This window comes from Halomonas sp. DP4Y7-1, assembly GCF_019800705.1.
Classification (GTDB): Bacteria; Pseudomonadota; Gammaproteobacteria; order Pseudomonadales; family Halomonadaceae; genus Halomonas; species Halomonas litopenaei_A.
Genome location: NZ_JAHVKS010000006.1, coordinates 230,687 through 279,766 on the forward strand (window position 1 = coordinate 230,687; position 49,080 = coordinate 279,766).

At 60.1% G+C, this 49,080-nt stretch carries 49 protein-coding genes, 1 tRNA gene and 1 pseudogene (1 of these 51 running past the window's edge); 28 read left to right on the forward strand and 23 right to left on the reverse strand.

The annotated features are described in order from the left end of the window. The 3 genes from KUV72_RS13300 to KUV72_RS13310 form a co-directional block, all read right to left on the reverse strand. Positions 1–644: the 5' portion of an NAD(+) kinase gene (locus KUV72_RS13300; protein WP_206943535.1), read on the reverse strand. 238 nt of this gene lie to the left of the window's left edge; 644 of the gene's 882 nt are visible here — the first part of the coding sequence; its start codon is at positions 642–644; its stop codon lies off the left edge, out of view. A gap of 71 nt (positions 645–715) precedes the next feature. After that, positions 716–1,585 (reverse strand): DMT family transporter, encoded by an 870-nt coding sequence (locus tag KUV72_RS13305; RefSeq protein ID WP_206943538.1) that lies wholly within the window; start codon positions 1,583–1,585, stop codon positions 716–718. 184 nt (positions 1,586–1,769) lie between these two features. Continuing rightward, the gene (locus tag KUV72_RS13310) at positions 1,770–2,411 is read right to left on the reverse strand and encodes a YqaE/Pmp3 family membrane protein (RefSeq protein WP_222238732.1); all 642 of its coding nucleotides are present in this window, start codon (positions 2,409–2,411) and stop codon (positions 1,770–1,772) included. A gap of 277 nt (positions 2,412–2,688) precedes the next feature. Here KUV72_RS13310 and KUV72_RS13315 point away from each other — a divergent pair, with 277 nt between their 5' ends. The 8 genes from KUV72_RS13315 to KUV72_RS13350 all read left to right on the forward strand — a co-directional run bounded on the left by KUV72_RS13315 (position 2,689) and on the right by KUV72_RS13350 (position 9,957). Beyond that, positions 2,689–4,155, forward strand: a complete 1,467-nt coding sequence (locus KUV72_RS13315) for a dihydrolipoyl dehydrogenase (RefSeq protein WP_222238733.1) — start codon at positions 2,689–2,691, stop codon at positions 4,153–4,155. 25 nt (positions 4,156–4,180) lie between these two features. Then, positions 4,181–4,603, forward strand: coding sequence for a CBS domain-containing protein (locus KUV72_RS13320; protein WP_206943543.1), 423 nt, complete (start codon positions 4,181–4,183; stop codon positions 4,601–4,603). Positions 4,604–5,612: 1,009 nt separating this feature from the next. After that, positions 5,613–6,179, forward strand: coding sequence for a helix-turn-helix domain-containing protein (locus tag KUV72_RS13325; protein WP_261317487.1), 567 nt, complete (start codon positions 5,613–5,615; stop codon positions 6,177–6,179). Further along, positions 6,176–6,901 carry an AzlC family ABC transporter permease gene (locus tag KUV72_RS13330; protein WP_222163657.1) on the forward strand — a complete coding sequence of 242 codons (726 nt, stop codon included), beginning with the start codon at positions 6,176–6,178 and terminating at the stop codon, positions 6,899–6,901. The genes KUV72_RS13325 and KUV72_RS13330 overlap by 4 nt, the downstream gene beginning before the upstream one ends. Continuing rightward, on the forward strand, positions 6,898–7,239 hold the full coding sequence (locus KUV72_RS13335) for an AzlD domain-containing protein (RefSeq protein WP_222163658.1): 342 nt from the start codon (positions 6,898–6,900) through the stop codon (positions 7,237–7,239). Before KUV72_RS13330 ends, KUV72_RS13335 begins: the two co-directional genes overlap by 4 nt. 285 nt (positions 7,240–7,524) lie before the next feature. Further along, positions 7,525–8,772, forward strand: coding sequence for a PAS domain-containing methyl-accepting chemotaxis protein (locus KUV72_RS13340; protein WP_261317488.1), 1,248 nt, complete (start codon positions 7,525–7,527; stop codon positions 8,770–8,772). Between the two features lie 281 nt (positions 8,773–9,053). Continuing rightward, positions 9,054–9,127 (forward strand) — tRNA-Gly (locus KUV72_RS13345). 434 nt (positions 9,128–9,561) lie between these two features. Next, complete coding sequence (locus KUV72_RS13350) at positions 9,562–9,957, forward strand: helix-turn-helix domain-containing protein (RefSeq protein WP_222238735.1); 396 nt, start codon at positions 9,562–9,564, stop codon at positions 9,955–9,957. Positions 9,958–9,991: 34 nt separating this feature from the next. On the opposite strand, the gene KUV72_RS13355 is transcribed toward KUV72_RS13350, so the two are convergent. The 4 genes from KUV72_RS13355 to KUV72_RS13370 all read right to left on the reverse strand — a co-directional run bounded on the left by KUV72_RS13355 (position 9,992) and on the right by KUV72_RS13370 (position 14,865). Then, the gene (locus tag KUV72_RS13355) at positions 9,992–10,501 is read right to left on the reverse strand and encodes a M15 family metallopeptidase (RefSeq protein WP_261317489.1); all 510 of its coding nucleotides are present in this window, start codon (positions 10,499–10,501) and stop codon (positions 9,992–9,994) included. A gap of 170 nt (positions 10,502–10,671) precedes the next feature. After that, positions 10,672–10,971, reverse strand: coding sequence for a hypothetical protein (locus KUV72_RS13360; protein ID WP_222238736.1), 300 nt, complete (start codon positions 10,969–10,971; stop codon positions 10,672–10,674). Positions 10,972–11,062: 91 nt separating this feature from the next. Next, positions 11,063–12,754, reverse strand: coding sequence for a glycosyl hydrolase family 28-related protein (locus KUV72_RS13365; RefSeq protein ID WP_222238737.1), 1,692 nt, complete (start codon positions 12,752–12,754; stop codon positions 11,063–11,065). 1,193 nt (positions 12,755–13,947) lie between these two features. Beyond that, positions 13,948–14,865, reverse strand: coding sequence for a YeeE/YedE thiosulfate transporter family protein (locus KUV72_RS13370; protein ID WP_222238738.1), 918 nt, complete (start codon positions 14,863–14,865; stop codon positions 13,948–13,950). Between the two features lie 277 nt (positions 14,866–15,142). Between KUV72_RS13370 and KUV72_RS13375 the strand changes: the two genes are divergently transcribed. The 4 genes from KUV72_RS13375 to putP all read left to right on the forward strand — a co-directional run bounded on the left by KUV72_RS13375 (position 15,143) and on the right by putP (position 21,461). After that, positions 15,143–15,514, forward strand: coding sequence for a hypothetical protein (locus KUV72_RS13375; RefSeq protein WP_222238771.1), 372 nt, complete (start codon positions 15,143–15,145; stop codon positions 15,512–15,514). A gap of 92 nt (positions 15,515–15,606) precedes the next feature. Continuing rightward, the gene (locus KUV72_RS13380; RefSeq protein ID WP_206943552.1) at positions 15,607–16,455 is read left to right on the forward strand and encodes an AraC family transcriptional regulator; all 849 of its coding nucleotides are present in this window, start codon (positions 15,607–15,609) and stop codon (positions 16,453–16,455) included. 159 nt (positions 16,456–16,614) lie between these two features. Then, positions 16,615–19,806: a bifunctional proline dehydrogenase/L-glutamate gamma-semialdehyde dehydrogenase PutA gene (gene putA, locus KUV72_RS13385; RefSeq protein ID WP_222238739.1), complete on the forward strand. Its 3,192-nt coding sequence runs from the start codon at positions 16,615–16,617 to the stop codon at positions 19,804–19,806. A 176-nt stretch (positions 19,807–19,982) separates the two neighbouring features. Further along, positions 19,983–21,461, forward strand: a complete 1,479-nt coding sequence (gene putP, locus KUV72_RS13390) for a sodium/proline symporter PutP (protein WP_222238740.1) — start codon at positions 19,983–19,985, stop codon at positions 21,459–21,461. 150 nt (positions 21,462–21,611) lie between these two features. On the opposite strand, the gene KUV72_RS13395 is transcribed toward putP, so the two are convergent. Then, positions 21,612–21,905 (reverse strand): hypothetical protein, encoded by a 294-nt coding sequence (locus KUV72_RS13395; RefSeq protein WP_222238741.1) that lies wholly within the window; start codon positions 21,903–21,905, stop codon positions 21,612–21,614. Between the two features lie 554 nt (positions 21,906–22,459). Between KUV72_RS13395 and KUV72_RS13400 the strand changes: the two genes are divergently transcribed. Beyond that, entirely contained in the window at positions 22,460–23,068 is a 609-nt protein-coding gene (locus KUV72_RS13400; RefSeq protein WP_222238742.1) for an OmpW/AlkL family protein, read from the forward strand. 202 nt (positions 23,069–23,270) lie between these two features. Beyond that, the gene (locus tag KUV72_RS13405) at positions 23,271–23,912 is read left to right on the forward strand and encodes an OmpW/AlkL family protein (RefSeq protein WP_222238743.1); all 642 of its coding nucleotides are present in this window, start codon (positions 23,271–23,273) and stop codon (positions 23,910–23,912) included. A gap of 111 nt (positions 23,913–24,023) precedes the next feature. Here KUV72_RS13405 and KUV72_RS13410 read toward each other — a convergent pair whose 3' ends face one another. The 5 genes from KUV72_RS13410 to KUV72_RS13430 form a co-directional block, all read right to left on the reverse strand. Beyond that, positions 24,024–24,524: a gamma-glutamylcyclotransferase family protein gene (locus KUV72_RS13410; RefSeq protein WP_222238744.1), complete on the reverse strand. Its 501-nt coding sequence runs from the start codon at positions 24,522–24,524 to the stop codon at positions 24,024–24,026. A 165-nt stretch (positions 24,525–24,689) separates the two neighbouring features. Next, positions 24,690–25,034 (reverse strand): YqcC family protein, encoded by a 345-nt coding sequence (locus tag KUV72_RS13415; RefSeq protein ID WP_222238745.1) that lies wholly within the window; start codon positions 25,032–25,034, stop codon positions 24,690–24,692. Positions 25,035–25,097: 63 nt separating this feature from the next. Beyond that, on the reverse strand, positions 25,098–25,856 hold the full coding sequence (locus KUV72_RS13420; protein ID WP_206943565.1) for an amino acid ABC transporter ATP-binding protein: 759 nt from the start codon (positions 25,854–25,856) through the stop codon (positions 25,098–25,100). Further along, a complete protein-coding gene (locus KUV72_RS13425) occupies positions 25,853–26,527 on the reverse strand; it encodes an amino acid ABC transporter permease (RefSeq protein WP_222238746.1) in 675 nt (224 codons plus the stop codon). The genes KUV72_RS13420 and KUV72_RS13425 overlap by 4 nt, the downstream gene beginning before the upstream one ends. 17 nt (positions 26,528–26,544) lie before the next feature. Continuing rightward, entirely contained in the window at positions 26,545–27,291 is a 747-nt protein-coding gene (locus KUV72_RS13430; RefSeq protein WP_206943567.1) for an amino acid ABC transporter substrate-binding protein, read from the reverse strand. Positions 27,292–27,880: 589 nt separating this feature from the next. Here KUV72_RS13430 and KUV72_RS13435 point away from each other — a divergent pair. The 4 genes from KUV72_RS13435 (at position 27,881) to KUV72_RS13450 (ending at position 31,175) form a co-directional block, all read left to right on the forward strand. Continuing rightward, entirely contained in the window at positions 27,881–28,918 is a 1,038-nt protein-coding gene (locus tag KUV72_RS13435) for a DUF3549 family protein (RefSeq protein WP_222238747.1), read from the forward strand. A 43-nt stretch (positions 28,919–28,961) separates the two neighbouring features. After that, complete coding sequence (locus tag KUV72_RS13440) at positions 28,962–29,399, forward strand: ATP-dependent zinc protease (RefSeq protein ID WP_206943569.1); 438 nt, start codon at positions 28,962–28,964, stop codon at positions 29,397–29,399. Positions 29,400–29,432: 33 nt separating this feature from the next. Continuing rightward, the gene (rimK, locus tag KUV72_RS13445) at positions 29,433–30,347 is read left to right on the forward strand and encodes a 30S ribosomal protein S6--L-glutamate ligase (RefSeq protein ID WP_206943570.1); all 915 of its coding nucleotides are present in this window, start codon (positions 29,433–29,435) and stop codon (positions 30,345–30,347) included. A 330-nt stretch (positions 30,348–30,677) separates the two neighbouring features. After that, on the forward strand, positions 30,678–31,175 hold the full coding sequence (locus tag KUV72_RS13450; protein ID WP_222238748.1) for a hypothetical protein: 498 nt from the start codon (positions 30,678–30,680) through the stop codon (positions 31,173–31,175). 54 nt (positions 31,176–31,229) lie between these two features. On the opposite strand, the gene KUV72_RS13455 is transcribed toward KUV72_RS13450, so the two are convergent. From KUV72_RS13455 to KUV72_RS13485, 7 genes are all read right to left on the reverse strand, one after another. Beyond that, entirely contained in the window at positions 31,230–32,102 is an 873-nt protein-coding gene (locus tag KUV72_RS13455; protein ID WP_222238749.1) for a vancomycin high temperature exclusion protein, read from the reverse strand. Between the two features lie 54 nt (positions 32,103–32,156). Then, the gene (gene sufT / locus KUV72_RS13460) at positions 32,157–32,729 is read right to left on the reverse strand and encodes a putative Fe-S cluster assembly protein SufT (RefSeq protein WP_206943576.1); all 573 of its coding nucleotides are present in this window, start codon (positions 32,727–32,729) and stop codon (positions 32,157–32,159) included. A 78-nt stretch (positions 32,730–32,807) separates the two neighbouring features. After that, entirely contained in the window at positions 32,808–34,049 is a 1,242-nt protein-coding gene (locus tag KUV72_RS13465) for a cysteine desulfurase (RefSeq protein ID WP_222238750.1), read from the reverse strand. Positions 34,050–34,051: 2 nt separating this feature from the next. After that, on the reverse strand, positions 34,052–35,422 hold the full coding sequence (gene sufD / locus KUV72_RS13470) for a Fe-S cluster assembly protein SufD (protein WP_222238751.1): 1,371 nt from the start codon (positions 35,420–35,422) through the stop codon (positions 34,052–34,054). Further along, positions 35,419–36,171, reverse strand: coding sequence for a Fe-S cluster assembly ATPase SufC (gene sufC / locus KUV72_RS13475; RefSeq protein ID WP_222238752.1), 753 nt, complete (start codon positions 36,169–36,171; stop codon positions 35,419–35,421). Before sufC ends, sufD begins: the two co-directional genes overlap by 4 nt. A 74-nt stretch (positions 36,172–36,245) precedes the next feature. Continuing rightward, positions 36,246–37,688: a Fe-S cluster assembly protein SufB gene (gene sufB / locus KUV72_RS13480; protein WP_222238753.1), complete on the reverse strand. Its 1,443-nt coding sequence runs from the start codon at positions 37,686–37,688 to the stop codon at positions 36,246–36,248. A 73-nt stretch (positions 37,689–37,761) separates the two neighbouring features. Then, complete coding sequence (locus KUV72_RS13485; protein WP_206943587.1) at positions 37,762–38,223, reverse strand: SUF system Fe-S cluster assembly regulator; 462 nt, start codon at positions 38,221–38,223, stop codon at positions 37,762–37,764. Positions 38,224–38,678: 455 nt separating this feature from the next. Between KUV72_RS13485 and KUV72_RS13490 the strand changes: the two genes are divergently transcribed. The 10 genes from KUV72_RS13490 to KUV72_RS13535 all read left to right on the forward strand — a co-directional run bounded on the left by KUV72_RS13490 (position 38,679) and on the right by KUV72_RS13535 (position 46,963). Continuing rightward, positions 38,679–39,344, forward strand: a complete 666-nt coding sequence (locus KUV72_RS13490) for an ABC transporter permease (RefSeq protein WP_206943589.1) — start codon at positions 38,679–38,681, stop codon at positions 39,342–39,344. Between the two features lie 63 nt (positions 39,345–39,407). Next, complete coding sequence (locus KUV72_RS13495) at positions 39,408–40,607, forward strand: ABC transporter ATP-binding protein (protein WP_315857899.1); 1,200 nt, start codon at positions 39,408–39,410, stop codon at positions 40,605–40,607. A gap of 4 nt (positions 40,608–40,611) precedes the next feature. Next, positions 40,612–41,343 carry an ABC transporter permease gene (locus tag KUV72_RS13500; RefSeq protein ID WP_206943593.1) on the forward strand — a complete coding sequence of 244 codons (732 nt, stop codon included), beginning with the start codon at positions 40,612–40,614 and terminating at the stop codon, positions 41,341–41,343. A gap of 62 nt (positions 41,344–41,405) precedes the next feature. Beyond that, positions 41,406–42,287 carry a glycine betaine ABC transporter substrate-binding protein gene (locus KUV72_RS13505; RefSeq protein WP_206943595.1) on the forward strand — a complete coding sequence of 294 codons (882 nt, stop codon included), beginning with the start codon at positions 41,406–41,408 and terminating at the stop codon, positions 42,285–42,287. A 99-nt stretch (positions 42,288–42,386) separates the two neighbouring features. Continuing rightward, positions 42,387–43,694: an MmgE/PrpD family protein gene (locus KUV72_RS13510; RefSeq protein ID WP_222238754.1), complete on the forward strand. Its 1,308-nt coding sequence runs from the start codon at positions 42,387–42,389 to the stop codon at positions 43,692–43,694. Positions 43,695–43,789: 95 nt separating this feature from the next. Then, the gene (locus KUV72_RS13515) at positions 43,790–44,539 is read left to right on the forward strand and encodes an SDR family oxidoreductase (RefSeq protein WP_222238755.1); all 750 of its coding nucleotides are present in this window, start codon (positions 43,790–43,792) and stop codon (positions 44,537–44,539) included. A 138-nt stretch (positions 44,540–44,677) separates the two neighbouring features. After that, on the forward strand, positions 44,678–44,854 hold the full coding sequence (locus tag KUV72_RS13520) for a hypothetical protein (RefSeq protein WP_222163677.1): 177 nt from the start codon (positions 44,678–44,680) through the stop codon (positions 44,852–44,854). Positions 44,855–44,914: 60 nt separating this feature from the next. After that, positions 44,915–45,772 carry a nitrilase-related carbon-nitrogen hydrolase gene (locus KUV72_RS13525; RefSeq protein WP_206943603.1) on the forward strand — a complete coding sequence of 286 codons (858 nt, stop codon included), beginning with the start codon at positions 44,915–44,917 and terminating at the stop codon, positions 45,770–45,772. Positions 45,773–45,860: 88 nt separating this feature from the next. Next, the gene (locus tag KUV72_RS13530) at positions 45,861–46,412 is read left to right on the forward strand and encodes a gluconokinase (protein ID WP_261317490.1); all 552 of its coding nucleotides are present in this window, start codon (positions 45,861–45,863) and stop codon (positions 46,410–46,412) included. A 242-nt stretch (positions 46,413–46,654) separates the two neighbouring features. Further along, positions 46,655–46,963 (forward strand): hypothetical protein, encoded by a 309-nt coding sequence (locus KUV72_RS13535; RefSeq protein ID WP_206943606.1) that lies wholly within the window; start codon positions 46,655–46,657, stop codon positions 46,961–46,963. 278 nt (positions 46,964–47,241) lie between these two features. Here KUV72_RS13535 and KUV72_RS13540 read toward each other — a convergent pair whose 3' ends face one another. The 3 genes and pseudogenes from KUV72_RS13540 to KUV72_RS13550 form a co-directional block, all read right to left on the reverse strand. Then, a complete protein-coding gene (locus KUV72_RS13540; protein WP_222238756.1) occupies positions 47,242–48,162 on the reverse strand; it encodes a 2-dehydro-3-deoxygalactonokinase in 921 nt (306 codons plus the stop codon). Then, positions 48,159–48,827, reverse strand: a complete 669-nt coding sequence (locus KUV72_RS13545; RefSeq protein ID WP_222238757.1) for a 2-dehydro-3-deoxy-6-phosphogalactonate aldolase — start codon at positions 48,825–48,827, stop codon at positions 48,159–48,161. The genes KUV72_RS13540 and KUV72_RS13545 overlap by 4 nt, the downstream gene beginning before the upstream one ends. Positions 48,828–48,915: 88 nt before the next feature. Next, positions 48,916–49,080 (reverse strand): annotated as a pseudogene (locus KUV72_RS13550) (TRAP transporter large permease subunit); the annotation flags it as partial.

A 49,080-nucleotide genomic window follows, 5' to 3' on the forward strand; every position in this document is an offset into this window, starting at 1 on the left:
AGGGTGTGGGGAAACATGGGGACCAGGGTCACCACGTCGAGCTTGGGATGCATGATCGGGCCGCCACCGGACATCGCATAGGCAGTAGATCCAGTGGGTGTCGCGACAATCAGGCCGTCGCTACGCTGGCTGTAAACGAACTGACCATCAATGAACAACTCGAACTCGATCATGCGCACCGCCTTGCCCGGGTGCAGCACGATCTCGTTCAGCGCATCGCCGCTGCCGACCAACGCATCACCACGATACAGCTCGGCGTCCAGCAAAAAGCGCTGCTCGACCTCGTAATGGCCCGCCAGCACCTCCCCTACCCGGGCTTCCAGCTCGTCTGGCGAGATATCGGTCAGAAAGCCCAGCCTGCCTCGATTGACCCCTAGCACCAGGGTTCCGCTGCGGCACAGGGTGCGCGCGGCTCCCAGCAGGCTGCCATCACCGCCGACGACAATTACCAGGTCGCACAGCTCGCCAAGCATGCGCCTGCTGGCCTCGGCATGGCCTCTTTCCAACAGCGCTGACGCCGTGCGATCTTCAATGATGACGTGGTACCCGCCATCATCCAGAAACCGAATCAGGCGTTTCAGGGTCTCGACCACCTTGGCGCTGCCCAGGCGCCCGATCAGCCCGATGTTCTTGAACGATTGCATCCACGCATCCTTCCCTTGACGACCGCTCATTATGGCGAGGGGGACGCGGCGGGGCAAACGAGGCCTGACGCTTACACCAACGCTTGGCCTCGACGCCGCTGCCACCAACCATTCAGCCACAGCGAGGCGGCGATGATCGCGCCACCCAGCAGCAAGCGCGGCAGGTCAGCGTCGCGATTCCAGATCACCAGATTCACGACCAGGCCCGCGGGGATCAGCATGTTGTTCATGATGGCCAAGGCTCCGGCGTCCACCCTGACGGCGCCCAGGTTCCACAGGAAAAAACCGAGCCCTGAGGCAACCAGCCCCAGCCACAGCAGTACGCCCCATTGGGTCAAGGTCGTGGGCAGGCTGCTGCTGTCGCCCAACAGAGCAAAGGCCGGTAGCGCCACACAGGCAGCGCCAAGGTAGAACCAGGCGAACACGCTGTGACGCGGCAGTTCCTCCGGAAGCGCCGCGGACAGCCGCCGGTAACCGACCTGGCCCAGCGCAAAACAGAGGTTCGCCCCCTGGACGACAAGAAAGCCCAACCAGAAGTCCTCGTTGACGCCGTGGTAGCGAATGACCGCCGCCCCCAACACCGCCAAGCCCGCCGTGACCAGGTGAAAAGGGGTGAATCGGGAAAACGCCAGGTCGTCCAGAACAGCGATGTAAAGCGGAGTGAAGATGGTGAACAGCAGGACTTCAGGTACCGACAGCAGCAAGAACGATTGATAGAAGAAGATGTACATCACGCCCAATTGGACGGCACCCAGCGCCATCAGGATCAGGCGCTGCTGACCTGCCAGCAGGCGTGGCTTGAGCAGGGGCAGAAAGACCAGTGCCGCCAGGCTGACGCGCAGCATCACGGCAAAATAGCTGTCTACCTGGCCGGCGAGATAGACACCGATCAGCGAAAACGAAAATGCCCAAAGGACAGTGACCACGACCAGATAGCCCACCGTAAACTCCTTCCGCCTAAAAAGTTTACGGGAGTATACGCGATACCCAGCAAGCGCTGAACAGAGCCGACGAACGCGATGAGGTGCACAACGCCTCCAGCGCAGCGCCGCAGCGCCCACGCTGTCGGTTTAGAACGTCACCGCCTCTCGCCTTAGCCTCAGCGGGTGTGGCGGTGAGCTGGCATCAGTGATTGATGCGCTTCAGCCACCAGGCGCCATACAGCACGCCGGGCAACCAACCCAGCAAGGTCAGCAGAAAGGCAATGGAGACGCGGCGCGCTCCACCCTCAGTGACAGCGACGGCCAGTGGAGGGACCAACAGCACTAGCAGCATCAGCGCGAGCCTGGCTGCCGGAGACGCCATCAAGGCCGATGCCACTTGGGACTCACTATTGGTCGCCTTACCCGAGGCCTTGCTGTCCGCATCACTTACCCCCTGCTGGTTGGCCTCTGCGGTGGGTGTGTTCGAGGCCGCGTCATCTGAGGCTGGCTCACTCGACGTCTTTTCCTCGGTCCCCCCGTCTTGCTTTATCGGGGGAAGGTATTGCTCCACCCCCGACGCCTGTGACGATGGCTTGTCGGCTTCGGTCGGTGACGCCTGACGATGGGCATCAACGTCGATCTTCTGTTCCAGCCGATCCGCGCCCTCAGCCAGCACCTCGTGATAGCGCTCCCAGTCCTCCCAGTCATGGGGCGTGCCCGCCTTGGGACGGTGGTCGTTGGACTCACGAGCACGATCCCAGGCCTTTTCTTCCAGGGTGTTGGGGCGCTCTCGATCTCGTTCGCCATCAAGCCCTTTACGGGCTAGATATTCACGCGCATCCACGGATCCGTTTCCTCCTCATTCTGTCATGGTCATCGGCACGGGAGCCCAATGATCGACGCGGCAAGGCGCCTGTGTCGCCGCCCTTTGTCACGCCAGCGCCCCCAACCTCATCGAGGGCCGTCACGGGTCTGATCGTGCAAGTGTGCCAATGCAGGCTTTGATGTAACAGTGACGCCTGATCTATGGGGCAATGAGTACCTCCTGTCCTACCTTTTTGATAGAGGCTGTGCCTATGGGTTCCCTTACCCCAGGCTGCCATCGCTCAAGGAGACATATCATGCAGGAAAGACAGGTCGATATCGCAATTATCGGTGCAGGAAGCGCCGGACTCGGCGCCTGGCACGCAGCCCGCCAGCACACCGACAAGCTGGTGCTGATCGAGTCGGGGGCATTCGGCACGACATGTGCGCGGGTGGGATGCATGCCGTCGAAACTGCTGATATCGGCAGCCGATGTAGCTCACCAGGCCAACGACGCCGAGGGCTTCGGTATCAAGGTCAGCGGTGTCAGCGTCGATGGCCGGGCAGTGATGGAACGCTTGAGACGAGAGCGCGACCGCTTCGTAGGCAGCGTGATGTCGTCAATGTCCCGCATCAAGGACGAAGATCGCATCCTGGGAGCGGCCCGCTTTGAAGATGCCACCACGCTAGTGGTGGGCGAGCACACGCGCATCAAGGCCAAGCGTATTGTCATTGCCACCGGCTCTCGCCCTTCCTGGCCCGATTTCCTCAATGGTGCAGGTGATCGACTGATCATCAATGACGACCTGTTCGAGTGGCAGGATCTACCGGAGTCGGTGGTGGTCTTTGGTCCCGGCGTCATCGGGCTTGAGCTGGGCCAAGCGCTCAGTCATCTGGGCGTCAGAGTGCGCATGTTCGGCGTAGGTGGGGCGATTGGTCCGCTGGGTGACCCTGAGCTCAAGCAGGTAGCCGACAGAACCTTCAATGACGACTTTCCGCTGGATCCGGATGCCACGGTCAAACGCGTAGCGCGTGAGGGAGACCAGGTGGTGGTGACCTTCCACTGCCGCGACAGCGACACCGAAAAGAGCGAACGTTTCGACTACCTGCTGGCCGCCACGGGACGCAGACCGAATGTGGATCGCCTGGACCTTCACAAGACGGGGCTCGAGCTTAACGAGCGCGGTGTACCGCTGTTTGACCGGCTTACCATGCAGTGTCGCTTTGATGACGGCCAAGCGGCTCCGATCTTTATCGCCGGCGATGCCAATCAGGACCTGCCCTTGCTGCACGAGGCCTCCGATGAAGGACGTATCGCTGGAGACAATGCTGGTCGCTACCCGGAGATCCGAGCCGGACGGCGACGCACTCCGTTGGCAGTTGTCTTTACCGATCCACAGATGGCAAGCGCGGGGATGGGCTACGCTGAACTGAAGCGTCGGGATGAACACCTGAGCAACGTGGCCATCGGAGAGGTCTCCTTTGAGGATCAGGGACGCTCCACGGTGATGCGTCAGAACCGGGGCAAGCTGCGGCTCTACGCTGAACACGGCACAGGAATTCTCCTCGGCGCGGAAATGTTCGGCCCTCGGGCGGAACACCTGGGCCACCTGCTGGCCTGGTCCATCGACCAACGACTGACCGTTGACCGTCTGCTGGAAATGCCTTTCTACCATCCGGTGGTGGAGGAAGGCCTGAGAACTGCGCTGAGGGATCTGAATGTCAGCCTGCGCAGAGGTCCAGCCATCACCGAGCGCTGTCTGGAATGCGGCCCCGGGGCTTGACGGTCAAGCACACAGGAGAGCGGCTATGCCACACAAGGCACCTCCATCTATCGTCCGCGACATCATGTCGAAGGACTGCTACCGCGTCAGCGGCCAGACGTCCATCTCTACCCTCGCGGAAGGACTGGCGCTGCATCGATTGCCAGGTGCACCGGTCGTGGATAGCGGCGATCACCTTGTCGGCTTCATTTCGGAGCAGGACGTACTCGGCAAGGTGATAGAAAGCCTGTATCTGGACCATGAAGCCCCACTGGTCAGTGAACTGATGCGCAACGAAGTCCTTTCAGTGTCACCCACCAAGAGCATCGTCGACCTGGCCCAGGAAATGCTCGGTGCTAAGCCCAAGGTCTACCCGGTGACCGAACAGGGCCGGCTCGTCGGCATCGTGACACGTCGCGACGTGCTTAACGCGGTGCTGTCGATGCGTCGTCATCAACGCAGCGCCTGACGCACTTGCTGACTGTCCTCTTCCCCTGCTGGGTCGCCCCTGTGGGGGAAGAGGATTTTCGGTCTCCCAGCGCAGCCCCCTGAAAGATGGCGTGCCGCTTGCTCGGCCCTTCGTTTCTCGCCCTTCCTCTCTCGCCTTTCCTTTCTCACCCCGCCCTTGGCGCCAAACCAGCCCACGATGCCTTGAGCAACGTCTTATGGCAGGACTCATCCCGGTCTATTATCCTGTCGTCCGGCTATGCGCAGAAGGCTGCTTGCCCCTCGTCTCCCGCCATTCGCGCCAGGCCCTTGGTCATAAGCTCTTGGTCATAAGCTCTTGGTCATAAGCCCTTGGCCAGCCAACCTTGGCCTCTGTCGACCTACCGTCGGCGCACGCCCATGGCTCAGCTGGCCCATAAAAAAACGCCCCATGGAAGCCATGGGGCGCAACGATCGATTTAGCAAACCAGATCAACACTGCTAACGACTGCCATCGCGCATGCTGTCTGTACCACATATGACAGTCGTCACCAGAAAAGTTCTCCTTTCACCAGAATTTTTTTTCCTGCTTTCTGGAAAAACCAGCACAGAAACGCACGAACGGACATCACCCTCCCCTCCCACTGCGTACTCAGACCATGGTAGATGGCGACATCAACGCCGCTATAAAGGGCTTACCCGCCGACGCTCCTGGGGGGTGATCTCCACCGCTGCGACGGGCGGTTACCCATCGTTCGTATCGCGAGGCGCCGACACCAGCGCAGGTGGGCACTAATGCAGGTGGGTATCAACGTAGGTGAGCAAAGACGCCCCCTGCGCCGTTTTGTTGCCAGCACTCAGAGCGGCGGCGGAAAACAGCTCAGCGTTCACGTTGACGACACGGCACAAAGACAGCTATGTTCCATTTATCGAACGTTCTATTTATCGAACGCTCTACTCTTCGAGCGCCCAGGTGACGAACGCTTCGTTGAGCGAACACGGTAACGTCACAGTGAACCATCCATCGAGCGATCGCCTAATGGAACGCGCCCATGATTGACGACCACCTCCGCCTGGACCCCATGCCGGAAGCCTCTATCGACGCTGAGGCCCTGGGTCGCCACCTTCAGCAGTTGCGGGAAACCCGAGGCTGGTCCTTGTCACGTCTCGCTAACGACGCAGGGATTGCTAAATCGAATCTGTGTCGTCTGGAGCAGGGAAACGGCAATCCCACGCTGGATACCCTCTGGCGACTGGCGGCACAGTTGGAGGTGCCTTTCGGCACGCTGATCAAGCCCGTCACTGCTGTACTGGACGACCAGGGCGTGCAGATCCAATTGATCGACCAGGGACACGACCGCCCCAGCGTCGATATCTACTGGATGCACCTGGACGCTCAGGTGGAACGCTGGAGTCTCGGTCACCCCAAAGGCGTTAGAGAGACCATCACCGTGATCTCGGGCAGCCTCTGCACCGGCGCAGAGGCACTGACAAGGACACTAGCACCCGGCGACAGCCACAGCTTTGCTGCAGACGGCCCTCACCTGTACGCCACCGAGGATCAAGCCTCTTCGGCAATCGTCACCATCGTCTACCCAACAAGGACTGTACAGACATGACGACCACCTCTCCCCCATTGACCGCGAGCGCCTGGCTGGTCGGGGTACGCGAAGCCATTCCGCTGCTGGGTGGTTACATTCCCATCGCTATCTCCTTTGGGCTGGTGGCCGTACAGGCCGGGTTCACTACATGGGAAGCTGTCGCCATCTCGACGCTGATCTACGCCGGAGCGTCCCAGTTTGTCTTTGTCGGCATGGCAGCAGCAGGAGCTCCGCTGTGGCTGGTGGTCGGGATGACGCTGCTGATCAACCTGCGTCATGTGGTCTACGCACCCAATCTGGCGGCTCACATGTCTTCCAGTCGATGGTGGCCTGCGCTGATGCATGGCCTGACCGATCAAGTCTTTGCATTGGCATTGACACGCTTGCCTCAGCTGGCCAGCGAGCAGCGACTGGGCTGGTACAGCGGTGCGGCGCTGCTCGCCTGGTTCGCCTGGATTGCCGGAACTGCCGCTGGCGCGATAGGAGGAGAGTGGGTCGTCCAGCGCTGGCCATTGCTCGGCGAGGTAATGCCGTTCGCCTTGCCGGCTCTGTTTCTGGTTCTGGTAGCGCCCCGCATGAGCAACTTTCGCTGGGCCTGCGCCACCGTTGTTACCGTGCTTGCCGGACTTGCCCTCGCCCTTGGCGGGATTGCCAATGCGGGTATCCCCTTGGCCGCCTTGACTGGCGCGCTGTGCTTCTACACCGTCAAGCATGCCCCCACCCGGAGACGCTGCGCATGAGCATGGAACTCTGGCTGGCCGTCGCCGCCACCACCGTCGGTACCCTGCTGATGCGCATGCTGCCGCTCATCTGGATGCGCAAACGTCTGTCGCGTTCAAGCGCTGAAGCGGGCGTCGATACGTTGCCACAGTGGCTGTCTGTACTGGGGCCTCTGATGATCGCTGCCGTGCTGGGTGTGTCGCTTGCACCGAGCCAGAACACCCTGGCTGGTTGGACCGCTACCCTGCTGGGAGTCCTGGCGACCTTGATCACCTGGCGTCGGACTCGATCCCTTGGCTGGCCAGTCGCCATGGGCGTCGCGACCTATGGCGCAACGTTACTGTTGTCGGGGCTATAACGCGGTCGGCCAAGCAGTGCACTGCCTGGACGACAACCCTGCCTCTTCTTCCTAACCATGACTAATGCTTAAGCATGAATCACTTCATTTATCTAATACTTTAGCAGCACAGCCAAAGCGTGAGTCACAACATCGCCACCGATGACGTTTGCAACGTTTACGCGTGATTTTTCCCTGATATGCCATAAATAACTGACATATCAAAAGAAAAGCCCTTCAGGCCTGCGCCCTGCCGCCGATACCTCGGAAGCATCCCCTTTTCGCTTCCGAGGCTTTCCCATGGTTATGGCAAGAAGAACAAGCGCGCTGCGATATGCGCTCAACAGCCACACCGCCTGCATCACCTTTCTCCCGAACGGCACCATCCTCGACGCCAGCGCCCACTTTCTCAGCACGGTTGGCTATCGGCTCGAGCAGGTCAAAGGGCAGCATCACCGCATGTTATGTCCTGACAGTGTGGTGTCATCGCCTTCCTATCAGGCGTTCTGGCAAGCACTGGCCAACGGCAAGCCTGCCAGCGGTACCTTCGAGCGCATCGATGCCGACGGTAATACGCTCTGGCTAGAGGCAAGCTACCTGCCCATCAAGAACCGCCGGGGTAAGGTGAAGCGCATTCTCAAGATCGCCAGCAACGTCACTCGGCAACGGCTTTCAGCGGCCGGCCAAAGTGCCATTCTCGACGCCCTGGATGGCTCCATGGCAATGATCGAATTCACTCCCGATGGCTATATCACCAACGCCAACACCAACTTCCTGTCGGCAATGGGTTACACGCTCGAGGAGATTCAGGGCCAGCATCACCGCATGTTCTGTGACGACGCCTTTTACCTTGAATACCCACACTTCTGGCAGGAGCTAAGCAGCAACCACTACAAACAGGGAAGGTTCCAGCGGTTCACTGCCACGGGGCAGCCCATCTGGCTGGAGGCCACCTACAACCCTGTGACCGATGCAGCAGGCAGGGTATGTCGCATCATCAAATTCGCCACCGATATTACCCGAGCGGTGGCAACCGAGGATGCTGCGAGAGCTGCTGCACAAGCGGCTCGCGTCACGGCGGAGCAGACCGAGTCGATTGCCGCAGGAGGGCTTGAGCAGCTCCAGCAAGCGGTAGCCGCTGCCCGGCAGGCCAGCTCGGATATCAAGGCAACCCAGGCCATCGTGACCGCTTTAGAGGAACAGACGCGGGCGATCAATGCCATTACGGCATCTATTTCCTCCATCGCACATCAAACCAACCTGCTGGCCCTTAACGCCGCCGTGGAAGCCGCCAGAGCAGGCGACCACGGCAAGGGGTTTGCCGTGGTCGCCCAGGAAGTTCGCTCACTGTCCCAGGGGTCTACCCAGGCGGCATCGAGAATCGCCGACGTACTCCACGAAAACAACGAGCGGATACGCCTCGCCAGCAAGAAGATGACCGAGATCGTCAGCGTAAGTGAATCGAGTCAAGCGAGCGTCAGCGACGCCCAGCAGGTCATTGAAGAGATCATGGAGGGTGCTCGTCGCATTTCCACTGCGGTTAGCGCGCTCTAACCATCATAGAACCTGGCGAAGCGGCCTTGAGCCCTTTGCCGGACATTCGGTCAGCGATCCCGTCAGGCGTCCCCTCAGTAAAAGGGACCCTCAGGGACCACATCCTGCATGCTGGAACAGGACAGCATGTCGGCAACATCGGCGGCAAGATCGACGACAAAGGCGACTCTCGCGTCAGCCACATAGCGACCAGGCGGTCGCGATGATGATAGGCCGAAGCCGGCATGCCCCGTCTTTTTCTTGCAGGCTTAAGCAACTGAGATTACTATCGAAACCACCTCGCGGGTGTAGCTCAATGGTAGAGCAGAAGCTTCCCAAGCTTAAGACGAGGGTTCGATTCCCTTCACCCGCTCCAGCGCGCTAGTTCCCCCGGTCCTCTAGCACCACCTCTTACCTTGTTTAACCAACACCTCGCTATTGGCAAGAAGCAGCGCTTCGTTTACACGACTCCACAGTGTCTACCCAACGCCTTTCAGGCGTTATTGAGTCATCAATGTAGCGTCGCCCAGGCAGCTGTGATATCGCCAACCTTCCTGGCATGCATAATCTTTCCCTGCATCACCTCGCTACGAATGGCAGTTCCTTGAGCCAAATAATAGTGAAGGCCCCATCATTCCCACCGTACCGCTGCCTGCCACTCGACTAGCATATTCAAGGAATGTGCTGGCCGCCCCCTTCCGTTATATGCTTGTTCTCCGAAAATCAGTCTCTTAATATTCAATAACACCAATGTTTGACAACACCTTTTTTCGGCGACGTTGAATGACGACCTATCGGAAGGGGAAAGATATGAGTGATCAAAATATAAAAGACGCCAGATCACATCTTCGTGAACGCGTACAGGCTCTCGTGCTTGATGCGATGCATCGCCATGGCTGGAGTCAGGCAGAACTGGCTCGCAAGGCAAACATGCCAAGAAATTGCATCAGCCTCTATGCAAGAGGAAAGTCCATACCCAGTAGTGAGTATGCAACACGTCTGGCAAAGGTTCTTGCGGTAACACCGGGCGAACTCACCGGCATTACACAGGCTGATGAAAAAGCGCCGCACGCCGAATGGATTGATATACGAAACACAGAGAATGGCTATTACTTGTTATCCTTTCAGAAAGAACTGACCGCCTCACAGCTGACTCAGTTTCTGGAGCTGATCGACAAGATTGATCAGAAAAAAGGGGCGACATGACACATGTAGCCCCTGGCGCGTTATCCTGTAACGCCTATAAGGGATAGTGCTCCCATGGAAGCTGAAAATGCGGCCCATCCTTGAGACTCTTCCAGTCCCCTCCCCACTCAACGGGTACGCCCAGCCGCGAGGAAGAGGCTTTCATTGCATCAGCAATCACTCGATAGTCGGGCCACTCCCAAGAGGCGCGGCCATCCTTGAGTGCCACAAGATCTACAGCATGCCCGGTAAGATGCCGGCTATTGAGCGTCTTCGTCACCCCCAATGCCAATAACGCCCGCTGTCTCTCCAACGATCGAACCCCTTCATTCACAAAGAAATCGATCTGGCTTAGCGTAATGCAGCGGTACACCAACGCTTGCAGGTCAGGATGAACGCCGACAAGGTTGTCGACACTCCGCTTGCCAAGCGAAAAACCTGAAGGCCTATCGTGCTGCCCAGCGTTGTAGTCACTATTTCCGTTGGTATTTCTTCTGTTTCGCTCTAATGTCGTCACCATGACACCACCTGCTATCACCGTATCATCTACATACAACAAACTCATTCAAGATCACTTTTTTAGCATTACCGTACCACTCAAACATTGTAACTTCATCAATCACTGTGCTGTGTGCTGTCGGCTTCAAACATGTAACAAATAAGTCCTCGATCACACGGCATCAGTACGTTAGTCCTAGATTGATCGTCGACGGCCACCATGGCTTACCATGCAAACTACTTAACGACTATACGCTCGATCAGATGAATCGCCCACCGACCGATAAAGGAAGGACCGACCCTTCCTAACATTACTGCCACAGCGATTTCCGTCCAATTCTTGAGATAGAAGTAATCACTTAACCCTATACTTACGACCACTAACAGGATCCCACCGCAGACTTCCGTTGCAACAAGAGTCACATTCAACTTGGTAATGTCTCTTTTGCGAAAGTTATCCAACCATCTGACGATGGAACCAAGCGCTACCGCGCCGCTGGTATAAAGCAGCATCACCGCATCATGAGTTCCATCCATTTTGATATTCCTGAGGTTCGTTCAACCTAGATGCCTCAGACGTGCAGCGGGCAGCCATCACCTGTCAGGTGGCGACTGCCCCTCCGTCTAGTCAATGAACATCCTCTACGACCGCCAGTTTCCTGACCCTTCCCGACATATCCTTGATCTCGATAAACCCTGTGACAGCCGCCGAGGAAGTTGGCGAAAAGCGCCCGAACCTGACATGCCCCGCTCCCGATGACAAAAGCGCGATATCCTGGTCTGGATACGCATCGTCAACGCTGCTTGCTCTGATACCCACCCAGCGCTTATCAGCGTCGGTCGAAAACACCTCCAGCTGATTAACTGCTTGATCCTTTCCAGCACCATTTATTAGCTTGAGCACTGGCCCTGCTTCGACTGAGAATAGAATATTACGGGAAGACAACGACCATCCGTTTACCTCTGACCGTGTCAGCGAGACATCCCCGGGCCCCTGTGCCAAGGCACTACCCATTGCAGCTGAGTCCACAACGCCTTCCGTTACCACGTTGGTAATGACGTTATCTCTAGACGTCATCGTGTCCACCGATATACCCGATCGAATACACACGATATTCGACAGGATATTACACTCCCCGCCCTGCAGCTGAATGCCGCAATTTTGATCGAGATCAGGCCGGAAGTCATCGCCAAGACTACTCAACATCACCACATCAGATAGAGTACTGTAACTTGTCGTCATTAACAGTGCACAATACTCCTTCATTGCCTTGCCATTACTGCTGTTGGCCCGGCTACCATCACACCTCCGCTGAAGAAAGAAGCAGTTAGAGATATTATTGTATTTGCTCATATGGTGTAGAACTGCTTGAGAGGCCTCCATCCAAATGCCATACTGCTCACAGGAATAATGCCCCCCACGTATACTAAAATTATTTGATGGTGTTATCAGGTCATGGAAGTGAATCCCCACATTAGCTGCAACCACCACTCCATCGACCCAATTATCTCCTTCACTTTGTCCGGATATTGAAAACCCAGTCTTCATCCGATAGACATCGACTTTAGAGAATACTACCCCTGTACTACTTCGGACATCTACGCCAATAGTATTGGTATCGTAGTTGTCAATACTGGAGCGCTCTTTACCATAGATAAAGACAGAACTAAGAATAGACTTATCGGCATTCTCCATCCGTATTGCCGTCTTCCATTCGTAATTATTCACACCCACTGAAGACGTATCAAACCCATGAAACTTCAGGTTTTGGAGGAAGAAGGCTGGGGGTTTCGGACCAGATTGATCATGTGACACTAGCGTTAAGCCAGTATGAATGCCTCTCGACTTGGCAAGAAACCCTAGCTCCGAGATAACAGCAGTATCCCTTCCCGTATCTGTCGTTGTGCCTAGGGTAATCCCACCCTGCAAGAAGACGAGTTCGGTTGAACGTGACCCATCTCCTTTAAGAGAGACCACCTTGTTGATCAGCAGCGGCGCACTGATAAGGTAAACGCCACAGGGAAAGTACACCGTTTGCCCGATGCCCGCGGCCTCAATGGCCGTTGCAATGGCGGGACCATCATCGGTCACACCGTCAGCCACGGCCCCGTAGTCCTTCACATTGATGTACTCGTGAAATCTCTCGGCCAAGGTCCTTGGCACGCCGCCGGCAGGTGTAGTGACAGATACGCTACCGATATCTCCTACCTCGACAGTCCCGGCGTGAACTGCCCGCGCCGACGCTGGCGCCCTGAAGGTATCACGAACAATAATCGGAGATCCTTCAGACAACAGTTTATCAATATGATGTGTAGCCATTTTCGTACGCTCCCGACATTCTCTCGAGCGGGAATGTCGCTTTCTCGCCGGTGCCAAGCGAGTTATCGCCAGGCCAGCTCAACCAGCACCACACCTTTCCATTGCCCGTTAGCTTCATTGGCCATGGTTAACGTTAAACTGGCAAGGTCGTGCTTCAGAGATATGCCCTCCAATACCCAATGACACTCTTCCCAACTGACAGTGGCATACCGACTTCTTCACGATGATGATGTCGCATTGATAACGCGACACTCTGAAATGTATTATGCGAAATACACACCGTAAAGCTTACCCCCCCAAACAGGGTATCAACCTCTTACCTCTCACAGCAATTTTCGCAGACCACTGAATAGCCATGAATATGTTAGCTCACGAGCAATACTTCCGACTTCAACCCCTTGAAATTCATAGACATTAGAATTCGGTCGCTATGCCTTCATCAAGCGTGAGTCGGAAGAGCCAGCACGATAACCTCATTTTTCAGTGTCATAGGAGTTTGTTATCTTCAACTACGGTAAGTAACAACCGGCAGATCGGATAGCCATTGCAACGATGTGACAACAACTCCTTATTGCAACAGAAATTTTTTACGTTCACAGGGAGACAGTCGCCAGGATGACCATGACCCTTACGGGAGCTCAAATACACATCGGGCAGTAGACGAACTAACCCAGATCGACAGTTTGGACTACCCTTCCTACTTCGCTTGCGAGCAACCGTGACCGACAACCATTACCGTCACGCTTTTCCTCAACATCCATCAGCTGACTTCTCGTGAAAGGTGCTATGTACATAAGGTGTTGTGAGTAGTGGCTAGCCCGTGAAACTAGGCTTCTCCGCAATCTACCAGCTCGCCTTTCAACGTCACTTAGTAGATGTATTAAGTGCAATACAAGCGTCGCACCACTTCATGCTGCCCACCGTCTCACAGGGCTTGCCATCTTCATCTGAATCGCTTACCACCGATGGCATGCACTAGTCCTGAGCGTCAACTTACCGATCACCGGCGCGGCGTCAGGACGTACGACTCACATAGGTAGGGACACGCTGAATACATCCGCCGGGCAGCATGAGGCACCCGCAGCGGATAACTCGGAGCCTACGGGGTATAGGTAAGACGTTCGAGCAGTCCGTAACGCAGTGAATCGGCGGCGCTGGCATTGATGCAGCGCTTCCTATGGCGGTATTCCATGCTAACGGGAGCGCTGGGTGAAACGCTCTTCCAGCACCAATCCGAGCCATATCCCCAAAATCATGAACAAGAGGGCGACGACCGCGCCGGGTGAACCGGCCGGGAGTGCGATCAGTAGCTGCAGGTCATTTCCTCCCAACGCCAGCGCAGCGCCGACCCCCATCCCCACCCCGGCGACAAGGTGTTTCATCCAGCGCGCCACCATGAAGGGCTCAGTCTCTTTGAGTCCACGACGCGGCGCTGCAGCCATCATTCCCGCCACGATCAACACGCTGATCAACACTCGCGAGACACTTGGCCAGTCGATGGACATATGTTCCATCAATGGCCTCTGGGCGACATCGCGAATCAGTTGACTTGGTGACCAGTGGGGTTCGAGCGCGCCGAGTACGCCACCAATAGCGCCAAACACCACCACGCCAGCATAGATACGGCGATGACCAGGAGAAAGGCGCCAGATCGCAAGCAGTGATAGCGCGACGACCCCCATCACCGCCCACCAGGCAGGCGCGAAGGTCATGTTCAGAGTGGTATAGGAGATGTCGGGGGATAGCCAATACAACAGCCACCATCCCAGGACCCAGCCGGCAATAGTGGCCAGCATATGCCACTGGCCTCTGGCCAGCGCCGACAGGGTCGAGATGGAGCAGCCATGATTGACCGCTGCTGCCAGGCCGAACAAGCCTCCTCCCAGGACGAAGGGCCAACCGGCGGCATGCCGCATCAACACGTCACCCAGGGGAAAATGCACCAACCATGGACTGATCATCCAGAACCAGGCGCCACAGCCCAGAATGGTCAGTAGCAGTCCAGGGCGCCACATGCGCAGGCCTTGTACCGCTCGGACCATACATAGCCCGGTTCGCTGGGCCAGCCAACCGAGCAGCACTGCCAGTACCAGCGTTACCCCTAAGACCATCAGCACCCCTCGTTGTCTCGGTATCCCCACCACGGATGCGACAGAGGCAACCTTGAGTCATCCATCGGGCAGGCCGTCTCCCGTGATGCCGCCGCTCTGAGCCAACGCATGTGCCCTGCGTAGGATCATTCATTCGTCATGTAACAATATGCAATCCACGATGGGTGTACCACAGTCCCCCAGCGCGTAGGCGCGTCACGGGACATTCACGCCAAGATATGAGAGGCTGTCCCAGCCACGCTCGCTTCCACCACTCTTGCGCAGCTCCACCATGACCTTGTCCTTGTTTCTCCTCGTTTTTGCCGTCTGCTTAGTTATCTTTCTGGCGGTGCTTGCGGTGCTGATGTTATCGGGTACACCGCGATATCGGACGGAACCCCGCCACTTGCTGGACCTGTTCGACCGTGCCCTGGCCAGCACAGTCAGCGAAGATGAGTGGAACGCGGTCATCCTCTATCCGATTCGCCACGACGAGTATCTGGAAGGCATCCGACGGCGGGCCCGCCACCTGGTAGAAGAGCACGGTCGGTTTGGGCGCGTCAGTCGAGGCAAGTCGCTGCTGGACCCTGCTGGGCATGAGGACCTGCGGGCATTGCGGGACCACCTGGCCGCTCACACACGTCTGCAGGAACGCCGCCAGCAGCCGTAAGCCAGGATCGTAGCGAAAGACGGGTGTGCGATGAGAATTGTGCACCGATGAGTTATGATAGCCCCTTCATGAGCCTAGGCGGGAGGCATGGGATGAGCAGCGCCATCAGGCGAATTCCCCTGGACACCGCGACGCAACACCATTCTCACGACTACCACCAGATCGTTATCGCCCTGGCCGGTCGTGCTGACTTCGATATCGAGGGCCTTGGCGGCACCATAGAGCCCTTCTGTGGCTGCATCGTTCCTGCCAACCACCTGCACTACTACGCTGGCACTGGCAACAACCGCCAACTGATCGTCGACCTCCCCCATGACGCCCTCGCCTTGACCGGCCATCATCACGAGCTATCGCGCCTATTCGACGCACCGCGCTTCTTTACGCTGGACGCACCGCTGAGACGCTACCTGGATTTCCTGGTGGCAGAGCTTGACCATCTGGCCGAAGAAGGCCCGGTGCCAGCGCTCCACCAGGAGCGACTCGCCACGACCTTTCTCGGCTCTCTTCATGCGCGCTTAGCGGCTGACTGCGGAACCAATGCCCAGCACCGACGCATCGACCTGCGCGCCCTCGACCGCTACATCGATGATCACCTGGCGAGGCGCTTCAAGGTCGCTGATCTGGCGGCCTTCGCCTGTCTCAGCGAAACCCACTTCACCGAGCGTTTCCGCGCCCAGACAGGGTTATCTCCCTGGCAATATGTCATGCGCCGACGCCTTCAGGCCTCGCAGCGGCTGCTACTGCGAAGCCGCCTGCCTCTTTCCGAGATTGCAGCCCTCACGGGCTTTGCCCATCAAAGCGCCCTGTCACGTGCCTACCGCAAGCACTTTGGCCACCCGCCCAGTCAAGCACGACGCCACCTGAGCGGCGCTGCCGCGTTGAATCACGCTCATCTCTCTGCCAACACGGCTCAGCCTGCCAAAACTGCACAACAAGGCTAGGGTTAAGACACAAGGACCGGGGATTTAGCAAATCCTTCGGTGGATATGGCAAGCATGAAAGATGTCTGCCACCTAGGCTTGCCACCATGCCCAAGTTTCGCGACTCGGATCGCGATTCGCTCTTCCCGCCCCCTGGCGGTTCACTCTTTGGGGACTGACATGCTCAACGCCAACAACATGCTCGACAACGCCACCTGGCAGCAGGATCTGGACACCCTCTTTACCCGTATCAGCGACCATTACGTGGTCGCGGAAGACGCTTTTGTGGGTGAACTGATCGCGCTGATCGATGGCAAGGACGAGCACATCGAGCGCGTCGCACAGAAGACAGCGTCACTCGTCCGCGAGGTCCGCGAGATGGACACTGCGGTAGATACCATCGACGAGCTGCTGCAGCAGTACAGCCTGGACACCCATGAAGGCCTCATGCTGATGTGTCTGGCTGAAGCCATGCTGCGCATCCCCGACAAGGAAACGGCGGACGCGCTGATCGAAGATCGTCTGGGTCCCGCGGACTGGAAAGCGCACCTCGGCAAGAGCGAGTCGTGGATGGTCAACGCCTCTACCTGGGGGCTTCTGATGACCGGGCGCGTGGTCAGCCTGGACAAGCCCAAGGATGGCAAGCCCAGCGGCTTTATCAACAAGATGGTCAATCGCATGGGTGAGCCGGTGATTCGCCGGGCCATGGTTGAGGCGATGAAGGTCATGGGCAAGCAGTTTGTCCTCGGCCGCGACATCGACGAAGCGCTCAAGCGCTCCAAGCCGCTGTTCGACAAGGGCTACACCTATTCCTATGACATGCTGGGTGAGGCCGCGCGTACCCGCCGTGATGCCGGCCGCTACTACGAAGACTACGCCACCGCCATCCGTCAGGTCGGCAAGACCAGCCGCCAGCTGGGTGACAAGACCCCAGCACCGTCTGTGTCCATCAAGCTTTCGGCGCTGCACCCCCGCTACGAATTCGGCCGTCGCGAGCAAGTGCTGAACGAGCTCGTCGGCACCGTCAAGGAACTCGCGGCACTTGCCCGCGAGAACGACGTCGCCGTTACCATCGATGCCGAGGAAGTCGACCGCCTGGAGCTCTCCCTGGAGGTCTTCCGCGCCGTCTACGAAAGCGACGTCTGCAAGGGCTGGGGCCATTTCGGACTGGTCGTACAGGCATACTCCAAGCGCGCCTTGCCGGTCCTTCACTACCTCAACCGTCTGGCCGATTTCCAGGGCGACGAAATCCCCCTGCGTCTGGTCAAGGGCGCTTACTGGGATACTGAAATCAAGGAATCCCAACAGCTGGGGGTCGACGGCTACCCGGTCTATACGCGCAAGGCCTCCACTGACGTGGCCTATCTCGCCTGCGCCCGCTTCCTGCTGTCGGACGCCACCAAGGGGCGCATCTTTCCCCAGTTCGCGACCCACAATGCCCACACCATCTCCACCATCCTGGAGCAGGCCAACCACACGCGCAGACCGTTTGAATTCCAGCGCCTGCATGGCATGGGTGAAGCGCTATACGATGCCGCACTTCAGCGCGCGCCCGAAGGCACCTACTGCCGCATCTATGCGCCGGTAGGGGCACACAAGGACCTGCTGCCCTACCTGGTCCGCCGGCTGCTGGAAAACGGTGCCAACTCATCCTTCGTGCACCAGCTCGTCGACCCGAAGGTGCCGGTGGAGTCCCTTTGCGTGCACCCCATCGAGACCCTGCGTCAGTACAAGACCATCGCCAACCCGCAGATCCCTCTGCCGCGTGACATTTACGGTGCCCATCGCCCCAACTCCAAGGGCGTCAACCTGACCATCAACAGTCAGTACCAGCCGCTGATGGAGGCCATGTCCGCGCACATGGACACCACCTACAAGGCCCAGCCCCTGCTGGCCTTCGACATTGCCGAGGACGCCGCACAGACGCATCAGGTCACCAGCCCCTATGACCGCAGCAAGACCGTCGGCAGCGTGCAGTGGACCACCCGCGAACAAGCGGAGAAAGCCATTGATGCTGCCTGGGCAGCCTTCCCCGACTGGGAAGCCACTCCCGTCAAGCAGCGCGCCGATATCCTGCGTCGCTTCGCCGACCTGATGGAAGAGCACCTGGCGGAACTGATGGCGCTATGTTCTCGCGAAGGGGGCAAGCTGCTGACCGATGGCGTGGATGAAATCCGCGAGGCCGTCGACTTCTGTCGTTACTACGCCGTGCGCGCCGAAGAGCTGTTTGCCGAGCCTACTGATCTGCCCGGCCCAACCGGCGAGTCCAACCGCCTGTACATGGGTGGCAAGGGGGTATTCGCCGCCATCAGCCCCTGGAACTTCCCCGTCGCCATCTTCTGTGGGCAGCTGGTGGCTACCGCCGTTGCGGGCAATACGGTACTGGCCAAGCCAGCGGAGCAGACGTCGATTGTGGCCCATCGTGTGGTCGAGCTGCTCTATCAGGCCGGCATGCCCCGCCACGTCGTTCAGCTATTGCCAGGTGATGGACCTACCGTGGGTAGCGTGCTGACCAGTGACCCTCGCATCACCGGGGTGGTGTTCACCGGTGGAACAGACACAGCACAGATCATTAATCGTGCCCTGGCCGAGCGTGAAAACGCTGCACTGCCTACCCTGGTGGCAGAGACCGGGGGAATGAATGCCATGATCGTGGACTCTACCGCCCTGCCAGAGCAGGTCGTTGCGGACGTGATTCACTCTGCCTTCCAGAGTGCCGGTCAGCGCTGCTCGGCACTGCGCGTTCTCTACCTGCAGGACGACGTTGCCGACCGCGTGCTGGAAATCCTTGATGGCGCCATGGCAGAGCTGCACGTCGGCGACCCCCGTGACCTGGGTACTGACGTAGGCCCGGTGATCGACGAGGATGCGTCTCGCAACCTTCAGGCACACATCGACAAGCTCAAGGGCGAGGGACGCCTGATCAGTGAGACGCCGCTGAAGCCTGAGCACACCCGCAATGGGACCTTTATCGCCCCCGCCGCCTTCAACATCGACAGCATCGATGCCCTGGAGCGCGAGCAGTTCGGGCCGGTATTGCACGTAGTGCGCTGGAAGTCCAAGGACCTCGACAAGGTCATTGCCTCCATCAATGGCCGTGGCTACGGGCTGACCTTTGGTGTTCACAGCCGCAACGAATCCTTTGCCGCTGAAATAGCGCGGAAAATGCGAGTTGGTAACGTCTACATCAATCGCAATATCATTGGCGCAGTCGTAGGCGTTCAGCCCTTCGGCGGGCAAGGTCTGTCCGGCACAGGCCCCAAGGCCGGTGGGCCGCACTACCTGCTGCGCTTCGCGACCGAAAAGACGGTAACGAACAACACGGCAGCGCTGGGAGGCAATGCGTCGCTGCTGGCACTGGGAGACGAATGACCGGTCGGCCACGGCCGCTGGCATCGGTGGTCTTCTCCGTTACCCCGGGGAAGGCCACCACACCGCAGGGACGCGAACGACCACCGCGCCCACTGAAGGGGTCATCGGTCTTGCTATAAAGACGGTGACGAGAGAACGCCATTCACCCACGACAAAAACCACAAGGAACGCACCCCATGGTCGAAAATAACGCCACGATTGGCATTACGTTCGCGCTCTACCTGATACTGATGCTGGTCATCGGCATCATCGCCTACAAGCGCACCACCAACCTGTCAGACTACATTCTTGGCGGCCGCTCCCTGGGTCCCTGGACATCGGCCATCTCGGCGGGTGCCTCGGACATGTCGGGCTGGCTGTTGCTGGGTCTTCCCGGCGCCGCTTACGTCAGCGGACTGTCTGCATCCTGGATTGCCGTCGGCCTGCTGATCGGCACCTGGCTGAATTGGCTCATCGTTGCACGCCGCATGCGCATCTATACCTTCAAGGCCAGTGATGCGCTGACCCTGCCGGACTTCTTCGCCAAACGCTTCCGCGAGAAGGCGCCTCTGCTGCGGGTCATCTCGGCGGTGTTCATCCTGCTGTTCTTCCTGTTCTATACCAGTTCTGGTCTGGTGGCAGGCGGCAAGCTGTTCGAGACCGTGTTTGGTTTCGACTACACCATCGCGGTCACCGTCGGCACCCTCGCGATCATCTCCTACACCTTCTTTGGTGGCTTCCTGGCGGTATCCTGGACGGACCTTATCCAGGGCCTGATGATGGCCGCAGCGCTGCTGATCGTTCCGGTCATCGCCTTGACTGAGCTGGGCGGGCTCGGTGCCAGCGGCCAGCAGATCCTGGCAGAGAACCCCGACATGCTGAGCTGGTTCGTCGATGCTTCCACCGGCGAAACCCTCAGTACCATCGGCATCATCAGCTCCTTGGCCTGGGGCCTTGGCTACTTCGGTCAGCCCCACATTCTGGCGCGCTTTGCCGCCATTCGCTCCGAGGCGGACATTCCCACTGCACGCCGCATCGCCGTGACCTGGTCAGGACTGTGCCTGGTCTGCGCCATGGCCGTGGGCCTACTGGGCCTGGTCTACATGACCCGTGACCTGGGTGACGGTGAGACCATCTTCATGGTGATGGTCAACGCCATCTTCCACCCTCTGGTCGCAGGCGTTCTGCTGGCAGCCATTCTGGCGGCGGTGATGTCCACCGCGGATTCGCAGCTGCTGGTGTCCTCCTCTGCCCTGACCGACGACTTCTACAAGGCGCTGTTCCGCCCCGATGCCAGCCAATCAGAGCTGGTCTGGGTGGGACGCCTGGCTGTCGTGGGTATCGCCATCGTCGCCTACCTGCTGGCCATGAACCCTGACTCCACCGTACTGGGTCTGGTGTCTTATGCCTGGGCAGGTTTCGGTGCCGCCTTCGGTCCTGCCCTGATCATGTCGCTTTACTGGCGCCGCATGAACCAGTGGGGCGCCCTGGCCGGCATCGTGGTCGGCGGCGTCACCGTCGTGGCCTGGGCTGAACTGTCAGGTGGCCTGTTTGATCTGTATGAAATCGTACCGGGCGTGATCTTTGCCTACATCGCCATCGTGGTGGTCAGTCTTGCCACTCAGGAGCCTAGCCGCGAGATCACCGAAGAGTTCGATACACTGGAAGATGCATAAGCGCTGAATGACAGCCGTCACGCAGAAGGCCGCCCAGATGGGCGGCCTTCTGCATATGGGACGGCCTTCTCATATGGGGCGGTATTTGGCCTGTCACTAGTCACTGGTCACTGCTCACTGCGCCTCGGCCGTTGCATCACTCGGATGCCGTTATATCACGCCAATGGAGCGGGCCAACAACAAGGTGACGAAGGTCGCCAGGGCCAAGGGGTACCAGGGCGCGGCGCTCGCTCTCCGCAGCCACATGAGCATGCGAGACGCGCCGACAGTGGGCGCTGTGACCAACGGGTAGCACAATGGCAGTGCCAAGCCGACGCCGACTACCCAAAGCCCTAGCCCCACCATCAACACACGAGCAGGCAGTGTCAGACCACTGATCAGCCAGGGCTCCAGCAGCAGCCACACCGCCAACAAGGCGGAGGCGCCCAGCGCCAAGGCTGCCATCCCCCAAGGCACGTTGGAGACGCCCAGCAACCGGCTTCGGTTACGTCTGATCACAATGCCGCCCCCGCCATTGGTAGATGATTACCTCACAGTGAAGACGATTTCCGTCCGTTCAGCGAGGTTTCGCGTGGGCCACCCGTTGCCATTGCCCAGGTGTCCCCTGCTAGCCTGAGGCGTCGTCCACGGCAATTGACCGCCCCGTGTTGGCTTTCTCACTGCTGTCCCCTGGCCTTCCAGTCCTTGGCCTTCTGGCACCTGGACTTCTGGCCTCTAGCGTTTGCCCCTCGGGCCGTCGCTCCTGCGCCGTGGACTCAGCTTTTGTCTCGTGGCACTCCGCTGTTTGGCCCGTCACACACCCCAAATGTGCAAAAAAGTTGTACAGATTTGATTCAGTGACACGGTACCAGCTCGTTAGTTCCATAGTTTTTCGCTAGTTATCCCTATCGACTCGATTATTTATTTCTACAAGACATTTAGAAACACTGTTCGTAAACTGTGCCCTGTACAACATAGCTTCACCTTTCGAAGCCATAGGATCATCAAGGAGGTCCACCATGAAAATGACACGACTGATGGGAACCGCTGCTCTTCTCGCCACCACTGCTTTTGCTGCGCAGTCCGCCATGGCCTACCAGGCTGGTGACTTCTATGTGCGCGGTGGCTTTGAGAAGTCCGATCCCACTTCAGACAATGGTGACATCGCTGGTCAGGACATTGATGTCTCCGAAGAGAATGGATTTGCCTATGGCGCAGGTTACCTGTTCCACGACAAGTTCGGCGTCGAGCTGAACGGCTCCGAAGCCATGGAGCATGATATTGCTGTCGGCGGCGGCAACATTGGTAGCGTGGACCGCACCCCGGTCAACCTGATGCTCAACTACTACCCGCTGGGTGGCGTCGAAAACGCCCGTGTTCACCCCTACGTTGGCGTGGGCATGAACTACACCCACTTCTCGGACGAGAGCTTCAACGCCGAATTGGATAGCTCCTATGGCGCAGCCGCACAGGTTGGTCTTGACCTGAGCGTCACTGACAACCTGCTGGTGGGCACCTACGCACGCTACGCTGACGTCGACTCCGATATCGAAGTGAATGGCAGCGACGTCGGCGAAGCCGAAATCGATCCGATGACCATCGGTGCAGGCGTCACCTACCGCTTCTAACCAGAAGTAATTGAAAGACAGCGTCTGATTTCCATAGATCGCTGACACCACGGCGCCTGGCTTACCAGGCGCCGTTTTCGTTGGCCAATCCATTGGCATGAACCGAAAGAGGTATTGAGGCAGGTCAATAACTGCATTCTCACTACAGCATAGACTGGCTCACATCGGGTCCGCCCATTCGCCAGTACGCAAGGAGAACTGCATGCGCCATCCCCTGGTCACTACCGCACTGATTGCCACCCTTGGCTCCGCTGCCCTCATCAGCACACAAGCGCTTGCCGACTATGGCAAGGGCGACTTCTATACCCGCGTCGGTGTGGCCAAGGTCAAGCCTGACTCCGACAACGGGTCCTTGATGGGCGGCACCATGGACACCGATGTCCATGACGACAACGGTTTTGCCTTCACCCTCGGCTACCGCTTCCACGACAAGTTTGGCGTCGAACTGCTGGCCGCCGAGCCATTCGAACACGACGTGGACCTGAACGTGGGTGGCAACGATATTGGCGCGAGCGTCGAGCATCTGCCGCCGACTCTGACCGTGCAATACTATCCCTTCGGTGGCACCGCTTCCCGTGTCCAGCCCTATGCCGGCATCGGCGTCAACTACACCCACTTCTCTGATGAAGACATCGACCTTCAGGGTGCTGACCTGGACCTGGAAGAGTCCTGGGGCTGGGCTGGCCAGGCGGGCCTGGACCTGCTGATCGACGATCACTGGGCGGCCAACATGGCAGTGTGGTATCTGGATATCGACAGCGACGTCGATCTCAACGGCGAGGACATCGGCGAAATCGAGGTGGACCCCTACGTGATCATGGCCGGCATCAGCTACCGCTTCTGATCCAGAGCACGTCCGCATACATGCAGCGCCCGCTCCTGCCAGGCAGGCGCGGGCGCTGTGCTGTCGATGCCAGTGGCTGAGCCTGCGTGAGGCTCGAGCGAGGCAGCGGCTCTAGCGGGGATGGTGGCGAGAAAGTCCCAACCGCCCCAGGGTGGCATCATCGAGGTGCTCGACGGCCTCCACCGCTGCCAACGCCTGGTGGTAGCCCTCGCTCAGGAAGTCACGACCGGCCAGCAGGTGCTCGAGGTACTCGCGGGCGGGCTTGAGCCCCTCCCCCTGGCGCTCGGCGCTGGCGATATACACCCAGGCATCGATGACCCCCTCGGCGGTCTGCAGTGGCAAGCGCTGGCGCGTGTATTCATGGGGATAGCCTTCGAAGGGATCCATGGACGCGATCTGCTCAGGCACCATCAGCTCGAACAGAGCCCCTTCAACGCGCTCGCCAGCAGCGGGCACCACATTGGCGTGGGCAATTCCCGGTACTTTCGAGGCCTTGTTGAAACGCAGTGCGTATCCCTCAAGGGTCGCAGGCAACACGCGTCGCGTGTCTCCGATACGGGCCTCGACCCGTGCCAGGTTCATGTTACTGCCGTAGGCAAAGTACCAGGGCACGTTACGCTCCTCATCATCTTCGCGTGAGTGTTCATGACAGCGTCGGCTGACCTACTGGACGCTCTCTAGACCACTACCTAAAACGCTATCTAGAACACTATCTAGAACAGTATCCGCATCACGGTGCGCACCGGCGATACTCGCTCTGCCGAGGCTGGTGCGGTTTCAGTTGTCGGTGATCAAACGGTCAATGTCTTCCACCACCTTGCGCAGCAACACGCGATCCTGAGCGCTGGCCCCTTCCTGAATCAGATAGGCATCTACCGCAGGAGCGACATCACAGCTGGCGGGCAGCGCTGCCTGTTGATCTACCAGCACCTCAAGGCGTGCAATGAACACAAAGCGCAGCCATTGGGGCAGTGACATGGTGTCGATACAAAACGGCTGCTGACTGTTGAATGCCGCCGGCTCAGGCTTGTCCATGCGCCACATGTTGGCGGCTTTCATGGTGGCCTGAAGCTCCCTCAGGGCTGCGGCAAGATCCTCATGTACAGTGGGTTCGGTCGGCATACAGCCTCCCTGTCGTTAAAAATGAATAAGGTTGGGGCTCTGAAGCCAACGGACCGGCCCGCCCTAGCCGGGCGAGAGTGCGTCATCCGCAGGCAGCACCTTGCGTAGAAAATCGCGGGTCCGCGGATCCTGGGGCGATGTAAACAGCACCGAGGGTGGCCCCTGCTCGATAATGCGCCCACCTTCCATGAACACCACACGATCGGCCACGTCCCTCGCGAATGCCATCTCGTGGGTCACCACCAGCATGGTCTGTCGCTCCTGGGCCAGCTGCTTCATCAGTGCGAGCACTTCATCTACCCATTCAGGGTCCAGTGACGAGGTCGGTTCATCGAACAGAATGACCTCTGCCTGGGCGGCCATGGCACGACCAATACCCACGCGCTGCTGCTGCCCTCCAGAAAGCGATGCCGGATAGGCATCCGCCTTGTCCGCCATGCCGATGCGCTCGAGAATCTCGCGGGCACGGGCGTGGGCCTTGGCCTTGGGCCAGCGGTTGACGACAATCAAGCCCTCCGCGATGTTCTCCAGGGCAGTCTTGTTGGCGAACAGCGCGTAGTTCTGAAAGACGAAGGCAGTCCTGCGGCGAACTTCCAGGATGGAGGACTTGCTGGCAGATGCCAGGTCCAGGCTCAGCGAGCCCAGGGTAAGGCGTCCGCCATCAGGCCGCTCAAGAAAGTTGAGGCATCGCAGCAAGGTCGACTTGCCGGTACCGGACGGCCCGATGACCACGATAATCTCGCCCTGCTCGATGTTCAGGTCGATGCCATCAAGCACTCGCGTATCACCGAAGCGCTTGCTTAGCTGTTCTATCTTGATCATCGCCGATATGCCTCATTGAGTCGGTATTCGAGACGTCGCTGCAGCCACGCCAGCGCCTCCACAATGGCCCAATAAATCAGCGCGACGGTGATAAAGGCTTCGAAGTAGAGAAAACTGCCCGCCGCCTCTTTCTGGGTGGCTCCCATCAGCTCGGTAACGCCGAGAGTAAACGCCAGCGAGGTCGCCTTGATCATGTCGATGAAATAGTTCATCAACGTCGGCACGGCGATGCGAGTTGCCTGGGGCAACACGATCCGACGCATCAGCTGTCCATTGGTCATGCCCATCGACAGCGCGGCTTCGGTCTGGCTGCGGTCGACGCCGACAATGGCGGCACGTATGGACTCTGCCATATACGCGGAAAAATGCAGGGTCAGCCCCATGATGGTCGCGGTAATGCCATCAATAGCGGTCAGAAAGGACAGCGCTTGGGGCAGCCCGTAATAGAACAGGAAAAGCTGCACCAGCAGCGGCGTACCTCGAAAGAACGAGATAAACCACAGCGTCAATCCATTGAGCACCGGTATCTTGAGGACCCGAACCACCGCCAGCAGACTGGCAAGGGCCAGGGCCAGCACCATTCCAGCCAATGCCATGCCTAGCGTCAGCGGCAGATAGCTCAACAGAATGGGCACCAGCCCAAGCATGTAATCGAGATCGAGGAGCTTCATGTGCTGGCCACCCTCACTCAGGGCGTGGTGATGTCGGCATCAAACCAGCGCTGTGAAATCTCGCCGAGGGTGCCATTGTCACGCAGGGTCTCAAGCGCCTGATCCACCTGATCCCGCAGTGCCTCGTCTTCCTGGCGGAAGGGAAGCGCATTGCGAATCTCGGAAAACGGCTTGCCGGCGAGGGCCAACGGCAGCGGTTTCTCCTTGATCACCTGGGTCGCACTGACGCGGTCCATGACAAAGGCATCGACACGCCCGAGCGCGGTGTCCTGCTCGATATTGCTTTCGTAGGTGCGAATGTCCACCTCGTCAGCGAAAGGGAGCTCACGCAACAGCTGCTCGTAATTGGACCCCAGGTTGACGGCGACCGTCTTGCCTGCCAGGTCCTCGACACCGGTCACCTCGTCATTACCTTCCCGGGTGACCACCTGGGCGCCATCGTAGACATAGGGCGACGTAAACAGATACTTCTGTTCGCGCTCCTCAGTGATGGTGATCTGGTTGGCGATGGTGTCGATACGGCCCGACTCCAGCATGCCAAAGAGGCCTGAGAAATTGGCAGTGACGAACTCAACCTCAACGCCCATTTCGTCGGCCACCGCCTCCATGACGTCGACCTCGAATCCCTTCAAGGTGTCCTGTTCGACAAAGGTGAAGGGGAAATAACCACCCGACATGCCCACCTTGAGCGGATCAGCGTAGGCATTGCTGGCGAGACCGAGAGCACCAGCGATAGCGAGAGATGCGGCCAGTTGGCGAACCATGGACGACTCCTTCAAGACAGTAATGGACGGCAAAGGGAGAGACAGTTGGAGGCAACCTGAACAATTTCAACCAACGGCCCACCCTCGCCTCAGCATAATTTGGAATAAACGACCCCCATTATATTCCATTTAGATAGCAGGCGCAGTGGAAAAGCTGCCTAGCTGCCATAGCTCGCGGCTATGACCAGGAGACAACAGCCCTCCTGGCAACGCCTATCGCCTGGTCGGTCCCGCCCACAGCATCGACCTGGGACATCACAGCGGAGGAGCTATACGTGAAGAGACACCTGATGGAGCCTCCGGCAGCAGTGGTTAGGCGGCAAGAGCAGCCTTATCACTATCAACAGCGACAGGCATGACACCCACAGGGACCAGCGACCGCTTTCATACACAGAAGCCCTGCATGTCCCTGTGGATAACCGCTGAACAGACTGGCACAGCGCGCTACTGGCGGCCTTTAGCGGCACCTGGTCAAAAAATCGCCAGCGAATCGTGCCACCATGTATTCCATAGCGGTAAATTTAGCGGTCAGACGGCTGACAGACCTGCCGCTGCACGATAGAGTGCACGCTGATCTTCCGGAGCGACCATGCAAGCGATCCACTCTCTTCACGACTTCTTCCGCCTCACCGGTGCCGACGTGCATCTTTACCATATGGGGCGTCGCGTACATCCTTGCTCACTGGACACCCTGGCTGACTTCGAGGCCGGCGATGTGCCCTGGCCAGAGCCCTGGCAAGGCAAGGCCAGGCTGGCCATGGTCTTCCGCCTTGGCGACATGCAGGACCCACTGATCTGGTTTCTCGCGCTTCCGCTGGATGAGCAAGGCTTGTTGGATGCGGCTCAACGGGATGCTTTTCTGGAGCGCCTGCTATCGACCCTGGGGCGAAGCGCCGAGCAGCTAGAGGCATCGGCCGAGGACGAGATTGACAACCTGATGAAGGACAATCCGCTGGCCTTCACGCCGTCACTGGCTTTCCAGGCGGTGTTGCACGCGCGCGCCAGCGCCGAGCTCGAGCGCCCCGCCAGCGAACACCTCGAGCCCGTCGAGGCCTTCTTCGCCGGACAGGCCGGCCATGACTGGCAGGCACTGGGACTGCAGGGCCTTGCCGACTACGTGGTGCGACTGTCCACCGACACAGAGCGTCAACTGCGCTATGCAATCCCGCAGCTGCACAGCGAAGTACTGACATCGCTATGCTACTGTCTGGAACATGTCGCCATAGATGAGGCCGTGGCAGACAGCCTGCGGCAACGGGGCGAGCAAGCTGCCCGTGACGGCGATATCGAGACCTACTGCGCCTGCATCAGGGCCGTCGGTGGAGGTTCCCGTCGGGTTGCTGCCGACTGGTTCGATCAACTACTGGCCGACCGCCATGCCTGCGGTCCCGATGCGCTGGCGGCTATGGCCGCGCGCGGATGGCAACATCTAGAGGACGCCGAACGCCTGCCCCGCTTTCTCGAGCGACTGGCAGCCAACGAGGATGCCGACTTTATGGCACTCGCCAGGGACCTGGCACAGATCCCGCGGCTACGCCTGCCGGTGCTGATGACCCTGCGCCAGGCACCTGAGGGCTCAGCGACTGCCAGCCGCCTGGCAATCGTCAAGGGACGCCAGGGTCATTGAGCTGCCCACTGGTGTGTTCGGGTTACCCCTACAAGGAGACGATATGAAGGACCTGCCCTTTCAGGCACAAGCGGTTGTCGGTCGTCGCGAGATGGTGATCCTTCCGGACCTGCACCTGCATCTGTGTGCCAAGGTGGATACCGGCGCACGCACATCAGCCTTGCATGCCGAGGACATCGAGTCCTTCGAGGAAGACGATATTCTGTGGGTCAGCTTCGTCAGTCGCGCTGGCGGGCCTGATAGCCCGGCGCATCAATACCGCATGCACTTGCATGACAGGCGCAAGGTCACCAGCTCCAATGGTCACGCTGAGTGGCGCTACTTCGTGCGCACACGCATGCAGATGGGGGACCTGGAGTTTCCCGTCGAGCTGTCGCTGACCGACAGGCGCAATATGCGCCACCCCATGCTTCTGGGACGCCGTGCCCTGCGCCGCCTGCTGGTGGCACCGGGTGCCACTTTCCTTCACGGCGAACCCTGACGGTTCCACCGCCCCAGCTCTGGAGACTCGCATATGCACATCGCACTGCTGTCCCGCAATCGCAATCTCTACTCCACCCGTCGTCTGGTGGAAGCCGCCGAACAGCGCGGCCACACAGCACGCGTCGTGGATACCCTGCGCTGCTACATGAGCATCGCCTCGCACCACCCCTCCATTCATTACAAGGGGGAAGAGCTGGAGCCCTTCGACGCGGTCATCCCCCGGATCGGCTCGTCGGTCACCTTTTATGGATGTGCGGTCCTGCGACAGTTCGAGATGATGAACGTCACCGTTCTCAACGACAGCGTCGGGATCACGCGCTCACGCGACAAGCTACGCTCGTTGCAGCTGTTGTCACGCAAGGGGATCGGCCTGCCGGTGACTGGCTTTGCCCACTCGCCAGACGACATTCCCGACCTGATCACCATGGTCAAGGGCGCTCCACTGGTCATCAAGCTGCTGGAAGGAACCCAGGGAATTGGTGTGGTCCTGGCGGAGACCAACCAGGCCGCTGAATCGGTGATTCAGGCCTTCATGGGAATGAAGGCCAATATCATGGTGCAGGAGTACATCAAGGAAGCCAGGGGCGCCGACATCCGCTGCTTTGTGATCGGCGACAAGGTGGTCGCGGCCATGAAGCGTCAGGCCGCCGAGGGTGAGTTCCGTTCCAACCTGCACCGTGGCGGCAGCGCCAGCGTCATCCGCATCACACCGGAAGAGCGTTCCACCGCGATCCGTGCTGCCAAGTCCATGGGCCTGCGCGTCGCTGGGGTAGATCTGCTGCGGTCCAACCACGGTCCCGTAGTCATGGAGGTGAACTCCTCTCCGGGCCTGCAAGGCATCGAGACGGCAACCGGCAAGGACATCGCCGGCCTGGTCATTGAACACCTCGAGAAGAGCGCCACCGCACGACCGAGGACACGGGCCCCCGCCAAACCGAAAGGCTGAGGACGTCACGCCGATGACGACCTGAACGCCGGGCACCACAAGGGCGACCGCATCAGCGGTCGCCCTTGTGTTATCCGCTTCCCAGATCCCGGGTAGCCGAAAGCATGATCGCCTTGATCACGTGAGGACGCCCAGGCTACCTATTTCGCGCGACTTCGCCGTCCTTAAAGGCGACATTTCCGCAGATAGTCGACGCTATATCTTACAAAGATAGACGAAGGTCGCAGTCAATTGCGCAGCGCGGCAAGAATCATAAATATTTGACAGATTAGGGGTGGCAAAACTCGTGTCAGAGCCCCACAATTTGCGTCACCGGAGGAGGTGACGCGCATGTTTCTCGATAATCGCCAAGTGGCGATGGACAGCCTGCTGGAAGCCCTGGCAGACAGCATTGACTATTTCCAGGACAACCTCGAGCGCCTGCGGCCGTCGCTGCGCGACGCGCTGGAGCCCCATTTCGAGACGCGTAAGAAGACCATGCGCGAGCTACAGAGCCTGGCCCGCGAACACCTGGATCTTCTGCCTCGCGATGCCGACGTGGAACGCGACGACTACATGTGGTTATGGAGTCGCCTCAAGAGCTTTGTCGGCAACGATTCCCAGGTCCTGATCAACGAACTGCTGGAGCAGGAGCGCGTGCTCATGCAGTCCCTGTCGACGCTGTTCACCCATCCCCTGCCGGCCCCCATCGAGCCGGTGCTGGACAGCATCTGGAAAGGTTGTCGCGCACTGATTCGCGAGCTCTACGACCTGCAGAAGTCGACAACCCCACGCCGTCAGACTGGACGCAAGCCCAACCGCGCAGGCTCTCGTCCGGACAAGCGCTGATCGCTCAGCGCTTGTCCCCCACGGCGGATGTCCCGTCGTGCACCAGCGCGTATCTTAGCGCCCAGATGGCGCTGACTCCTCCGCCTGGTCGAGAGGGTCGACATGAGCGTCAGCGTAGGAACTAGCAGGAGACGTTCGGCGAGAATCGACGCCAGACGTGTCTGCCGGCTCGCTGAGCAGTGCCGGCACTTCCTCGTCTGATATCCCGACTTCCAGCGCATCCTCGATGATGTCGTGGAGATCTCGAGCATCGGGTGACGCTTCCGGGGGAACGATACTCAGCGGCTCCAGGGGGCCCAGAAAACGAGGCTCCCGATCCCACAGGTAGAGGTCACCCAAGGTTGCCACCCGAGCCACCCACTCCCTGAGAATGAGCCACCAGGTATTTTCTCTCTCCGGTGCGGGACACCCCGCCACCTCAAGCCCCAGCGCATCGCCGATAAACAGCGCTCGCGGCAGGTGCCAGTCCTGGGTAATCAGCAGCGCGCGCTTGACCTCGAACACGTCACGCGCTCGGGCCAGCGTGTCGAAGGTGCTGAATCCAGCGTAATCCAGCGTCATGTCCACCTCACGGACACCCCGTTCCTTGAGGTCTCGCCACATCGTCACCGGCTCATTGTAATAGCGCGTCGAGTTGTCACCGGATACCAGCAGGTGCCGCAAGACCCCGTCATTCATCAACCGGGCCGCTGCAATCATCCGCCCCTCGAAATGAGGATTTCGCGCTCCGCTACGGGTCCAGTGGGACGTGCCGAAGACAATTCCGACTTGATGGGGTCGACACTCTGCCAGGCTGGGGGCAATCCGCTGGCGGGTGGACATGACCATCCAGGCGTTGGCCGCCACGAAGGCCAGCGCCAGCAGCAGTGCCAGGCTGCCAAGCACCAGCAATAGACGACGAAAGATGCTCAGCAGCGAATCGCGCATGGCAGTTCCAAGTAACAGCGGGAGCCCGGATCCGATCCAGCGCTGGGGCGAAGATCAGAACATGCCAAGTTCGAGCTTGGCTTCGTCGGTCATCATCTCACGACTCCAGGGGGGATCGAACACAATCTCGGTATGCACTTTCGAGATCTGAGGGGCCCCCAGAATCTTGTTGCGCGCATCCGCAGCAATCACGTCACCCATGCCACAGCCGGGCGCGGTCAGTGTCATGCGAATGGTCACTATCCTCTCACCGCTGATCAACCGCTCTATGCGGCAACCATAGACCAACCCAAGATCCACAATATTGACCGGGATTTCAGGGTCGAAGCAGGTACGCAGCTGCTCCCACACGAAGGCCTCGATGGCGTCATCATCCGCTGCGGGATCCAGGGTGGGTCGCGGCAACGATTCGAGCCCTACCGCATCGAGATTGGCGCCTTCAATGAGATACAGACGCCCTTCATAGGCGACACTGACCGTGCTGCCCTTGGCCTGCATCACCGAGACAACACTGTCTTCGTTGAGTGTTACGGTCTTGCCGAAAGGGATCGAGATGACGTCCACGTCTCGCTGCAGCGGCAGCTGTTGCCCCTTGCTCAATTGAGCAATCTGATCGTACTCGCTCATGCACATCCTTAGCTGGCGATGCCAGTCACTCCGGTCGATGGACCTGGGCCACGCGACGCACCCAGGTCCATGACCCTGTCAACGCAACATGCTGATGACGCGATCCAGGCTCTCGACCAGCACATCGATCTCTTCGGGGGTGTTGTAGGCAGCGAAGGAGGCGCGACAGGTCGCATCGACACCAAACTGCGCCAGCAACGGCTGCGCACAATGGTGTCCGGTGCGAATGGCGACACCCAACTGATCGATCAACAGGCCGATATCCTGGCTATGCACACCGTCCACCACAAAGGACAGCACTCCGGCCTTGTCAGGGGCCGTCCCCAGGATGCGCAGACCGTCAATGGCCCCCACACTGAGGGTGGCATGCTCCAGCAAGCGCTGCTCCCAGGCACCAATGTGCTCAAGACCAATGCCGTTGACCCACTCGATCGCCTTGCCGAGGGCAATGACCTCGGCAATCGCGGGAGTCCCCGCTTCGAACTTGTGGGGTATCGCTGCAAAGGTGGTCGGGGCGTCGAAGGATACGCTAGCGATCATCTCACCACCGCCCTGCCAGGGCGGCATGGCGTCAAGCAATGACTCACGGCCATAGAGCACGCCCGCACCGGTTGGCCCGTACACCTTATGCCCGGAAAACGCGTAGAAGTCAGCGTCGATCGCCTGAACGTCGATGGGCTGGTGCGGTGCCGCCTGAGCGCCATCCACCAGAATCAAGGCACCGTGGTCATGAGCCACGCGCGCCATGTCGGCGACGGGGTTGACCGTCCCCAACGCGTTGGACACGTGATTGACCGCCACTAGTCGCGTGCGCTCACCGATCAGGTCCTGATACGCCTGCTGGTCGAGCACACCACGCTCATCGACCGGAATCACCTTGATGGTGAAGCCTTTCTCTGCAGACAGCAGCTGCCAGGGCACGATGTTGGAGTGGTGCTCGAGCTGGGACACCAGCACTTCATCACCAGGTCCAAGATTCGCCCGCCCCCAGCTCTGGGCAACCAGATTGATCGCCTCGGTCGTGCCGCGAGTAAACACCACCTGACGCGTGCTGGGCGCATTGATGAAGGCTCGGACCGTTTCTCGGCTGCCTTCATAGGCAGCAGTCGCCTCGTCCGCCAGGGTGTGCAAGCCCCGATGGATGTTGGCGTTGATCTGGCGATAGTAGTGATCAAAGGTCTCGATCACCTGCCGCGGCGTCTGGCTGGTCGCCGCATTGTCCAGATACACCAGTGGCTTGCCGTGAACCTCCCGATCAAGGATCGGGAAGTCACTGCGGACACGGGCCACATCGAGCAACAGATCGCTGAAGTGGGTCATGCTCAGTCCTCGTTGAGGGCGACGGCAGCCTCGACCAGACCAGCCAGATGGAAGCGCTCGGGCAGCTTGCCGGCGACGGTCAGCTCGACCCGCTCCGCCACGGCATCCAGGTCGACCTGATCCATGACTTCACCGGCGAAGGCCAGGGTCAGCAGGCCTCGCGCGGTCGCCTGGTCCAGACCACGGGTACGCAGAGCGAACACGGCCTCTTCATCCAACTGGCCAGTCGTCGCGCCGTGGGAGCACTTGACGTCATCCGCGTAGATTTCCAGCTCAGGCTTGGTGTCGATCTGGGCGCGATCGGACAGCAGCAGGTTGGCGTTGCTCTGATCCGCCTCGATCTTCTGGCTGTCGCGCTTGACGATCACCTTGCCGTTGAACACGCCGTGCGCACGGTCGTCGAGGATGCCCTTGTAGTTCTCGTGGGAGAAGGTGTGGGGTGCGTTATGGTTGGCCAGCGTGTGGTTGTCCACATGCTGACGATTCTGACCATAGAACAGCCCATTGAAGGTGACTTCCGCACCCTGGCCATTGAGGTCACTGATCAGGTCGTTACGCACCAGACCACCACCCAGCGTCAGGTTGAAGGAGGTGAACTGGGCATCGCGACACTGCTCGACGTGGATGCTGGCCACGTGCAGGTCCTGCTCCGGCGACTCCACCAACTTGTAATGGGTCAGGTGGGCGCCACGATCCAGCATCACTTCTTCCACCAGGTTGGTGAAGTTGGCGGCGCCCTCTTCACCCACGTGATGCTCGATCACGGTGGCCTGGCTGCGACTGGCCGCTTCGATGAGGATGCGCGGATGGCTCATCACCGCCGACTGGTTGGCCCGGGACAGGAACTGCAGCACGATGGGTTTTTCCACCACCGTACCCGGCGCCAGACGCACCAGCGCACCTTCCTCGAAGAACGCGGTATTCAGCGCAGAAAAGGCCGAGAAGTCCACGCCGGTCAGCCGCCCTAAGGGACCGCCGACAGCTTCATGGTTCTCCTCGAGCGCCTGGGACAGCGGCTGCACCTGAACACCGCCGGGCAGTTCGGTCAGGTCCGACAAGGCACTGGAAAAGACACCATCAACGAAGGTCAGCCGATGAGCATCCATTGGCAGCGTCAGCGCCGCTGCGCTGGCAGGCGAAAACTCCGCATCCTCTGCCAGCTGGAAATCACCGCGACTGATGGCACGAACGTCGGTGTACTTCCACTCTTCGACGCGGCGATCGGGAAACCCCATCGCTTCGAAGCGGGCAGCGCCCGCCTGGCGCCGCGCGGCGATCCAGGTCGGCTCGCCGCTGCGACGTGCGCTGCGCTCGCTCAGACGATCCAGAAAGCGCTGGACCTCACTTGCTCCCTGGCTTGCTGTCTGGTTCATGCAGCAGACTCCTCTACGACCCAGTCGTAGCCACGGCTTTCGAGTTCACGCGCCAGGTCGGCATTACCGCTCTTGACGATTCGACCATCGACCAGCACGTGCACATGATCCGGCACGATGTAGTCCAGCAGGCGCTGGTAGTGGGTCACCAGCAGGATGCCGCGATCTTCGCTGCGCAGCGAGTTGACGCCTTCGGCCACCACCTTCATCGCATCAATATCGAGACCGGAGTCGATTTCATCCAGCATCGCCAGCTTCGGCTGCAATACCAGCATCTGCAGGATCTCGTTGCGCTTCTTCTCGCCACCGGAGAAGCCTTCATTTACCGCGCGCTGCAGGAAGCTGTTGTCCATCTTCATGAAGGACACCTTTTCCTTGATCAGCTTCATGAACTCGGGCGCGGGAATCTCGCCTTCTCCACGGGCTTCACGCTGAGCATTCAGCGCTGCCTTGAGCAGGTAGATGTTCTTGACTCCCGGAATCTCCACCGGGTACTGAAAACCGAGAAGCAGGCCCGCCTGAGCACGCTCCTCAATCTCCATCTTGAGCACATCGCGGCCTTCGAAGGTGATCGTTCCGGCGGTCACCTCATAGCCATCCTTGCCTGCAATCACCGCAGACAGGGTGGACTTGCCTGCGCCGTTGGGGCCCATGATGGCGTGCACTTCACCGGGCTGGATGGACAGAGTCAGACCCTTGAGGATTTCAGAGCCCTCGACGGTGACGTGGAGATCCTTGACTTCGAGCATGTTGACACCTTTGCAGTGCCCGCCACTCCAGGCGACGGGGTGTAACTAACAGGGTTGGCGGAGGGCGCGGGCGATCAGCCCACCGCACCTTCCAGAGTCACGTTGAGCAGTGCTTCTGCCTCGACGGCGAATTCCATCGGCAGCTCCTGGAACACATCCTTGCAGAAGCCGTTGACGATCATGTTGACCGCGTCTTCTTCGGAGATGCCGCGGCTCTGGCAGTAGAACAGCTGGTCTTCACCAATCTTGGAGGTCGTGGCCTCGTGTTCCACGGTCGCCGTGGAATTACCGATTTCCTGGTAGGGGAAGGTATGGGCGCCACAGGTGTCGCCGATCAGCAGCGAGTCACACTGCGTGAAGTTACGCGCACCCTTGGCCCGCGGCCCCACCTTGACCAGACCGCGGTAGGACTGGTTGGAGCGGCCGGCAGAGATACCCTTGGAGACGATGGTGGACTTGCTGCCCTCGCCCAGGTGAATCATCTTGGTACCGGTATCGGCCTGCTGGCGACCGTTGGTCACCGCCACGGAATAGAACTCGCCGATGGAGTCCTTGCCGCGCAGCACGCAGGACGGATACTTCCAGGTAATGGCCGAGCCAGTTTCCACCTGGGTCCAGCTGATGTGCGAGCGATCACCGCGGCAATCACCGCGCTTGGTGACGAAGTTGTAGATGCCGCCCTTGCCATCTTCGTCGCCCGGGTACCAGTTCTGCACGGTGGAGTACTTGATGCTGGCGTCTTCAAGAGCCACCAGCTCGACCACTGCGGCGTGCAGCTGATTTTCATCGCGCATCGGCGCCGTGCAGCCTTCCAGGTAGGACACCTGCGCCTTCTTCTCGCACACGATCAGGGTGCGCTCGAACTGGCCGGTGTTGGCGGCGTTGATACGGAAGTAGGTGGACAGCTCCATCGGACAGGTCACGCCCTCCGGCACGAACACGAAGGAGCCGTCGGTGAACACTGCCGAGTTCAGCGCCGCGAAGTAGTTGTCGCTGGTGGGTACGACGGTACCCAGATACTGCTTTACCAGCTCCGGAAAGTCGCGAATCGCCTCGGAGATGGAACAGAAGATCACGCCCGCTTCGGCCAGCTTGTCCTTGAACGTGGTGGTCACGGACACGGAGTCAAAGACGGCATCGACCGCCACCCCGGCCAGTGCGGCACGCTCATGCAGCGGGATACCCAGCTTCTCGTAGGTCTCGAGCAGCTTGGGGTCGACTTCATCGAGGCTCTGGGGCTTGTCTTCTTCACGCTTCGGGGCACTGAAGTAGGAAATCGCCTGATAGTCGATCGGCGGATAGTCCAGATGTGCCCAGGACGGGGGCGTCATCTTCAACCACTGACGATAGGCATCCAGCCGCCATTCCAGCATCCATGCCGGCTCACCCTTCTTGTTGGAGATGAACGCGATGGTATCTTCGTCGAGTCCCGGCGGGATCGTGTCGCTCTCGATGTCGGTCACGAATCCTTCTTTATATTCGCGACGGACGAGCTGTTCCATTTCCTGACTTGCCATGATGTGTCCCCTCCCGGACGGTTCGGTCGGCGGGCGTCACCCGCCCAGGGTAATGAAGTCGATGAGACGCTGGTCAGGCTTCCGCCGCCAGGCTAACGCTTTGAATCGGCAGGCGAACCGGCATTTTCAGCGGAGAGCTGTCTGCCAGATGCGCCAAGGTGATACTGTCCAGAAGCTCGCGTATGGCCAGCGACACCCGCTGCCAGTTGTCGGCTACGCCGCAGGTGGATGCCAGATCGCAGTCGCCCTCGGCATGGCTGCATTCGGTGACGGCGACGGGGCCTTCAATGGCAGAAATGATGTCGCTCACCGTGATCTCGGAGGCGGCACGAGCCAGTTGGTAGCCTCCCTGGGCCCCTCTGCGCGACACCAGCAGCCCCGCTTTCACCAGCATCTTCAGCGTCTTGCTCACCGTAGGGTGAGGCAGCTGCACCGCGTCGGCGAGCTCTCCCGCGGCGTGCGGCTCGCGCGGATGGCGCGCAATCTGCGCCATTACCACTGCCGCATAGTCTGTCATGCGAGACAGCTTCAGCATTCGCCTCTCCTCGGGGAGCTCCCCTCTTCGTCGGTGCAGAGTTCAGCCCCTGCTTCGATTGGGGACCATTTTAGTCCTGTATAAACCCGATGTGAAGAGCCGAGCCGCTCTATACCACGCTATTGACCCGATAGCCGCCAGGATCTCGACATGATCGACGCAGATGAATACAAAAACACAATCATTCTCATTCACTAAAACAATGACGCTTAACCATCTTGTACGACCTGTGCAGCAAGACATGCATCAGATCCATCAATTCCCTTCATTGCATATCGTCATTCATGATCAAACCAAATAGATAGAGCATTCTGCTAAGCTTGTGCCCAATCAACGGCCAGTGAACGAAGGCCCTCGCCCTGAGCGGGCGAGTTGACTGCCCGTGGGCTGAAAGCACGCCGCCCTCTTACAGCGCGACGTGACCGACGCTGCGCGGCTCAACAGGAGCAACTGCCTTGGAATTGATTCAATACGCGATAGCGAACGCCGACTTGCTGCTATCCAGAACGCTTGAGCATATCTCTTTGGTGGGTGTGGCCGTAGGCATCGCCACCCTGACCGGCGTTCCTATTGGCATCGCGATCACCCGCAACGAGAGGGTCGCACAAGCGGTGCTCTATGCTGCGTCCATCATTGTCACCATCCCCTCCATTGCGCTCTTTGGCATCATGATTCCGGTGCTGTCGCTGATCGGTCAGGGGATCGGCTATCTGCCGGCCGTGATCGCCGTACTGCTCTACTCCCAGCTTCCGATCATTCGCAACACCTACACCGCCATCAATAACGTCGACCCGGCCCTGCGCGAGGCTGCCCGCGGCATCGGCATGAGCCACCGTCAGCGTCTGCGAATGGTCGAGATACCGCTGGCGGTGCCGGTGATCATGGCGGGAGTTCGCACCGCCGTCGTCCTTAACATCGGCGTCATGGCGATTGCTGCCTATATCGGTGCAGGAGGGCTTGGCACCTTTATCAGTCGAGGGATCTCCCAGTCCGACCCGCGCCAGCTGATCATTGGCTCCATTGCGGTCAGCCTGCTGGCCATCATCGTCGACTATGGCCTGCTGGCGATCCAGAAGCGCTTTACGCCCAAGGGTATGGAAGGCGCCGCCAGCGCTGCCTGATGTCCCCCACAACCTGGTTCCCCAATAAAAAGAGCGGGCACCGTCATCCAACCAGCATGTTGAATGACCCATCGCCCGCGTCTGCCGACTAGCCACAAGGACTTTCTGATGATTCGTCTGGAAAATCTGACCAAGGTCTTCGATACGCCCAAGGGCGCCGTCGTCGCCGCTGACCACATCAACATGGAGGTTCCCACCGGCGAAATCTGCATCCTCCTGGGTCCGTCCGGGTGCGGCAAGACCACCACCCTGAAGATGATCAACCGGATCGTGAAACCCTCTTCCGGAAGGGTCTTCATCAACGGTGACGATACCACCGACATGAACACCCAGGACCTGCGCCGCAACATCGGCTACGTGATCCAGCAGATCGGTCTGTTTCCCAACATGACCATCGAAGAGAACATCGCGGTGGTACCCAAGCTTCTGGGTTGGGACAAGAGCCGCTACAAGGAGCGTGCGCGGGAGCTGATGCACATGATCGCGCTGGAGCCGGATGCCTTCCTCAAGCGCTTTCCTTCTGAACTGTCTGGCGGCCAGCAACAGCGAATCGGCGTTGCCCGTGCGCTGGCAGCAGATCCCCCGGTCATGCTGATGGACGAACCCTTCGGCGCCATCGATCCGATCAATCGTGCGGTGATTCAGGATGAGTTCCTTAAAATGCAGCAGGAACTCAACAAGACCATCATGTTCGTCAGCCACGATATCGACGAAGCCATCAAGATGGGCGATCGCGTCGCCGTCTTCCGCGAGGGCAAGCTGGTGCAGTACTCCACCCCGGATGACCTGCTGGCCGCGCCCAAGAATGCCTTCGTCGAATCCTTCCTGGGGGAAGACCGCGCGCTGAAACGACTCAACCTGGTCAAGGTATCAGAGGTGGTCAGCGACGAGATCGGCACGGTGAAGCCGGAAGATACGCTGTCCACAGCGCTGGAGCGCATCGATGACTTCGGCTACCAGAACTCCATTCTGATGATCAACGACAAGCGCCAGCCGGTCGGCTTGATCAGCCGCTCCCTGGCCAGAACCACCAAGGGCTATTGCCGCGATCACTTCCAGAACGTGCCTGCCACGGTCAGCCTGGATGATGACCTGCGCAAGGTGGCTTCACTGATGTTTGCCCAGGACATTACCTGGTTGCCCTGCGTCGATGAAGAAGGACGCGTGTGTGGCCAGATCACCCAACGGGCCATGACCCACCACCTGGGCGCACGCTTTCGCACCAAGCAGCGCGAAACAGTAACCGCAGAGCCAAAGGAGTGAGTGGATGCTGATTCGTAGCCTGACCAGCGCCGGCATCATACTCGGCCTGATCCTTGTCTTCCTGCTCGGCGTCTGGGCCCAGTCCAGCGGCGCCATCGATGACTTTCTGTGGTACTTGCCGGACGTCCAGTACCTGGCAGCCCAGCACCTGTGGTTGACGTTCCTCTCGGGGGGCCTCGCGATTCTGGTCGCCATTCCGCTGGGCATCTGGCTATCACGCCCGAGCATGAGTCGTGCCGCCGAGTCATTGATGCAGGTCCTCAACGTCGGCACGACCATTCCCACCCTGGCGGTGCTGGCGCTGTCCATGAGCTTTCTTGGCATTGGTACCGTACCCGCGGTGTTTGGCCTGTTCGTGGCCACCCTGCTGCCGATCACGCGCAACACCTATGCCGGACTCAAGGGCGTTTCCCCGGCCCTGAAGGAAGCCGCTGCCGGTATTGGCATGTCGCCGGTCCAGCGCCTGTTCAAGGTCGAGCTGCCCAATGCCCTGTACGTAATCTTTGCGGGTATCAGAACCGCCCTGACGATCAACGTTGGCACCGTGCCCTTGGCCTTTCTGATCGGTGCAGGCGGCCTGGGCGAGCTGATCTTCACCGGCATCGATCTGTACGATCCGATCATGATGCTGTCTGGCGCCATTCCCACGGCCATGCTGGCCATCGTGGTGGATGCCTTGATAGCGGGGATCGCCTTCGTGATCGTGCCACGCGGCGTCAATCCGGCGCGCGCTTGATGCAGCGTCGTCCCTTGTCCCCCATTGACTCCCCTCACAAGACCTCAACTGGAGCATGCAGCATGAAGACATTGATGACCGCACTGACTGGCCTGGCCCTCGTCTCCACGAGCGCCGCCGTGAGCGCCAACGACGTGGTGGTTGGCGGCAAGAACTTTACCGAGCAACAGCTGCTGGCCAGCATGACCACCCAGTACCTGGACGGACTGGGCTATGACGTCGACAAGCGCGCAGGCATGGGCTCAGCCGTGCTGCGCCAGGCGCAGGAAAACGGCCAAGTGGACCTTTACTGGGAATACACCGGCACCTCGCTGATCAACTACAACGATGTGACCGAATCTCTCAGCGCTGAGGAAACCTATCAGCGCGTCAAGTCGCTGGACGCCGAGAAGGGCCTGGTGTGGCTGGAGCCCTCCGCCGCCAACAATACCTATGCCCTGGCCATGCGCGCAGACAGCGTGGAAGAAACGGGTATCACCAGCCTGTCCGAGCTGGCCAATGCGGTCAACGACGGTCAGGAACTGAGCTTTGCCATGAACGCCGAGTTCTATGCCCGCGAAGACGGTTGGCGGCCGCTGCAGCAAGCCTACGATTTTCGCGTCGCTCGTAACGCCGTGAAACGCATGGACTCCGGCCTGGTCTACCAGGCACTGCGTGACGCCCAGGTCGACGTTGGCCTGGTCTTCGCTACCGATGGCCGCATCCCCGCCTTTGACTTCCAGGTGCTGGAAGACGACCAGGGCTTCTTCCCTGCCTACGCGTTGACCCCGGTCGTGCGTCAGCAAACCCTCGACGCCAACCCTGAGCTGGCCGACCAGATGAACGCGCTTTCAGCGCTGCTGGACGACGACACCATGGCCAGCCTCAACGCCCGAGTGGACGTCGAGCGCGAGACCATCGAGGACGTCGCCGAATCCTTCCTCGAGGACAACGACCTGCTGTGACCCTTCAAGGCCCCCGTTCGGGGGCCTTGTTCCTACCTCACCAGCGTGCAGTGAGCGCTCTCCCCCTGCGGCTCCCCCAGTTCGACAAAGGACCTCCCCATGAGCACTTCCCGGGACGTCATCCACTGGATCCTCACGTCTCCTCTGGACCACCTAGATGACGCTCAGTGCCGCCATGCCAAGCGCTGCCTGCTGGACCTTCTCGGCGTCGCCGCCGGCGCCACCGACACGGCCCTGGCCGAACACGCCCGCCGCTATGTCAGGGTGCAGCACGCAGGTGATCGCCCCTTGCTGTTCTCCTCGTCGACGGCGTCGGCCACCGGCGTCGCCTTGCACGGCGCCTGGCTGATCGATGCACTCGACGCCCACGACGGCCAAGTGCTGACCAAGGGCCACGCCGGCGTCGCCATCCTGCCGGGATTGCTGGCGCTGCCCGAGATCGAGCAGGTCAACGGCAGGGCCTTTCTCGGCCTGCTGGCGATGGGCTACGAGATCGCCACCCGGGCCGGCATCGCGCTGCACGCCTCGAGTCCCGACTATCACACCTCGGGGGCCTGGAACGCGCTGGGCGTGGCAGCGCTGACGGCGCGCCTCAAGGGCCTCGCCCCGGCCCAGCTGGAACACGCCCTCGGCATCGCCGAATTCTATGGTCCGCGTAGCCAGATGATGCGCTGCATCGATCACCCGACCATGCTCAAGGATGGCTCCGGCTGGGGCGCCCAGGCAGGCGTCGCGGCCACCCTGCTGGCCGAGGACGGCTTCACCGGCGCCCCGGCGGTGACCCTGTGTGCCGAGCAGCACGCCGCGGTATGGGGCGATCTGGGACGACGCGACTACCTGTCGGAGCAGTACTTCAAGGCCTATCCGGTGTGCCGCTGGGCCCAGCCGGCGGTCGAGGCGGTACTCGCCATACCCGCCGCCGAACGCCAGGTGGACAATATCGAACGCATCGAGATCACCACCTTCCACGAGGCCAGGCGCCTGCACACCATCGCCCCGACCACCACCGAACAGGCCCAGTACAGCCTGCCCTGGTCGGTGGCCTGCGCCCTCGATCGCGGCACCATCGACGTCGCCGCCATCAGTCGGGATCTCGGCGACGATGCTCTGGTGGCACTGTCACGGCGGGTGACGATCAGCGAATGCGATGACTACAACGCACGCTTCCCGGCCGAGCGCTGGGCCAGCGTCACGCTGTATCTACGTGATGGTCGCCGTATCCAGAGCCCTGCCATGGAAGCCCGCGGCAACCCCCACAATCCGCTGAGCGATGACGAGATCTCTGCCAAGTTTCAGGCCCTGGCGAGCCCGGTGCTGGGCGCACGTGCCAGCGAGATCGAGAAGGTCGTCGCCACCCTGGAAACACGCCCCATCGGCGAGTTGTTGAGAGTGCTGGGACAACCTTGAACGTGCGAGTCCAAGGCCTCGAACATGACGGGAGGTGACAAGGGCAGTAAAAGTGCCAAGGATAGGCAGACGACATCGCTACCCGAGGATTCGACATGCCTTTCGCCCCCTCCGACGTCATCTTGATCACCGGCGGCTCCCGCGGTATCGGCTGTGCCACCGCCCTGGCCTGCGCCCGTGCCGGTGCGCGGGTCGCCTTCAGCTATCGCAGCGATGACGCCGCCGCCCGGGACACCCTGGAAGCCTGTCAGGCACTGACCGGTGAAGACGGCGCCATGGCCGTCAAGGCCGACGTGGTCGACGAGGCTCAGGTGATGGAACTGTTCACCAGTACGCGACAACGCCTGGGCCCGATCACCGGGGTGGTCAACAACGCCGGTATCGTGGCGCCCTCCATGCCACTGGCGGATATGGCAGTGGAGCGCCTGCGTCAGGTGGTCGACACCAATGTGCTGGGCGCCCTGCTGGTCGCCCGGGAAGCCGCGCGCGCGCTGGTCGACCAGGGTGCCCTGGTCAACGTCAGTTCCATGGCCTCGCGCCTGGGTTCGCCCAACGAGTACGTCGACTACGCCGCCAGCAAGGGCGCACTGGATACACTGACCATCGGCTTGAGCAAGGAACTGGGCCCCCGTGGCATTCGCGTCAATGCCGTGCGCCCCGGCTTGATCGAGACCGATATCCATGCCCGGGCAGGCCGACCGGAGCGGCTGGCCGAACTCGGGCCCGGCTGTCCGCTGGGGCGTGCCGGTCGACCGGAAGAGGTCGCCGAGGCCATCGTCTGGCTGCTGTCCGACGCGGCCTCCTATGTGACGGGGACCTTTATTGATCCCGCCGGAGGACGCTAGGGCCTATCTGAAAAGTGCCTTCGCTCGTCGGGACTTGACCCAGGTCGCCTCGCCGTCTGTCGTGTTGACGTATAGAAGATGGTGCTGTCAGGCATTTTTTGCCCCGGGCGGTCCGGGGCCTCACACGGAGCCTCCTCCATGGACACTCGCTTCTATCTTCTTATCGTCGCGGTCCTCGTCGGGCTGGGCGTCATCCACTGGATCGGCTTTCGCCTGCTCAAGCGCAAGCTGCAACCGCCCCAGCAAAGCGATACCCCCCGCGACGCCACGCCCGGGCTTTCCAGAGACAACAGCGATAGTCGTGACGAACGTTGATCCGCCGAGCGAATTACGGCACCTTGTGGCGCCCTGCCCCCACCCTCAGGAATCCCAGCCATGCAGCATCAGGCCAAGCAGCACCAGGAACAGCTACAGGTCGCCTGCGCCCAGATCAACACGCGCCTCGGTGACGTCGAGGCCAATCTCGCCCATCACCTCGACGTGATCCACGACGCTCGCCGTCGTGGCGTGGAATTGCTGGTCTTTCCCGAACTCTCATTGACCGGTTACGGCCTGGGCCCAAGGGTGCTGGAGGTGGCCATGCCATCGGAGGACCCACGGCTGATCCAGCTGGCCAAGGCGGCCGCCGGCATGCAGGTCATCGTCGGCTTCGTCGAGGAAGCCAGCCCCGGTGAGATCTACAATGCCCTGGCCATTTTACAGGACGGTCGAGTGGCCGCCGTGCATCGCAAGCTCAACCTGCCCACCTATGGCGGTCTTGAGGAAGGCAAGTGGTTCAGCCACGGCAGCCGCCTGACGGAAGTTCCGGTTCGTCCGGGATGGAGCACCACCTCGATGATCTGCGCCGACCTGTGGAACCCAGCGCTGGTTCATGCTGCCCTGCTGGCACGGCCTGCCGTCCTCTGCGCGCCGATCAACTCCGCATCCGGCATCGTCTCCGAGGACTTCTCCAATGAAGACAACTGGGTGCTGAATGTGCGTTTCTACGCCATGACCTACGGCACACCGGTATTGATGGCCAATCGATACGGAGCAGAGGGTGACAGTCACTTCTGGGGAGGGTCGCGGATTCTCGGGCCCCGCGGCGACACCTTGGCCGAGGCGGAGGATCGCGAAATGCTGATTCACGCCGAACTGTCGCGCACCGCCATCGCCCGTGCGCGCTTCGAGCTGCCCACCCTGCGAGATGCGGACAGCCCCTTGATACGTGAGTTGATGGCAGGCTATCGCTAGCAAAACACGGGGTCAGGCTGCCGCGAAAACGCGAGCCAGAAATGCTAGAATCGCCTTTCACTTTCTGAACATCGGCGCGCCCCTCTACATGAACACAGCTTCTCGCCCTCGCCTGTCCACTCCCCCTCTGAGCATGCTCGTCATGGGCGTTTCGGGCTCAGGCAAATCCCATATCGGGCGTTTGCTGGCCGAGCGGACGGGAGCCACCTTCATCGACGGCGATGACTACCACAGCCGCGACAACATCGCCAAGATGTCCCGGGGCGAACCACTGAACGACGAAGATCGCCAGGGCTGGCTCGACACCCTGGCCGGCCTGTATCGCGAACATCGTCAGACCGGCCAGCCCCTGGTGATCGGCTGCTCGGCCCTGAAGCGACAGTACCGAGACCTGCTGCGCGCCGGCGCCGCGGACCTGAAGATCCTGTACCTTCACGGCAGCCAGGAACTGCTGCTATCGCGCCTCAACAGCCGCGGGCAGCACTTCTTTGCTGGTGAGCATATGCTGCGAAACCAGCTGGCCACGCTGGAGATGCCCGGTGACGACGAAGCGATTCGTTGCGACATCGAGAGCACCCCTGACGCCATCATCGACCGCTTTATCTCGGAACTGGCGACATCGCCGGATGCAGCGCGCTGAAAAAGATGACCAGCGGTGTGGAAAACGCTGACTTCTCTTACCCTTTCCTGCATGAGCATACTTTCTCGCCAATGCAGCAGTAATGAACGCCTTACACTCTGTCACTTAGTCGTCATGTTTCGTCTCATCCCTTCCATTGACCGCCTGGTATGTCGCTGAGCATCGGGTATGAGACGTTTTCCCGTTGATATGTCCAACACTACCTCGGCTCTCGCAGTCGATCGTCGAACAAGGAGAATCCCATGTCCGATCCGATGGTAGGCAAGACGTTTGAGTTCAGCTGTGACGGCAAGACCTGGGGCGTGGTCTTCGAAAACGCTACGCGCATGCGTCATCGCCTGCATGGCTCGCCCACCACATCGCAGCCAAGCGACACCAGCTGCGCCTATCTCGCAACACCCGTGGATGATCACCGAATCTTTGTCTATGGCTTGGAGGACAAAGGTCTGGCACTACGTTACGTCCTCGACTTCAATAGCATGACCTTTATTGGCCACGGAGCCTTTGCCGACCCACGCGCCGACTACCGCGGCGAGTTCCGTCCGTCCTGAGGGGCTGCCAGCTTCTGCCTCTCATTGGTGCCGTTGGAACTATGCCGCCCAATGACCGGCTAAGCGACAGAGTTGTCCGTTTACAGCGGTCCGTCAAAGACTATCCGTCAGTCGCCATCCACCAGAAGCATAAAGACCGGCTCCATGGGAGCCGGTCCTTTCCTGACGATAGTCATCCGCCAAGGCAATTCGTCAGGGCAATTCGTCAGGGCAGGTCGTCAGAGAAGTTTATCAGGGCAATCGCCCCGGGAGAGCTGACGAGCACCGCTTCCCCCGCGTTACGTCAGCCGATGACGCTCCGCCAGTGCGATCAATCCCGCCAGGGTCGCGCTGTCGCTGTCTACCTCATCCACCGCGATAGCGTGGCGTTCCAGCGCCTGGCGATACAGCGGGTTGAGCCCCGAGGACCCCACCAGCACGACACCGGCCTGCTGCTCGATCAGATGCTCGCGCTGGGCAAGCACCTCAGCACCAATCAACACTCCGGAGAGAAAACTGCCCACCTGAGAAGCCTGCAGGCCCGCGTACAGGTGGCGGCTGCGGCCTTCGAACAGCGCGTGCATCAGCCCAGCGGGATGTTCCGCTGCTGCCAACCCTTGGGCAAAGCCGTCAGCATCGAAGGCATCGCCGCTGTTGTCGGCCGTCCTCGACGGCTCTCCCGGCAGCGTGTGGAAGCGCACGGCGTGATAGAGCTCGCCGGTCATCATGGTCGAAAAATCCACCAAGCGATCGCCTTCCAGTCTGGCCCACTTGCTGTGGGTGCCTGGCAGGCAGCACACACCGCTACTGAGTCCTTTCAGGGCGAAGGCACCAAACGCCTGAATTTCCTCGCCCCGCATCACATCCACGTGATCGTCTCGCACCACCTTGAGACCGGGCACGATCCAGGCGTTGTCGAGCCCCGGCGCGGGCACCACATTGTCGGCCAGATCCAGCGCCGAACGGGGGACCTCCAGCTGCGGTGCTTCGCTCCAGCCCCGCGCCGATCCGACCATACCGGACAGATACACCGGCACCTTGCCGCCCTCACGCCAGGCACCCACCTGGGCTTCACAGTAATGGGGGAATTCGGCTGTCGTCAGCGAGCGCAGCCCCGCATCGGAACGTACGCTCTCCAGACACTCTCCGCTCTGCCGATCGACCAGAAAGGCACGGAAGTTACTGGTTCCCCAATCAATCGCAATCAGGCGCTCGCTCATGCCCCGGCTCCTGCACTGGCGCTACCGGCCAGGCTCTGCCATTCGTCCACCAGCTCACGGGCGATCTTGCCGACCTCGTCTGCGCTGCGGCCTGGCTTGTACAGATTGCTGCCGAAACCAAACCCGGCCACGCCCACCGCATGCCACTCCGCCATGTTGGAACGCTCGATACCACCGACGGCCAGCACCGGCAGGTGCTTGGGCAGAATGGCGCTGATGTCCTTCAAGTACCCCGTCCCAAGACGTGCGGCGGGGAACAGCTTGAGCGCAACGGCACCGGCGCGCGCGGCAGCCAGCGCTTCCGTCGGCGTCATGCAGCCGATCATCGGGGCAAGACCCCGCTCAGCACCCAGCGTGACCAGCGAAGGATCGGTGTTCGGCGTGATCATCAGTGGTGCGCCAAGTGACGCCAGCTTGGCCGTATCGTCCGCTTCCAGCACGGTACCGGCGCCGATCAGCACGTTCTCAGGGCTACAGGCAACGGCACGCTCGATGCTGTCCCAGGGCTGCGGTGAATTCAGTGGAATCTCGATCAGGCGAAAGCCTGCGTCCACTAGAGCACCACAGACCGGCTCGATCTCATCGGGCGTAATACCACGCAGGATGGCCACCAGCGGCATCTCCTTCATGGCAGCATCAAGCACAGCGCGCTGGGCATCATTCATGTCAGCAGTCCTCATCGAGTCGACAACGGAGAAATAACGGTTTCACATGATACGACGAAGGGCGGCCAAGGCCGCCCTCTCAGGTCAATCAATCGACCAGCCACATGGCCATCTCGGGCCACACCAGCAGCGCAGCCAGCACACACAATTGCAGTGCGATGAACGGCAGCAGTGACACAAAGATGTCTTTCAGGCTGATCTCCGGCGGCGCCACCCCTTTCAGGTAGAACGCGGCCGGGCCAAATGGCGGCGA

What these genes read in the sequence shown, in the direction of transcription:
- KUV72_RS13530 (WP_261317490.1), top strand. Translation starts at nt 45,861, where the DNA reads ATGAACACAGCTTCTCGCCCTCGCCTGTCCACTCCCCCTCTGAGCATG.
- KUV72_RS13430 (WP_206943567.1), bottom strand. Translation starts at nt 27,291, where the DNA reads ATGGTTCGCCAACTGGCCGCATCTCTCGCTATCGCTGGTGCTCTCGGT.
- KUV72_RS13315 (WP_222238733.1), top strand. Translation starts at nt 2,689, where the DNA reads ATGCAGGAAAGACAGGTCGATATCGCAATTATCGGTGCAGGAAGCGCC.
- KUV72_RS13450 (WP_222238748.1), top strand. Translation starts at nt 30,678, where the DNA reads ATGTTTCTCGATAATCGCCAAGTGGCGATGGACAGCCTGCTGGAAGCC.
- KUV72_RS13440 (WP_206943569.1), top strand. Translation starts at nt 28,962, where the DNA reads ATGAAGGACCTGCCCTTTCAGGCACAAGCGGTTGTCGGTCGTCGCGAG.
- KUV72_RS13500 (WP_206943593.1), top strand. Translation starts at nt 40,612, where the DNA reads ATGCTGATTCGTAGCCTGACCAGCGCCGGCATCATACTCGGCCTGATC.
- KUV72_RS13495 (WP_315857899.1), top strand. Translation starts at nt 39,408, where the DNA reads ATGACCCATCGCCCGCGTCTGCCGACTAGCCACAAGGACTTTCTGATG.
- KUV72_RS13370 (WP_222238738.1), bottom strand. Translation starts at nt 14,865, where the DNA reads ATGGTCTTAGGGGTAACGCTGGTACTGGCAGTGCTGCTCGGTTGGCTG.
- sufD (WP_222238751.1), bottom strand. Translation starts at nt 35,422, where the DNA reads ATGAACCAGACAGCAAGCCAGGGAGCAAGTGAGGTCCAGCGCTTTCTG.
- KUV72_RS13420 (WP_206943565.1), bottom strand. Translation starts at nt 25,856, where the DNA reads ATGATCAAGATAGAACAGCTAAGCAAGCGCTTCGGTGATACGCGAGTG.
- KUV72_RS13525 (WP_206943603.1), top strand. Translation starts at nt 44,915, where the DNA reads ATGCAGCATCAGGCCAAGCAGCACCAGGAACAGCTACAGGTCGCCTGC.
- KUV72_RS13395 (WP_222238741.1), bottom strand. Translation starts at nt 21,905, where the DNA reads ATGGCAGCCTTGGCGCTGGGCGCCTCCGCCTTGTTGGCGGTGTGGCTG.
- KUV72_RS13405 (WP_222238743.1), top strand. Translation starts at nt 23,271, where the DNA reads ATGCGCCATCCCCTGGTCACTACCGCACTGATTGCCACCCTTGGCTCC.
- KUV72_RS13435 (WP_222238747.1), top strand. Translation starts at nt 27,881, where the DNA reads ATGCAAGCGATCCACTCTCTTCACGACTTCTTCCGCCTCACCGGTGCC.
- KUV72_RS13515 (WP_222238755.1), top strand. Translation starts at nt 43,790, where the DNA reads ATGCCTTTCGCCCCCTCCGACGTCATCTTGATCACCGGCGGCTCCCGC.
- KUV72_RS13355 (WP_261317489.1), bottom strand. Translation starts at nt 10,501, where the DNA reads ATGAGTTTGTTGTATGTAGATGATACGGTGATAGCAGGTGGTGTCATG.
- KUV72_RS13400 (WP_222238742.1), top strand. Translation starts at nt 22,460, where the DNA reads ATGAAAATGACACGACTGATGGGAACCGCTGCTCTTCTCGCCACCACT.
- KUV72_RS13365 (WP_222238737.1), bottom strand. Translation starts at nt 12,754, where the DNA reads ATGGCTACACATCATATTGATAAACTGTTGTCTGAAGGATCTCCGATT.
- KUV72_RS13520 (WP_222163677.1), top strand. Translation starts at nt 44,678, where the DNA reads ATGGACACTCGCTTCTATCTTCTTATCGTCGCGGTCCTCGTCGGGCTG.
- rimK (WP_206943570.1), top strand. Translation starts at nt 29,433, where the DNA reads ATGCACATCGCACTGCTGTCCCGCAATCGCAATCTCTACTCCACCCGT.
- sufT (WP_206943576.1), bottom strand. Translation starts at nt 32,729, where the DNA reads ATGAGCGAGTACGATCAGATTGCTCAATTGAGCAAGGGGCAACAGCTG.
- KUV72_RS13485 (WP_206943587.1), bottom strand. Translation starts at nt 38,223, where the DNA reads ATGCTGAAGCTGTCTCGCATGACAGACTATGCGGCAGTGGTAATGGCG.
- KUV72_RS13380 (WP_206943552.1), top strand. Translation starts at nt 15,607, where the DNA reads ATGAGCAGCGCCATCAGGCGAATTCCCCTGGACACCGCGACGCAACAC.
- KUV72_RS13325 (WP_261317487.1), top strand. Translation starts at nt 5,613, where the DNA reads ATGATTGACGACCACCTCCGCCTGGACCCCATGCCGGAAGCCTCTATC.
- KUV72_RS13350 (WP_222238735.1), top strand. Translation starts at nt 9,562, where the DNA reads ATGAGTGATCAAAATATAAAAGACGCCAGATCACATCTTCGTGAACGC.
- sufB (WP_222238753.1), bottom strand. Translation starts at nt 37,688, where the DNA reads ATGGCAAGTCAGGAAATGGAACAGCTCGTCCGTCGCGAATATAAAGAA.
- sufC (WP_222238752.1), bottom strand. Translation starts at nt 36,171, where the DNA reads ATGCTCGAAGTCAAGGATCTCCACGTCACCGTCGAGGGCTCTGAAATC.
- KUV72_RS13320 (WP_206943543.1), top strand. Translation starts at nt 4,181, where the DNA reads ATGCCACACAAGGCACCTCCATCTATCGTCCGCGACATCATGTCGAAG.
- putP (WP_222238740.1), top strand. Translation starts at nt 19,983, where the DNA reads ATGGTCGAAAATAACGCCACGATTGGCATTACGTTCGCGCTCTACCTG.
- putA (WP_222238739.1), top strand. Translation starts at nt 16,615, where the DNA reads ATGCTCAACGCCAACAACATGCTCGACAACGCCACCTGGCAGCAGGAT.
- KUV72_RS13330 (WP_222163657.1), top strand. Translation starts at nt 6,176, where the DNA reads ATGACGACCACCTCTCCCCCATTGACCGCGAGCGCCTGGCTGGTCGGG.
- KUV72_RS13505 (WP_206943595.1), top strand. Translation starts at nt 41,406, where the DNA reads ATGAAGACATTGATGACCGCACTGACTGGCCTGGCCCTCGTCTCCACG.
- KUV72_RS13510 (WP_222238754.1), top strand. Translation starts at nt 42,387, where the DNA reads ATGAGCACTTCCCGGGACGTCATCCACTGGATCCTCACGTCTCCTCTG.
- KUV72_RS13415 (WP_222238745.1), bottom strand. Translation starts at nt 25,034, where the DNA reads ATGCCGACCGAACCCACTGTACATGAGGATCTTGCCGCAGCCCTGAGG.
- KUV72_RS13545 (WP_222238757.1), bottom strand. Translation starts at nt 48,827, where the DNA reads ATGAATGATGCCCAGCGCGCTGTGCTTGATGCTGCCATGAAGGAGATG.
- KUV72_RS13540 (WP_222238756.1), bottom strand. Translation starts at nt 48,162, where the DNA reads ATGAGCGAGCGCCTGATTGCGATTGATTGGGGAACCAGTAACTTCCGT.
- KUV72_RS13465 (WP_222238750.1), bottom strand. Translation starts at nt 34,049, where the DNA reads ATGACCCACTTCAGCGATCTGTTGCTCGATGTGGCCCGTGTCCGCAGT.
- KUV72_RS13335 (WP_222163658.1), top strand. Translation starts at nt 6,898, where the DNA reads ATGAGCATGGAACTCTGGCTGGCCGTCGCCGCCACCACCGTCGGTACC.
- KUV72_RS13340 (WP_261317488.1), top strand. Translation starts at nt 7,525, where the DNA reads ATGGCAAGAAGAACAAGCGCGCTGCGATATGCGCTCAACAGCCACACC.
- KUV72_RS13535 (WP_206943606.1), top strand. Translation starts at nt 46,655, where the DNA reads ATGTCCGATCCGATGGTAGGCAAGACGTTTGAGTTCAGCTGTGACGGC.
- KUV72_RS13360 (WP_222238736.1), bottom strand. Translation starts at nt 10,971, where the DNA reads ATGGATGGAACTCATGATGCGGTGATGCTGCTTTATACCAGCGGCGCG.
- KUV72_RS13455 (WP_222238749.1), bottom strand. Translation starts at nt 32,102, where the DNA reads ATGCGCGATTCGCTGCTGAGCATCTTTCGTCGTCTATTGCTGGTGCTT.
- KUV72_RS13425 (WP_222238746.1), bottom strand. Translation starts at nt 26,527, where the DNA reads ATGAAGCTCCTCGATCTCGATTACATGCTTGGGCTGGTGCCCATTCTG.